This window comes from Pseudomonas sp. URMO17WK12:I7 (assembly GCF_003269045.1).
Classification (GTDB): Bacteria; Pseudomonadota; Gammaproteobacteria; order Pseudomonadales; family Pseudomonadaceae; genus Aquipseudomonas; species Aquipseudomonas putida_J.
Window position 1 is genome coordinate 272,672 of sequence record NZ_QLTL01000001.1, and the last position, 56,547, is coordinate 329,218.

Annotated in this window: 52 protein-coding genes and 1 tRNA gene (1 of these 53 running past the window's edge); 21 read left to right on the top strand and 32 right to left on the bottom strand. The window is 63.6% G+C overall.

Features of this window, described 5'->3' with window-relative positions:
- Positions 1–73: 73 nt before the first annotated feature.
- From H040_RS01385 to H040_RS01415, 7 genes are all read right to left on the bottom strand, one after another.
- A complete protein-coding gene (locus H040_RS01385) occupies positions 74–1,039 on the bottom strand; it encodes a Csu type fimbrial protein (RefSeq protein ID WP_027919675.1) in 966 nt (321 codons plus the stop codon).
- Entirely contained in the window at positions 1,036–3,273 is a 2,238-nt protein-coding gene (locus tag H040_RS01390; protein ID WP_371260261.1) for a fimbria/pilus outer membrane usher protein, read from the bottom strand. The genes H040_RS01385 and H040_RS01390 overlap by 4 nt, the downstream gene beginning before the upstream one ends.
- 165 nt (positions 3,274–3,438) lie before the next feature.
- Positions 3,439–4,215, bottom strand: coding sequence for a fimbrial biogenesis chaperone (locus tag H040_RS01395; protein ID WP_027919673.1), 777 nt, complete (start codon positions 4,213–4,215; stop codon positions 3,439–3,441).
- Between the two features lie 40 nt (positions 4,216–4,255).
- Positions 4,256–4,759 carry a Csu type fimbrial protein gene (locus H040_RS01400; RefSeq protein ID WP_027919672.1) on the bottom strand — a complete coding sequence of 168 codons (504 nt, stop codon included), beginning with the start codon at positions 4,757–4,759 and terminating at the stop codon, positions 4,256–4,258.
- Between the two features lie 15 nt (positions 4,760–4,774).
- Positions 4,775–5,308 carry a Csu type fimbrial protein gene (locus H040_RS01405; RefSeq protein ID WP_027919671.1) on the bottom strand — a complete coding sequence of 178 codons (534 nt, stop codon included), beginning with the start codon at positions 5,306–5,308 and terminating at the stop codon, positions 4,775–4,777.
- A gap of 19 nt (positions 5,309–5,327) precedes the next feature.
- Positions 5,328–5,864, bottom strand: coding sequence for a Csu type fimbrial protein (locus tag H040_RS01410; RefSeq protein ID WP_027919670.1), 537 nt, complete (start codon positions 5,862–5,864; stop codon positions 5,328–5,330).
- 30 nt (positions 5,865–5,894) lie between these two features.
- Complete coding sequence (locus H040_RS01415; RefSeq protein WP_027919669.1) at positions 5,895–6,422, bottom strand: Csu type fimbrial protein; 528 nt, start codon at positions 6,420–6,422, stop codon at positions 5,895–5,897.
- A gap of 249 nt (positions 6,423–6,671) precedes the next feature.
- On the opposite strand from H040_RS01415, the gene H040_RS01420 reads away from it, so the two are divergent.
- The 3 genes from H040_RS01420 to H040_RS01430 are packed head-to-tail and all read left to right on the top strand — an operon-like array spanning position 6,672 to position 11,820.
- Positions 6,672–8,942, top strand: coding sequence for an ATP-binding protein (locus H040_RS01420; RefSeq protein WP_027919668.1), 2,271 nt, complete (start codon positions 6,672–6,674; stop codon positions 8,940–8,942).
- Positions 8,943–8,957: 15 nt separating this feature from the next.
- Positions 8,958–9,419 (top strand): response regulator, encoded by a 462-nt coding sequence (locus tag H040_RS01425; RefSeq protein ID WP_027919667.1) that lies wholly within the window; start codon positions 8,958–8,960, stop codon positions 9,417–9,419.
- A gap of 13 nt (positions 9,420–9,432) precedes the next feature.
- Positions 9,433–11,820, top strand: coding sequence for a hybrid sensor histidine kinase/response regulator (locus tag H040_RS01430; RefSeq protein ID WP_027919666.1), 2,388 nt, complete (start codon positions 9,433–9,435; stop codon positions 11,818–11,820).
- 151 nt (positions 11,821–11,971) lie between these two features.
- Here the strand turns inward: H040_RS01430 and H040_RS01435 are convergent.
- Positions 11,972–12,046, bottom strand: a tRNA-Gln gene (locus H040_RS01435).
- Between the two features lie 271 nt (positions 12,047–12,317).
- Between H040_RS01435 and H040_RS01440 the strand changes: the two genes are divergently transcribed.
- Complete coding sequence (locus tag H040_RS01440) at positions 12,318–12,560, top strand: DUF465 domain-containing protein (protein WP_027919665.1); 243 nt, start codon at positions 12,318–12,320, stop codon at positions 12,558–12,560.
- Positions 12,561–12,663: 103 nt separating this feature from the next.
- The gene (zapE, locus tag H040_RS01445) at positions 12,664–13,737 is read left to right on the top strand and encodes a cell division protein ZapE (protein ID WP_027919664.1); all 1,074 of its coding nucleotides are present in this window, start codon (positions 12,664–12,666) and stop codon (positions 13,735–13,737) included.
- Positions 13,738–13,762: 25 nt separating this feature from the next.
- On the opposite strand, the gene H040_RS01450 is transcribed toward zapE, so the two are convergent.
- Positions 13,763–15,652, bottom strand: a complete 1,890-nt coding sequence (locus H040_RS01450) for a propionyl-CoA synthetase (RefSeq protein ID WP_027919663.1) — start codon at positions 15,650–15,652, stop codon at positions 13,763–13,765.
- 180 nt (positions 15,653–15,832) lie between these two features.
- Between H040_RS01450 and H040_RS01455 the strand changes: the two genes are divergently transcribed.
- The gene (locus H040_RS01455) at positions 15,833–16,699 is read left to right on the top strand and encodes a LysR family transcriptional regulator (RefSeq protein ID WP_027919662.1); all 867 of its coding nucleotides are present in this window, start codon (positions 15,833–15,835) and stop codon (positions 16,697–16,699) included.
- Here the strand turns inward: H040_RS01455 and H040_RS01460 are convergent.
- The 5 genes from H040_RS01460 to H040_RS01480 form a co-directional block, all read right to left on the bottom strand.
- Positions 16,673–17,830 carry an HPP family protein gene (locus H040_RS01460; protein ID WP_027919661.1) on the bottom strand — a complete coding sequence of 386 codons (1,158 nt, stop codon included), beginning with the start codon at positions 17,828–17,830 and terminating at the stop codon, positions 16,673–16,675. The genes H040_RS01455 and H040_RS01460 overlap by 27 nt on opposite strands.
- A 242-nt stretch (positions 17,831–18,072) precedes the next feature.
- Positions 18,073–19,392 (bottom strand): ATP-binding protein, encoded by a 1,320-nt coding sequence (locus H040_RS01465; RefSeq protein ID WP_027919660.1) that lies wholly within the window; start codon positions 19,390–19,392, stop codon positions 18,073–18,075.
- Complete coding sequence (locus tag H040_RS01470) at positions 19,389–20,057, bottom strand: response regulator transcription factor (protein WP_027919659.1); 669 nt, start codon at positions 20,055–20,057, stop codon at positions 19,389–19,391. The genes H040_RS01465 and H040_RS01470 overlap by 4 nt, the downstream gene beginning before the upstream one ends.
- 1 nt (position 20,058) lies before the next feature.
- Positions 20,059–20,373 (bottom strand): PepSY domain-containing protein, encoded by a 315-nt coding sequence (locus H040_RS01475; RefSeq protein ID WP_027919658.1) that lies wholly within the window; start codon positions 20,371–20,373, stop codon positions 20,059–20,061.
- Positions 20,373–20,681 (bottom strand): PepSY domain-containing protein, encoded by a 309-nt coding sequence (locus H040_RS01480; protein ID WP_027919657.1) that lies wholly within the window; start codon positions 20,679–20,681, stop codon positions 20,373–20,375. Before H040_RS01480 ends, H040_RS01475 begins: the two co-directional genes overlap by 1 nt.
- Before the next feature lie 152 nt (positions 20,682–20,833).
- Between H040_RS01480 and H040_RS01485 the strand changes: the two genes are divergently transcribed.
- Entirely contained in the window at positions 20,834–21,913 is a 1,080-nt protein-coding gene (locus H040_RS01485; RefSeq protein ID WP_027919656.1) for a patatin-like phospholipase family protein, read from the top strand.
- A gap of 53 nt (positions 21,914–21,966) precedes the next feature.
- Entirely contained in the window at positions 21,967–22,323 is a 357-nt protein-coding gene (queD, locus tag H040_RS01490) for a 6-carboxytetrahydropterin synthase QueD (RefSeq protein WP_012271598.1), read from the top strand.
- Positions 22,324–22,344: 21 nt separating this feature from the next.
- Here the strand turns inward: queD and H040_RS01495 are convergent, their stop codons facing one another.
- Complete coding sequence (locus H040_RS01495) at positions 22,345–22,824, bottom strand: DUF1289 domain-containing protein (protein ID WP_027919655.1); 480 nt, start codon at positions 22,822–22,824, stop codon at positions 22,345–22,347.
- 404 nt (positions 22,825–23,228) lie between these two features.
- Between H040_RS01495 and acnB the strand changes: the two genes are divergently transcribed.
- The gene (gene acnB, locus H040_RS01500; protein ID WP_027919654.1) at positions 23,229–25,838 is read left to right on the top strand and encodes a bifunctional aconitate hydratase 2/2-methylisocitrate dehydratase; all 2,610 of its coding nucleotides are present in this window, start codon (positions 23,229–23,231) and stop codon (positions 25,836–25,838) included.
- 175 nt (positions 25,839–26,013) lie between these two features.
- On the opposite strand, the gene prpD is transcribed toward acnB, so the two are convergent.
- The 6 genes from prpD to H040_RS01535 form a co-directional block, all read right to left on the bottom strand.
- On the bottom strand, positions 26,014–27,498 hold the full coding sequence (prpD, locus tag H040_RS01505) for a 2-methylcitrate dehydratase (RefSeq protein WP_027919653.1): 1,485 nt from the start codon (positions 27,496–27,498) through the stop codon (positions 26,014–26,016).
- A 157-nt stretch (positions 27,499–27,655) separates the two neighbouring features.
- Complete coding sequence (prpF, locus tag H040_RS01515) at positions 27,656–28,846, bottom strand: 2-methylaconitate cis-trans isomerase PrpF (RefSeq protein WP_027919652.1); 1,191 nt, start codon at positions 28,844–28,846, stop codon at positions 27,656–27,658.
- Between the two features lie 13 nt (positions 28,847–28,859).
- Positions 28,860–31,448 carry a Fe/S-dependent 2-methylisocitrate dehydratase AcnD gene (acnD, locus tag H040_RS01520; protein ID WP_027919651.1) on the bottom strand — a complete coding sequence of 863 codons (2,589 nt, stop codon included), beginning with the start codon at positions 31,446–31,448 and terminating at the stop codon, positions 28,860–28,862.
- 163 nt (positions 31,449–31,611) lie between these two features.
- The gene (gene prpC / locus H040_RS01525) at positions 31,612–32,739 is read right to left on the bottom strand and encodes a bifunctional 2-methylcitrate synthase/citrate synthase (protein ID WP_027919650.1); all 1,128 of its coding nucleotides are present in this window, start codon (positions 32,737–32,739) and stop codon (positions 31,612–31,614) included.
- A 142-nt stretch (positions 32,740–32,881) separates the two neighbouring features.
- Complete coding sequence (gene prpB / locus H040_RS01530; protein ID WP_027919649.1) at positions 32,882–33,772, bottom strand: methylisocitrate lyase; 891 nt, start codon at positions 33,770–33,772, stop codon at positions 32,882–32,884.
- Positions 33,769–34,485 (bottom strand): GntR family transcriptional regulator, encoded by a 717-nt coding sequence (locus H040_RS01535; protein WP_027919648.1) that lies wholly within the window; start codon positions 34,483–34,485, stop codon positions 33,769–33,771. Before H040_RS01535 ends, prpB begins: the two co-directional genes overlap by 4 nt.
- Before the next feature lie 299 nt (positions 34,486–34,784).
- On the opposite strand from H040_RS01535, the gene rloA reads away from it, so the two are divergent.
- From rloA to H040_RS01560, 5 genes are all read left to right on the top strand, one after another.
- Positions 34,785–35,321 carry a retropepsin-like aspartic peptidase RloA gene (rloA, locus tag H040_RS01540; protein ID WP_027919647.1) on the top strand — a complete coding sequence of 179 codons (537 nt, stop codon included), beginning with the start codon at positions 34,785–34,787 and terminating at the stop codon, positions 35,319–35,321.
- Positions 35,322–35,326: 5 nt separating this feature from the next.
- The gene (gene rloB / locus H040_RS01545) at positions 35,327–36,862 is read left to right on the top strand and encodes an osmotic stress tolerance membrane protein RloB (protein ID WP_027919646.1); all 1,536 of its coding nucleotides are present in this window, start codon (positions 35,327–35,329) and stop codon (positions 36,860–36,862) included.
- Positions 36,862–37,842, top strand: coding sequence for an alpha-L-glutamate ligase-like protein (locus H040_RS01550; protein ID WP_027919645.1), 981 nt, complete (start codon positions 36,862–36,864; stop codon positions 37,840–37,842). Before rloB ends, H040_RS01550 begins: the two co-directional genes overlap by 1 nt.
- Positions 37,843–38,044: 202 nt before the next feature.
- The gene (pabB, locus tag H040_RS01555; protein ID WP_027919644.1) at positions 38,045–39,388 is read left to right on the top strand and encodes an aminodeoxychorismate synthase component I; all 1,344 of its coding nucleotides are present in this window, start codon (positions 38,045–38,047) and stop codon (positions 39,386–39,388) included.
- A 135-nt stretch (positions 39,389–39,523) separates the two neighbouring features.
- Positions 39,524–40,258, top strand: a complete 735-nt coding sequence (locus H040_RS01560) for a phosphoadenylyl-sulfate reductase (RefSeq protein ID WP_027919643.1) — start codon at positions 39,524–39,526, stop codon at positions 40,256–40,258.
- A gap of 71 nt (positions 40,259–40,329) precedes the next feature.
- Here the strand turns inward: H040_RS01560 and cysB are convergent, their stop codons facing one another.
- The 3 genes from cysB to H040_RS01575 all read right to left on the bottom strand — a co-directional run bounded on the left by cysB (position 40,330) and on the right by H040_RS01575 (position 42,983).
- Positions 40,330–41,304 (bottom strand): HTH-type transcriptional regulator CysB, encoded by a 975-nt coding sequence (cysB, locus tag H040_RS01565; protein ID WP_027919642.1) that lies wholly within the window; start codon positions 41,302–41,304, stop codon positions 40,330–40,332.
- Between the two features lie 129 nt (positions 41,305–41,433).
- Positions 41,434–41,931 carry a universal stress protein gene (locus tag H040_RS01570; protein WP_027919641.1) on the bottom strand — a complete coding sequence of 166 codons (498 nt, stop codon included), beginning with the start codon at positions 41,929–41,931 and terminating at the stop codon, positions 41,434–41,436.
- 104 nt (positions 41,932–42,035) lie between these two features.
- A complete protein-coding gene (locus H040_RS01575; RefSeq protein WP_027919640.1) occupies positions 42,036–42,983 on the bottom strand; it encodes a putative 2-dehydropantoate 2-reductase in 948 nt (315 codons plus the stop codon).
- 201 nt (positions 42,984–43,184) lie between these two features.
- On the opposite strand from H040_RS01575, the gene H040_RS01580 reads away from it, so the two are divergent.
- On the top strand, positions 43,185–44,261 hold the full coding sequence (locus H040_RS01580; RefSeq protein WP_027919639.1) for a 3-deoxy-7-phosphoheptulonate synthase: 1,077 nt from the start codon (positions 43,185–43,187) through the stop codon (positions 44,259–44,261).
- 81 nt (positions 44,262–44,342) lie between these two features.
- Here H040_RS01580 and H040_RS01585 read toward each other — a convergent pair whose 3' ends face one another.
- Positions 44,343–44,624: a GNAT family N-acetyltransferase gene (locus tag H040_RS01585; protein WP_027919638.1), complete on the bottom strand. Its 282-nt coding sequence runs from the start codon at positions 44,622–44,624 to the stop codon at positions 44,343–44,345.
- Between the two features lie 509 nt (positions 44,625–45,133).
- On the opposite strand from H040_RS01585, the gene oprI reads away from it, so the two are divergent.
- Positions 45,134–45,385, top strand: coding sequence for an outer membrane lipoprotei OprI (gene oprI, locus H040_RS01590; RefSeq protein ID WP_003259780.1), 252 nt, complete (start codon positions 45,134–45,136; stop codon positions 45,383–45,385).
- A gap of 140 nt (positions 45,386–45,525) precedes the next feature.
- Here the strand turns inward: oprI and H040_RS01595 are convergent, their stop codons facing one another.
- The 3 genes from H040_RS01595 to H040_RS01605 form a co-directional block, all read right to left on the bottom strand.
- Positions 45,526–46,503: a L,D-transpeptidase family protein gene (locus H040_RS01595; RefSeq protein WP_027919637.1), complete on the bottom strand. Its 978-nt coding sequence runs from the start codon at positions 46,501–46,503 to the stop codon at positions 45,526–45,528.
- 131 nt (positions 46,504–46,634) lie between these two features.
- On the bottom strand, positions 46,635–46,916 hold the full coding sequence (locus H040_RS01600; RefSeq protein WP_027919636.1) for a hypothetical protein: 282 nt from the start codon (positions 46,914–46,916) through the stop codon (positions 46,635–46,637).
- A 58-nt stretch (positions 46,917–46,974) separates the two neighbouring features.
- A complete protein-coding gene (locus H040_RS01605; protein WP_027919635.1) occupies positions 46,975–47,580 on the bottom strand; it encodes an arylesterase in 606 nt (201 codons plus the stop codon).
- Positions 47,581–47,590: 10 nt separating this feature from the next.
- Between H040_RS01605 and H040_RS01610 the strand changes: the two genes are divergently transcribed.
- Complete coding sequence (locus H040_RS01610) at positions 47,591–48,274, top strand: ABC transporter ATP-binding protein (RefSeq protein ID WP_027919634.1); 684 nt, start codon at positions 47,591–47,593, stop codon at positions 48,272–48,274.
- Positions 48,274–50,781 (top strand): ABC transporter permease, encoded by a 2,508-nt coding sequence (locus H040_RS01615; RefSeq protein ID WP_027919633.1) that lies wholly within the window; start codon positions 48,274–48,276, stop codon positions 50,779–50,781. The genes H040_RS01610 and H040_RS01615 overlap by 1 nt, the downstream gene beginning before the upstream one ends.
- 58 nt (positions 50,782–50,839) lie before the next feature.
- On the opposite strand, the gene greB is transcribed toward H040_RS01615, so the two are convergent.
- From greB to H040_RS01635, 4 genes are all read right to left on the bottom strand, one after another.
- Positions 50,840–51,313 (bottom strand): transcription elongation factor GreB, encoded by a 474-nt coding sequence (gene greB / locus H040_RS01620; protein ID WP_027919632.1) that lies wholly within the window; start codon positions 51,311–51,313, stop codon positions 50,840–50,842.
- Positions 51,314–51,324: 11 nt separating this feature from the next.
- Complete coding sequence (locus H040_RS01625) at positions 51,325–51,633, bottom strand: hypothetical protein (RefSeq protein WP_027919631.1); 309 nt, start codon at positions 51,631–51,633, stop codon at positions 51,325–51,327.
- Between the two features lie 226 nt (positions 51,634–51,859).
- Entirely contained in the window at positions 51,860–52,294 is a 435-nt protein-coding gene (locus H040_RS01630; RefSeq protein ID WP_027919630.1) for a DoxX family protein, read from the bottom strand.
- A gap of 113 nt (positions 52,295–52,407) precedes the next feature.
- Positions 52,408–53,814: a transglycosylase SLT domain-containing protein gene (locus H040_RS01635; protein WP_027919629.1), complete on the bottom strand. Its 1,407-nt coding sequence runs from the start codon at positions 53,812–53,814 to the stop codon at positions 52,408–52,410.
- A gap of 158 nt (positions 53,815–53,972) precedes the next feature.
- Between H040_RS01635 and H040_RS01640 the strand changes: the two genes are divergently transcribed.
- The 3 genes from H040_RS01640 to H040_RS01650 form a co-directional block, all read left to right on the top strand.
- On the top strand, positions 53,973–54,770 hold the full coding sequence (locus tag H040_RS01640) for a TatD family hydrolase (RefSeq protein ID WP_027919628.1): 798 nt from the start codon (positions 53,973–53,975) through the stop codon (positions 54,768–54,770).
- Between the two features lie 88 nt (positions 54,771–54,858).
- Positions 54,859–56,337 carry a methyl-accepting chemotaxis protein gene (locus H040_RS01645; RefSeq protein ID WP_027919627.1) on the top strand — a complete coding sequence of 493 codons (1,479 nt, stop codon included), beginning with the start codon at positions 54,859–54,861 and terminating at the stop codon, positions 56,335–56,337.
- Positions 56,338–56,412: 75 nt separating this feature from the next.
- Positions 56,413–56,547 carry the start of an Mpo1-like protein gene (locus tag H040_RS01650; RefSeq protein WP_027919626.1) on the top strand. Its footprint extends 234 nt past the window's final position, so 135 of the gene's 369 nt are visible here — the first part of the coding sequence; its start codon is at positions 56,413–56,415; its stop codon lies off the right edge, out of view.

Sequence of the window (56,547 nt, forward strand, 5' to 3'; positions counted from 1 at the left end):
CACAGTCTCGGACATTGTGCAGTTCCTGTGGGAGCGGGTTTACCCGCGAAGGGGCCGATACAGGTTTGCACCTTCAGAACTGCACATCCAGAATCACATTGTCGAGGTAACTCGCCGCCGGCGGCGTAACCTGGTCGGTATAGACCTTGGCGTTGTAGTTGAATATCTGGCTACCCGTCCCCGTCCCGTTGCCTGGGTTCACGTCAGCATCGCTACTCGAGCGCCGGGCGGTAGTCAGCGACCCCCAGCGCACAGTCCCTGCGCTCTTGAAGATGTCATAGGCCAGGTAGTTGCCCGCCGTGGACTTCATCCGTCGCCGCCCGCCCGATACGTTCTCCCCATCATTCAAGCCCACCGTATAGGCACTGCCTTTGGTGCAAGACAGGCTCACGCTCTGGCTTACCGTACCGAACCCGGCCACCACCGGCGCGCTGCCGAAGCTGATGTTGGGTGTGGTGATCTGGCAGTCGTTGCTCACGGTCAGGGTGACAGTCAGGTTCTGGGTCCCTGAACCGATGTCACGCCCGAGGCAGATGGCACCAACGCCGATGCCGGAGCAGTAGTTCCAGCTCCAGGCAACCGTGAGGTTTTCCTGGTACAGACCTGCCGCGACGTTGCTGCCCACCTGGGTGCGCAAGTAAAGCGGCACGGACTTGGGCGTGGTGCCGCCAAGCAGGCCGAGCAAGTCGATGATGCCGTTGCGGGCGAAGTCGAACTGCACGCCGCGGCTGATCGGGTAGTTGGTGCTGTTATCGGCGTACAGGGTGTAGCCGATGACGTCGCCGGTGGGGCCGACCAGGCCGCTGGTTCCCGAGGCCGAGGTGATGGTGGCGTTGAAGTGGTCGGTGGAGGTCAGCAGGCTCAGCAGGGACCCCGTGCACTGCAGCCCCGAGTTGGTCGACGAAGCGGTCTGCACAGTGGTGCGTACCAAGGTCGAGTTGATCGTTCCGAACGCCGCCGGCAACGTGGGCACGGACGAACACAATGCCCAGGCGGAACCCGCAGGCAGCATCAGCAGCGCACACCATAGCCGCTTCATCGGCACACCAGCGGGCCGATCAGCGGGACTGTACCTTGCGTATCGGGCAAATCGAATTCGACCACGCACTGCCCTCCTCCTTCCAGCATTACCTGCAGGCGGTTGTGCGGCGACAGGTTCTCCAGGTATACCAGCCCATCCCAACCGACCACGGCCTGGCTGCCGCTTTCCTGGTGGTTGACCTTGCTACCGAGCTTCAAAGGTTGCTGGTTACCGTCGACCAGCTCGATGCTCGCCGCCAGCACCCGCTTGAGCGGGAATTCCAGCAGGTAGCCGCTGCCACGGCGCACTGCCACCCGTTGCTCGACTTCGGCGGCCAGCACGTCGGGCGGCAGGTTCATCGGGTCGATCTCGTACTTGCCGCGATAGTAGCCGCTGCTGTACGGCACCAGCAGGTGACCGCTGCGGTCGGTGCGGCCGATTTCCTGGTTCTCGTAGCGCACCGGCACGTCGGCGTAGCCGCTGGTACTGACCACCACAAAGGCATCGTCGATACGGTTGGCCGCGTATACGCCGGAATCCATCCACACCAGCGAACCACTGGCATCGGCCCAGCGGGTCATCTCGCCACTGCTGCCGTACACACCGGCCTGCAACTGCACCGACTGCATGCGCCAGGTGACGTCTGCCTGGCGATAGGCATCGCGGTCGCTACCGCTGGCATAGCCGAGGTTGTAGCCCACGCCACCGCCCACTGGCACCGCACGGCTGTAGTTGACCCGTTGCAGGCTCTCGCCGTCCTTGCTGCGCTCGGTGCTCACGGCCAGGGTGCTGCCGAAATCGAACGGGATCACCACCTGCGCCTGCACCGCCCAGTTACTGTCGCCGACCTCGCGGTTGGCCGACAGGTACAGGCTGCTGTTACCCCACAGCGGCTTGCTCCAGCTCAGGTTGATCAGCCGGGTGCGCGTGCCATCGCCGGCGCGAACATCGAAATAGCCGGCGCCCAGGCTGCCGTATTGGTTGAGGTTGACGCTCAGGGTCACCTGCTCGCTACGCTGGCTCAGCTGCATGTCGGGAATGTCGACCCGGGTCAGGTCGGCATACTCGCCGTGGCGTTGCACACGCTGATAGTTGAAGCCGAAACGCTGGCTGTTGTACTGGTAGCCGAGGGCGACCTGGTGGCCCTTCTCACCCTCGAACCGGCTCTGCGCCAAGGCCGCATTGAGCACGCCGAACGTGCCCACGCGCATGTTGCCGCCCAGGCCACCCAGCAGCAGCGAATCGGCGGTCTCGGCATGGGTTTCCACGGTGAAATTGTCGCTGATGCCATGGCGCAGGCTGGCCGAGGCAACACCGGTACCGTAGCCGAAGTCTTCCACGGCATAGTCGCGACGCAGGCTACCGGCGGCCACCGAGAAGTCCGACAGGCCTTTTTGCAGCAGGCTGCTGGTGACGTAGAACGGCAACGTGGTGGACACCTGCCGGCCAAGGGCGTCAGTGGTCACTACCACTGCCTCACCGGCACCATTGATGAACGGCACGTTGGTCAGGGTGTACGGGCCTGGCTGCAATTCGGTGGTGCTGGACTTGTAGCCATTGATGAACAGGTCCAGCGAGGTCGGCACCGCCGCTTCACCGGCAAACGCCGGCAAAGGGTAGGTGACCAGGTCTGGGCGCGCGCCAAAGTCACGCGACAGTTGAATGCCGCCGACCCGTACCGAGCTGGTCCAGGGCAAGGCCCCGGTAACGAAGTCGCCAGCCTCATAGGTCAGCAGGCGTTGTTCGTCGGTGAAACGCCAGGTGGTGTCGTAGCGCAGGAAGCCTTGGCGGCTGTCATCTTGCGCGCCATTGAACGACCGGCGCCACTGGCCGGTGCTCGAGAACGTGCCCCAGCTGTCGAACAGGCGCAGCTCGTTCCAGGCGGCCAGGTAGGAGCCGCCGTCATCGGTGTCGTTGAGGTACACGTCGTAGTTGAACAAGGCGCCAAAGCTGCTGCGCGCCTCGCTGGCCGGGTACAGGCCGCGGTCGCCGACCTGCTGGTCCGGCAGCCAGGCCGCAGGCACCTGCAGCAACAGGCGCTGGTTCTGGCTGTCGTAATCGGCATGCAGGCCCGCCACATCGTCCAGCGCCACCTCACCCTGCGGGTCGCCCGGCAGCTTGACGCCCAGGCTGCGCAGCACGTCGTTGTCCAGGTACAGGCGCCCGGCACGTTGCTGCACTGGCACCAGCTCAGCCCTGGGCATCTGGTTCACCAGCAGGTCCAGGTACAGCGTGGCGTCGGCGATGGCCATGGACTCGCCGGGCGGCGGTGGCAGGTCGTCGGCCAGCGCAAGGCAGGGGCCGAACAAGGTCAGCCCCAGGCACCAGCGGCGCGAAGCCCGCGACAGCCATCTCACACACGGATTCCGACCATTGCCAGGTCCTCCATGGCCCTTGCCCTTCATACGGCGACGGGCTCATTGCCCTTGCCGGATCGCTTCGGCTGTTTCCTGGCCGTTCACCCTCCCCTTGATCACGCTGCCAGCGTTCGGCGCCACCGGCGCCGGCCAGCGCATGCTGGCACCTGGCAAAACATAGCCGAGCAGGCCCTCGGCCAAAGGCTTGGCCTGGCCGCCCTGCTGCACCACCACATCGGTCAGGCGCGCATGCACCGGGCCGGTGTTGCGCATTTCCACATAGGGTTTGCCCTGCACCGTCACTGGGCGCCAGCTCAGCTGCGGCGTGCCGACCCCGGCGGCATTGCGCTTGCCCTCCGGGTCGGCCTTGCCCCACAGCCCCTCGCCGTAGACGAACAGCGGCACGGAATAACGCATCTGCAGGCGGATTGCTGCCGTGGTGCCCGAGCTGCCAGCATCGGCCGGCAAGGGCGAAGGGATTTCATCGATGATGATCCGGTAGGCCTGCTCCTGACCGGCCGGCGAGCTGCCGGTGCGGGTCAGGCGTATCAGTTGCTTCTGACCTGGGGGGATGTTGGCCACCGGCGGGCTACCGATGATTTCGCGCTGGGCCTGGTACTGCTCCTGATAGTCGCCCTGGCGCCAGGCGAACACTCGAACCTGCAGGCTGGCCGGGGCCGAGCCGCGATTCTCCAGCCACAGCGCACCAGCCTTCTGGTCGGCCTCCAGCACCGGGTCGATCGGCCAGATCAGCACTGAAGTGGCTGCCTTCACCGGCAGGCTCGCCAGTAGCAACAAACCGATTACACCCTGCGCCCACTTCGCGCCTACCCCCATGCCACTCTCCTTGGTTTCTTTTTCTTGGGTGCTGGTGTGTTCACCAGGTCACCGATACTTGCACCACATCGGTGTAGGTCCCGGCCGGCAAGGTGCCGGGCAACTGGGTACGGCCATACACCGGCAATTTGATAGCTGTGGCATCCGTGTAACTCACCGTCACGCTCTGGCCGATGCCCAAGGCCTGGCTGAAGGCCGCGTCCCGGTACAACTGGTAGGCCAGCACTTGTGTGCCGCCGGTGCGCTTGAGGTTGCGCGTGCCACTGGCGCTGTTCTGGCCGCCGTCCAGGCTCATGCTCAGGGCCACCCCTGGCGTGCACTGGAAGGTCACCGTGGTCCCTCCCAGCGAGGTACTCAGGGTACTGGTGGCCAGCGCCGACTGGGTGCCGAAATTGAGCACGCCATAGCTGGTCACACCGCCCACCACCAGGCAGCCGGCAACGATCTGCGCGCTCACCTGGAAGGTGCTGCTGGTAGCCGCATCCAGAGGCGCGGCCAACAACACGCCACCCCCCACCAGGCACCCGCCGAGCCATGTGCGCATGCAGGCGCACATGGCTCAGAACGACAGCTCGACGGCAACCGTGTCGGTATACGTACCTGCCGGCAGGCCCGCCTTGCCGCGCGCCTGGCCGTACAGGTTGACGGTCTGCGCCACGCCGGTACTGGTTGGCAGGGTGATAGTGCCGTCGACCGCCAGCAATTGGGTTCGCCCTGCATCGGTATAGAAGTCGTATGGCACAAAGTTGCCTGCACCATCAGCCAGGGCCCGGGTGCCACCGCTCGACTGGCCATCATGGGTCCCGGCGCGCACCTTGATCACCGGCACCGTGCCGGCCGAGCACAGGATGCTCATGGCACCGCCGCCACCGCCCAGCACTTGGGCGTTGGCGGTGGTGAACAGGGCATCGGCGGTCCCGAAATTCAGGTTACCGAAGTTCAACCCTGTGGTGCCGCCGGCGCCGTTGACCTGGCAAGCCGAGGTCAGGGTCAGGGTCGAGGTGATGTTCCCGGTCACCGTGGCGGCCTGGGCGTGAACTGCCATGGCCAGGCCGAAGCCGGCGAGCATGCAGCGAGTGAAAGTCGTTCGCATCGGAGTCTCCTTGCGTCGTTTACCAGTCCAGGGTCACTCTCAAGGTGTCGCGGTACAGCCCGGCCGGCAGCGAGCGCGGTTGCGCCACCACTACGCCGTAGATGGGAATCGGGATCTGCTCGGTACTGCTGATGGTGAAAGCACGGGCCTGGCCGATGCCGTAGCGGCTGTTGCCACCGGGGTCGACCGCCAGCTGATAGGGGATCATTTCGCGGCCATTGCTGAGCCGACGCACACCATCGTCGCCATTCAGGCCACCATTGATGCGCACATTGAAAGCCCGCACCTCGGGCGTGCAACTGATCTGCAAGCTGCCTTCTCCGCCCGCCTCGTCAACCCGGCTGCGCAACGGCGCATCCCAGTTCGGGCCGCGCTGGCCAAAATCCATCAGGCCAGGGTTGCCCAAGGTGGCGGGCGGCTGGTCGCCGCTGTTGATCTGGCAGGCGGCGCTGATCACCAGGCGCGCCTGGATGAACCCGGTGGTGGTGCCATGCACAGCGCCGCCGGGCAACAGCAGCGGGCCGAGGCTGAGCAACAGGAGCGAAGTGCGGTTCATGGCATGACGTCCTTGTGCATGGTGGCCTCGCTACCAGGTGACGGTGATTTTCAGCAGATCGGCGTACTGCCCGGCCCGAGGCACCCAGGCCAGCTTGTCGATACGGGCGTACAGCGGCAGTACAACCGAACCGCTGTCTGATACGCGTGCAGCATGGGGCTCACCGACGACCACCGGCTCACGCCAGGCAGCATCGCGGTACAGGCGATAGGGAATTGGCCTGGCCTTGGCATCTTCACTGGCGAGGAAACGCAGTTCGCCGACACCGCCGTGCTGGCCGCCGTCGACGCGCACTTGATAAGGCGTGTCAGGGTTGCATTCCAGGCGTGGCGGGCGCTTGTTGAGCAATACGCCACTCAATGGCGCATCCGGGCCATCCAGACGAGCGGTACTGCCCAGGTCAATAAGACCCAGGGCCTGGGCGCCCGCGTCACGCGGCTGGGTGACCAGCATGCAGCCACGCTGCACCAGCACCCGCACCTCTACCAGGAAGTCCGCCGCTACGGCACTGCCGCTCAACAACAGGCCAAACAGCGCGGCCACAAAGCGTTCCGTCACTGGATGTTCCTTGTTCTTCTACTGTCAATTTGAGCGTAGCAGCAGGTGGCAGAAGCGTGATGGCGCCATGCCATTCTTTTGAGCTAATGACAAAGCGCTAGCCAACCGGCAAGAAATTTCCCAACCCAGGCGAACCCCTGGCCATCTCATGCCTCCAATGGCCATAGGCCGGTAAAACGGCCAACAATCTGGTACCGTGCCTGACAGCCAACCGCCGTGATCCGATACATACGGCATGCATGGAACAAATTGACAGGAGCGTTTCCATTGACGACTGCAGACAACGCGCTCGCCGCAGCCGTGGAGCGCTGCGCCCAAGAGCCGATCCAGATACCCGGCAGCATTCAGCCGCATGGCTTTCTGCTGGTGCTGGATGAATGCGACCTGCGCGTCCTCCAGGCCAGTGAGAACGTCGAACGCTGGTTGGGCGTGCCAGCGCGGGAGCTGATCGGCTGCAACTTCGCCGACGTGGTCAGCGAAAGTTTTGACTTGCGCACTCAGCTCGAACGCCTGCCTGAAGACGAGGCATTCCCGTTTCATATCGGCGACGTACGCTTGCGCCAAGGCGCCCCCTTCGCCGACACCTTGCGCCTGCTGACTCACCGCCACGATCAGGTGCTTATCGCCGAATTCGAACCCTTGCGCCCGCCCGTCGACCTGGCCGACCAGGGTGACTACTACCCGTTGGTGCGCGGTTTCGTCAGCAGCCTGCACAACGCCGACAGCCTGGAAGAGCTGCTGCAGCAGTGCGTGGTGCAGGTCAAGCGCCTCACCGGTTTCGGTCGGGTCAAGGCCTACCGCTTCGACGCTGAGGGCAATGGCCAGGTGCTGGCCGAACTCGCCGACGCGGGTTACCCGCGCTACCTTGGCCTGTGCTTCCCAGCCTCGGACATCCCGCGCCAGGCCCGCGACCTGTACCGGGTCAACCGCATCCGTGTGATCGAGGATGCCAACTACCAGGCCTCGCCGCTGCTGCCTGCGAACAACCCTCGCACTGGCAAGCCCCTGGACATGAGCTTCGCCGCCCTGCGCAGCGTGTCGCCAGTGCACCTGCAGTACATGCGCAACATGGGCACCCTGGCGTCGATGTCGTTATCGATCGTGGTAGATGGCGAGCTGTGGGGCCTGATCTCCTGTCACCACGCCCAGCCGCGCGCGGTCGAGCTGCGCACCCGCACCGCCTGCGAATTGCTGGCCAGCGTGCTGTCTCTGCAGATCGAAAGCCGCGAATCGCACGCCAAGACCCGCCAGCTGCTCGACCTGCGCCAGCATATCGTGCGCATGATCTCGTCGATGGCCGACCACGATAGCGTCAGCGACGGCCTGCGTGACCTGCCCGAGGTGCTGCTGGCGTTCGCCAACGCCAGCGGCGCAGCAGTGATTTCTGCCGAGCGCTGCGACCTGATCGGCCAGACGCCACCGGCCGCACAAGTCACGGCACTGGTGCACTGGCTGACCCGGCGCGGCGATGAGACGGTGTTCCACAGCGACAACCTGCGCCGTGACATAGATGAGCTGCCAGAGCTCGCGGCCCATGCCGGCGGCGTGCTGGCGGTGGCCATCTCGCAAATCCATTCGCACTACCTGCTGTGGTTTCGCCCCGAACAGGTGCGCACGGTCAACTGGGCCGGGCGCCCCGAGAAGGAAGTCAGCCCCCAGGGCGCGCTCAACCCGCGGCACAGCTTCGAACATTGGCAGGAGCAGGTCAGTGGCTACTGTGAGCCATGGGGCCCGCTGGTCATCGAGGGCGTGCTCGAACTGCGCACGGCGGTGCTCGGCATCGTCCTGCGCAAGGCCGAGGAACTGGCGCAGCTTGCCAATGAGCTACGCCGCTCGAACAAGGAACTCGAGGCCTTTTCCTACAGTGTGTCCCACGACCTGCGTGCGCCCCTGCGGCACATCGCCGGCTATTCCGAGCTGCTGGGCGAAATCGAGGGCCACGGCCTGAGCGAGCGCGGCCGACGCTTCCTGCATCACATCGAAGAGGCCGCGAGTTTCGCGGGCAGCCTGGTCGACAACCTGCTCAATTTTTCGCAAATGGGCCGCTCGGCACTGCGCCTGTCGGATGTCGACCTGAACGCACTGGTCGAAGCCATCCGCCAGGAGCTGGCACCCGACTACCAAGGCCGCGAAATCGTCTGGGACATCGCGCCACTGCCCAAGGTGATCGCCGACCCGGCGTTCATCAACATGGCCTTGCACAACCTGATCGCCAATGCCATCAAGTACACCCGTGGCCGTGAACCTGCCCACATCACGATCCGCGCCCGCCAACACCAGGACGAGACCGAGGTGTACATTAGCGACAATGGTGTAGGCTTCGACATGGCCTACGCCAACAAGCTGTTCGGGGTGTTCCAGCGCCTGCACCGCATGGAAGATTTCGAAGGCACCGGTATCGGCCTGGCCAGCGTGCGGCGAATCATCGAGCGCCATGACGGGCGGGTCTGGGCCGAAGGCCAGGTCGATCAGGGCGCCAGCTTCCACTTCACTCTGCCGCGCCACCCGGCAACTACCTGAGGTACCTGTATTACCATGCTCAAGCCCATCCTGCTGGTCGAAGACAACCCCCGGGACCTGGAGCTGACGCTCCTGGCCCTGGAGCGCAGCCAGTTGGCCAACGAAGTCATCGTCTTGCGTGACGGCGCCGACGCACTCGACTACCTGCTGCGACGCAACGCTTACGTCGATCGCGACGATGGCAACCCGGCGGTCCTGCTGCTGGACCTGAAACTGCCCAAGGTCGATGGCCTGGAAGTGCTCAAGGAAGTACGCGCCACCGCAGAGCTGCGAAGCATCCCGACGGTGATGCTGACCTCTTCGCGTGAAGAGCCTGACCTGTTGCGCGCCTATGAGCTGGGCGTCAATGCCTACGTGGTCAAGCCCGTGGAGTTCAAGGAATTCGTCGCGGCAATTTCTGACCTGGGCGTGTTCTGGGCGGTGCTCAACGAGCCGCCACCCGGTTCACTGCGCCTGAACCGGCGCGGTAGCAACTGAGGCCTGCACCAAGATGTTGCCGACACCGCTGAAAATGTTGATGGTCGAAGACAGCTCGATGGACGCCGAGCTGACCTTGATGTGCCTGGAGCGCAGTGGGTTGCAGGTGCAATCGCAGCTGGTGTTCGACCACGTCGGGTTCGAGCACGCCCTGCTTCAGGCCGACTTCGACCTGATCCTGTGCGACTGCGTACTGCCCGGCTCTTCCGGCACCGATGTACTGGCCATCGCCCAGCGCCTGGCGCCCGACACGCCGTTCATCTTCCTCTCGGGCATCTATGGCGAAGAGCATGCGGTGGAAATGATCCGCCTGGGCGCCACTGACTATGTGCTCAAGAAAAACCTGCCGCTGCTCCCCAAAGCCGTGCGCCGGGCCCTCACCGAAGTGCAGGAGCGCCAGCGCCGTCGCCGCGCGGAGGAAGCCCTGGCCGATGTCGAAGCACGCGCGCGCATTGCCATCAATGCCGCTGGCATGGGCACCTGGGACTTCCGCCCGCAACAGGGCCAGCTCATCTGGGACCACCGCTGCAAGACCTTGTTCGGCCTGCCGGTCGATACCGAGATGGACCTGCAGGTGTTCTACGCCGGCATCTACCCCGACGACCAGCCCAAGGTGCGCGATGCCGTTGAACAAGCCATGCGCCCGGACAGCGACGGCCTGTACCGGGTCGAGTTCCGCATCGCCCAACCCAACGGCCTGGAACCGCGCTGGTTGCTCAGCAGCGGCCAGTGCCAGTTCGTCGACGGCCAGTGCACGCGGTTTTCCGGTGTACTGCAGGACATCCATACCCAGCGCCAGGCAACCCAGGCGCTCAAGCAGCTCAACGAAATGCTCGGCGAACGGGTCGAGCGCCGCACCCGTGAACGCGACCGTGCCTGGGAACTGTCCCAGGACTTGCTCGCGGTGCTCAACAAAGACCTGACCCCAGTGGCCCTCAACCCGGCCTGGGAGGCCAGCCTGGGCTTTTCCCGCGAGCGCCTGAGCCAGACTTCGCTGCTGCACCTGCTGCCGGAGGCAGATCAGGAAGCCCTGCTCACCGAGCTGGCCGCCCTTGCCCACGGCCGCAGCAGCGCACGCTTCGTCGGCCGCATCCAGCATGCCAGCGGCCAGTTGCGCTGGCTGTCCTGGGTGGTGGTGCCGGAAGACACCTTGCTCTACGTGGTAGCGCGCGACATCACCAGCGAACGGGAAAACGCCCTCGGCCTTGCCGAAGCCAACACCCGCCTGCGCGAACAGATCACCGAGCGCGAACGCATCGAGGCGGCGCTGCAGCAGATGCAGCGGCTGGAGGCTGTCGGCCAGCTCACTGCGGGGGTCGCCCACGACTTCAACAACCTGCTCACGGTCATCCTCACCGGCGCCAGCTTTCTTGAACGCGACCTGGCCAAGGGTGAACTGGAAAAGGCCCGCAGCCGCCTGACGCACATCCGCGAAGCCGGTGAGCGCGGCGCCAAGCTGACCTCGCAGCTGCTCGCCTTTTCCCGCCGCCAGCGCCTGGAGCCGGTGCCGCTGAACCTGAACCGCACCCTTACCGGCCTGGAGGAACTGCTGAGCCGCACCCTCGGCGGCAACATCCTGGTGCGTCTGGACCTGGACCACAGCCTGTGGCAAGCGCTGACCGACCCGACCCAGACCGAGATGATCATCCTCAACCTGGCGATCAACGCCCGCGACGCCATGCCAGAAGGCGGCCAGCTGACCCTGTCGACCCGCAACACGCGGATCAAGGCGCGCCCGCAGCGCCCGGAAGACCCGGAGCCGGGTGAGTACGTGATGCTGAGCATTCGCGACACCGGCTGCGGCATGAGCGAAGAAGTGCTGGCCAAGGTGTTCGAGCCGTTCTTCACCACCAAGGACATCGGCAAAGGCTCCGGCCTGGGTCTGGCCCAGGTGTTCGGCTTCGCGAAGCAATCCGGCGGCGGTGTGCGCATCGATACCGAGCCTGGGCATGGCACCCAGGTGGCGGTGTACTTGCCGGCGGTGAAGCAGGAAGTCGCCGTCGACCCTGTCCTGCCCACTGCCACCCTTTCGATCGATGACAGTGGCCGAGACCGCACGGTACTGCTGGTGGATGACGATCATCTGGTGCGCGACATGCTCGGTGACGTGCTGCGCCAGTATGGCTACCAGGTACGCCAGGCGCACAGTGGGGAGCAGGCGCTGGTACTGCTGGACGACGATATCGACCTGCTGCTGACCGACTTTGCCATGCCCGAATTCAACGGCGGGCAACTGGCCCTGGCGGCACGCCAGCGACATCCGCAGCTGCCGGTGGTGTTTCTGACCGGGTATGCAGAGCTGGAAGGGCTGGAACTGCCGGGGAGCCTGGTGGTGCAGAAGCCGGTGCAGGCGGATGAACTGGCCAGGGTGTTGAATGAACTGCTGCGGGTGCCAGGTTAGATCTGCTTTGCCTGCACTGGCCCTTTCGCGGGTAAATCGGTTCGGCGCACCGGTTTACCCGCGAAGAGGCCATTGCAAGAAACGGAAACGACAAAACCCAGCGCCGATAGTCATCTGCACTGAATCATGAATAGGGATTTGAAGAGAAAAATGGCAGGGGCGGCTGGATTCGAACCAACGCATGGCAGGATCAAAACCTGCTGCCTTACCGCTTGGCGACGCCCCTGTATCGGATGCAGCTGATGCTGCTCTGACAATTCCAATTGGGTGACAACTGGGTTGTTGTCTTGGAATGCGCGGCACTTTAACAACAAAGTTTCGGTCTGTGAACCCCCTACGTGAAAAAAAATGCCTTAAAACAGCAAGTTAGTGTTCCCGGGCGGTTTTCACGGGCCTAGAAGGCAACCATCCGTCGTTTTTCCAGCGCTTCGCTTCAACACAATCGCATTCCTCCCTTCCAATCAGATACACGAACTGTGTTGACCAAGGAGGCCTCCATGCCCGTTTCTCACGACCTCTACCAGGACCTGCACTACCCGCGCGAAATCGTCCAGCAGCGGCGGCAACAGGACAAGGCCCTCGACCGCCTGCTCGACGAGTACATGGACATCGACAACCAGGTGCTGGCCGCCGAATCGATCTCGGCAGGCAATTTTGTCGACGAAGACCTGCGCCAGCTCAAGGAACGCCGGTTGACCGTGAAGTACATGATTGAGCGCCAGCTGGAGCGCAAGGCCTGAATTATCGTGCCAGACGATCAATGCCTGGCACTTTTTGTATTGGTCAAAACCGCCTTCCTCGGGCAAGCTGCGCTGCCCAGCCATCGCCCGAGGAGGCTTTGCCTTGCCCGCCTGGATCCCCGCTCCGCTGCGCCAGCTTGGCCAGCGCCTGCGCGCCGCAGCGCCCGAGCAGAGTGAACTGCTCAACTGGTTCGAAGCCAAGGCCGCCAGCCGCGGCTATCAGCTCAGCGATGGCCAGCGCCGGGTCATCCACAGCATGGCGGTGCAGCTCGCCCAACTGGAAACTGGCCAACCTCGCAGCCTTTATCTGTATGGCTCGGTAGGCCGCGGCAAGAGCTGGCTGCTCGATGGCTTTTTCCAGGCAGCGCCGGTAGCGGCAAAGCGGCGCCTGCACTTCCATGACTTTTTCGCCCGCCTGCACCAAGGCATGCACCAGCACCGCCTGCTGGACGATGCACTGGGCGCGACCCTCGACGAACTGCTCGGCGACTGCCAGGTGCTGTGCTTCGACGAGTTCCATGTGCATGACATCGGCGATGCCATGCTATTGACCCGGCTGTTCAACGCCCTGTTCGCCCGCGGCATCTTCCTTTTGGTGACCTCCAACTACGCACCTGAAGGGCTCTTGCCCAACCCGCTGTACCACGAGCGTTTCCTGCCCGTGATCCGCCTGATCAACAGTTCGATGGAAGTGCTCGAAGTCGGCGGCGACACCGATTTTCGCAGCCTGCCGGCCAACCGTGAGCACCAGCGCTTCACCCAGGGGCACTATGTGTGGCCGGGTAATGCAGCGCAGCGCCAGGCGCTGAACGTGCCGGATGAACAGCCCGTGATGCTGGAAGTGAACAAGCGCCCGCTACGCGCCCTGGCCATTGATGGCCGGCGCGTGGTGCTGGCCTTTGACGACCTTTGCGAGAAGGCTACGGCGGTGATCGACTACCTGGTGTTGGCCGGGCTGTACGACGAGTGGGTGATCGATGGGCTGGATGACCTGGCGGAATGCTCGCTGGCGGCGCAGCAGCGCTTCGTCAACCTGGTGGATGTGCTGTATGACCAGGACCGGCAGGTGACCGTCATCGGGCGACGGCCACTTGAAGAAAGCCTCGGTGGGCCACTGGCCGACCTGATGCGCACCCGCAGTCGCCTGGGGCAACTGCATCAGATCGGCTCTTCATGATTCAGGGGCTGCTGCGCGGCCCCGCTCAACCCGCCCTGGGCAGGTCCGCCAGCACCGCCTCGATCTCCCCCAGCACTGCTGGATCATCCAAGGTTGAAGGCGGCACATAAGCCTGCCCATCGGCAATCTTGCGCAGCACCGCCCGCAGGATTTTCCCCGAACGAGTCTTGGGCAAGCGCTTCACCAGTCGCACCCGGTTGAAGCACGCCAGCGCACCGATCTCCTCACGCACACTGCCCACCAGGTCCACCAGCAACTGCGCCTCGGCAATACCCTCGCCATCCTTGAGCACCACCAGCGCCAGCGGCACCTGGCCCTTGATCTCGTCATGCACACCAATCACCGCACACTCGGCCACCGCCGGGTGACGTGCGACCAGGTCTTCCATCTCGCCCGTGGACAGGCGGTGCCCAGAGACGTTTATCACGTCATCGGTACGGCCCATGATGTAGACAAAGCCTTCATCGTCCAGATAACCGCCGTCACCGGTGTGGTAATAGCCCGGGTAGGTCTGCAGGTACGCCTGCAGGTAGCGCTCATGGTCGCCCCACAAGGTCTGGCTGCACCCCGGCGGCAGCGGCAGGGCGATGACGATGGCGCCTTGCTGATCAGGGCCCAACAGGTGCCCGTCATCATCCAGCACGCGCACGTGGTAGCCCGGCACCGCGCGGTTGCTCGAACCTGGCCGCGCCGCACTGCCCTCCAGCCCCACGCAAGGCGCGGTCACCGGCCAGCCGGTTTCGGTCTGCCACCAATGGTCGTGTACCGGCTTGCCAGTCACCCGCTCCAGCCACTGATGGGTACTGGAATCGAGCTTTTCCCCGGCCAGGAACAGCTGGCGCAGCGAGCTCAGGTCGTGTTTGCGGATCAGCTCGCCGTCCGGGTCTTCCTTGCGGATCGCACGCATGGCGGTGGGCGCGCAGAACAAGGCATTGACCTTGTACTGCTCGACTACCCGCCAGTACGCCGAGGCGTCCGGCGTGCGGATCGGCTTGCCCTCATAGAACACCGTGGTGCAGCCGCTCATCAGCGGCCCGTAGACGATCAGCGAATGGCCGACCACCCAGCCGACATCAGAAATACCCCACCACACATCGCCAGCCTGCATCCCGTAGATATGACGCATCGCATAGCAAAGCGCGACCGCGTTGCCGCCATTTTCGCGGACGATGCCCTTGGGTTTACCGGTGGTACCGGAGGTATACATGATGTACAGCGGGTCGCCGGCATCCAGCGCCACGGGTTCCACCGGCTCGGCATCGACCAAGGCCTGCTGCCAGTCCAGATCACGGCCTGGTTGCAGCTGCGCGCGGGCTTGGGGCCTTTGCAGTACCAGCACCTGGCGAGGCTGATGGCGAGCGGCCTGCAGGGCGCGGTCGACCAGCGGCTTGTATTCGATCACCCGGTCGAATTCCAGGCCGCAGGATGCCGTCAGCAGCAGCGTTGGCCGCGCATCATCGATACGCAGGGCCAGCTCATTGGCGGCAAAGCCACCGAATACCACCGAATGCACAGCGCCGATCCGCGCGCAGGCAAGCATGGCCATGGCCGCCTGGGGCACCATCGGCATGTAGATGATCACGCCATCCCCTTTGCCCACACCCAACTGGCGCAACAGCCCGGCCAGGCGCGCTACTTCGTCACGCAGCTGGTTATAGCTGAATGCTTGCTGCACGCCGGTCACGGGTGAGTCGTAGAGCAACGCCGTCTGCTCGCCACGGCCCAGCTCGATTTGCCTATCAAGGGCCAGGTAGCAACTGTTCAGGCGGCCATCAGCAAACCACTGGTGGGTGCCGTCGGCATTTTCCTGCAGGGTCAGGGAAGGTTTGCGGTACCAAGCCAGGTGATCGGCCTGTTCGGCCCAGAAGGCAGCAGGGTCGGCAATGGAGTGGGCGTAGCTGTGCTGATAGGTCATGTTGGTGGCAACCCGATACTTGTTGTTATTGAAGGGCGAATATTGAGTATGGCCCGCCTCACCGGGCCCGCCATGGGACTAAAGTCACAACGCATATGCACATTTGCAGGGAACGCTTATACGCCCCATAACAGTGCAAAGGCCTTAGAATAGGCGCCCCTTAACGCCACAGAGCAGCTCATGGACATCGATCAGGCCCGAACCTTTCTGGAAGTCGTGCGTTGCGGCAGCCTGGTCGCCGCCGCCGAACGCCTGTTCGTGTCACAGACCGCCATCACCGCCCGCGTACAACGCCTGGAGCAGCAACTGGGCTGCCAGCTGTTCGTGCGCAGCCGCAACGGTGCCAGCCTGACCAGTGATGGCGAAGCCTTCGTCAGCTATGCCAATCAGCTGGTGCAAACCTGGGAAGCGGCACGTCGCGACCTGCCACTGCCCGAAGGTTGCCAGCAGGTGCTGCATGTAGGCGCGGAAGTGAGCCTGGGCAACCCCATGTTGCTGGACTGGGTCAGTGCCCTGCACCGCGAGCTGCCCAGCCATGCCATCCGCAGCGAGGTGAGCGATGGCGAATCGTTGCTGCGCAAGGTGGAGATGGGCCTGCTCGACGCCGCACTGGTGTACCAGCCGACCTACGGTCCAGGGCTGCAGGTGGAGCAGTTGATGGAAGAAAAGCTGATTCGTGTGCGCCGGGTCGATCGGCCCGAGCCGTACATCTACATCGACTGGGGTGAAGCCTTCCGCCGCCAGCACGATGCCGCCCTGCCCGACTGCGCGCGCCCCGCGCTGAGTTTCAACCTCGGGCCGTTGGCCCTGCAGTTCATCCTCGACCAAGGGGGAAGCGGGTATTTCCGTACTCGTGTCGTACAGGCCTACCTGGAAAGCGGCGTGTTCGAGCGAGTGCCACAAGCGCCGGAATTCACCTACCCGACCTACCTGGTGTACCCGCGCAAACGCGACAGCGAGGCCCTGCAACAGGCCATCGCGGTGCTGCGCCGGCTGGTGGCAGCCGGCGCCAGTGATTGGTCACAACGCTGGGATCCGGTTATCTGACGCACTGCCGGCGGCACTGAGCAACTGGCGCTTGAGGCCGGCGACCAGGTCGGTCTGGGTGACCACACCCACCAGCTGATCACCGTCGAGCACTGGCAGGCAGTGCATGCCTTGCTCGCAGAGCAGCGGCAGCAGGCGCTCCAGCGGATGCTGGCTGCTGACACTGACCACCCGCCGGCTCATCACCTGCTCCATGCGCACCACTTTGCGGCCGAGCAGGCCACGCCAACTGAACTGGCCCCGCTGCATGGCCGGGCCGACCAGATCGCTGAGGCTGACGATACCCACCAGCTTGCCCTGCTGCAGCACCGGCAAGGTTTTCAGGTGATGGCTGGCGAGCATTTTCCAGGCCTGCTCCAGGGTAGTCTGCGGCGAAGCGAACTGCACATCGCGCGACATCACCGCCCCCGCCGTGATGCCGCCAAGGCTGCGCTGCAGGGCGTGGTGCTCGGTGGCGAGGATGATGCGTTCCAGTTCGTCGCGGGTGACGTCGACAAATTCGCCCAGCTCTTCCAGCGCCTGATCCAGGTCGGCGCCACGGATGCCGACGCGCTCGCTGGGCAGCGGGTCGTGGGTGTGGTGCGGGTCCTTGCGCGGCAATGCGCCTTTCGGGTAGCGCACACCGGTCAGGCGGTTGTAGATCACCGCCACGGTTATCAGTATCAGCGCATTGAGCAACACCGGCTCCAGCAGGTGATCACCCATGGCCGTCAGCCCAGAATCGGCCAGCACCGCGCTCACCGCCACGCCACCGCCTGGCGGGTGCAGGCAGCGCAGCAGGCACATCACCAGTATCGAGATGCCCAGGGCAATGGCGGCCACCCACAGCTCGGGGCCCAAGCCCTGGCGCATGGCCAGGCCGACCGCACCGGCCAGGGCATAACTGCCAAGCACAGGCCACGGCTGGGCCAACGGCCCGGAATGCACGGCAAACACCAGTACCGCCGAAGCGGCCAACGGGCCGAGCAGGTGCAGGGCAATGCCCGGGCCATAGGCCAGGCTGGTCAACCAACCGGCGAGGAACAGGCCGAGCAACGCGCCGATACCGGCGCGCAACCATTCTTTGGGAGGGATATTCAGGGGCGCTGGCAACAGCCGCTGCAGACGACGTTCGGAACGCATGGCAGACATTTGAGTAATCGGGATCTGTAATTTTTTTGATTAAAAAGAAAGCCCAGCCGAAGTGGCCTGGGCCTCGTATCGCGGATGCAATACCACAAGGGGCTCCGTCCGTGGAGAGATGGAAACCGCAGGGTTTCGTGAGGGGGATTGTGCCGGGCGGGGGAAGATTGGGCTAATTCAAAAAAATGCGGCTGTACTGCAATTTTTTTGCAGTGCTGATCTGGCCGCTGGGGGCGCTACGCGGCCCAGCATTACCTCGACTTGCGCGGTAGCTCGATGCTCACCCGCAACCCGCCCAAGGTGCTCTCAAGCAACGCCAACCGCCCGCCCCAGGCCTCGACGATATCGCGCACGATCCCTAACCCCAGCCCATGCCCATCGACCTGCTCATCGAGCCGCGAGCCACGCTCCAGCACCTGCAGCCGCTGACTTTCGGGAATACCGGGGCCGTCATCATCGACCCACAACCGATACCCCTCGGCTGTGGGCGCAATCCCCAGACGCACTTCGCTGTCGGCCCACTTGCAAGCGTTGTCCAGCAGGTTACCGAGCAGTTCCAGAACGTCTTCGCGATCCCACGGCAACAGCAGCCCCGGCGGCACATCGCGCTCAAGCAGCAAGCCTTCGCCATGGATCATGCCCAAGGTCGCAAGCAAGCCCGGCAGCTCGGCATCACAATCGAACTGGGCCCCAGGCAAGGCATCGCCTGCCAGGCGCGCCCGATTCAGCTCGCGGGCCAGGCGCTGCTGGATCTGCTCCAGCTGTTCACGCAGCTGCGCCTGCACCTCTGGCAAGTCTTTCAAGCGCTCGCTGGAGGCCAGGCTGAGCAGCACCGCCAGCGGAGTCTTCAACGCATGGCCGAGGTTGCCCAAGGCATTGCGCGAACGGCGCAGGCTGTCTTCGGTGTGGCTCAGCAAGTGGTTGATCTGGCCCACCAGCGGCGCCAGCTCGCTGGGCACCTGGGCATCGAGCTGCGAACGCTGGCCTTGCTGCAGCTGGGCGATCTGCTGACGTGCGCGCTCCAGCGGGCGCAGCGAGCGGGTCACGGTCACGCGCTGCAGCACCAGTACGATCAGCAATGCCACCAGGCCCATGCCCAGGCCGATCTGCTGCAGCCGACGAAAACCCTCGCGTACTGGCGAATAGTCTTGCGCCACGCTGATCGAGATGTTCTGGCCCAGGCGCCGGTAATCGGCGCGCAATGCCAGCAATTGCTGGCCTTCCGGGCCCAGCTCATGGCTATCGGACAGCCCCGGCGCGGCCGGCTTGGGCATGTCCAGGTCCCACAGCGAACGCGAGCGCCAGGTACCCTGGTCGAAGTCGATACGGAAGTAGTAGCCCGAGAAAGGCCGCTGGTAAGCCGCGGAAATGCGCCGTTCATCCAGCTGCAGGCCAGACGGCCCGCGCACCAACGCCACCAGCAGGTTCTCGCTTTCCTTGCGCAGGCCGTTTTCCAGGTAGCGCTGCAAACCAGCCTCGAACAGCCACAGGGTCAGCTGCGCGAGCACCACGCCGACCACCACCAGCACGGCGACCAGGCCCAGGCTCAGGCGCGCCTGGATGGACTTCACCCGGTGCTCCCGGCATAGATGTAACCCTGCCCGCGACGCGTTTCGATGACGCTGCGCCCAAGCTTGCGCCGCAGGTGGTTGACGTGCACCTCCAGCACATTGGAATCACGCTCGGTCTCGCCGTCGTAAAGGTGCTCGGCCAGGTGGCTCTTGGACAGGATCTGCTGCGGATGCAGCATGAAGTAGCGCAACAGGCGAAATTCCGCGGCAGTGAGCTGGATGTCGACGCCATCGCGACTCACGCATTGGCGGCTTTCATCCAGGTGCAGGCCTGCAGCTTCCAGGGTTGGCTGGTTGGCCAAGCCGCGGGCCCGGCGCAGCAGTGCCTGAATACGCAGCTGCAGCTCCTCAGGGTGAAAAGGCTTGCTCAGGTAATCGTCGGCCCCGGCTTTCAGGCCTTCGATACGCTCTGCCCACGACCCGCGCGCCGTAAGGATCAGCACCGGCGTGACCAGCCCCCCGGCACGCCACTGCGCCAGCACCTCCAGGCCCGGCAAGCCTGGCAGGCCAAGATCGAGGATTATCAGATCGTAGGGTTCGCTCTGGCCCTGGTACACCGCATCGCGGCCATCGGCCAACCAGTCAATGGCATACCCCTGGCGCTGCAGGCTGGTGGTCAGTTCGTCGGCCAGGGGCACGTTGTCTTCGACAAGCAGCAGGCGCATGTCAGTCGTCTTCCTCATCTTTGAGCAGGACACCACTGCTGGCATCAAGCTTGATCTCGCGCACCACGCCTTCCTTGGTCAGCAGTTCGACTTCATATTCGTAGCGGCCGTCGTCTTCTTCCAGCTCGGCCTCCAGCAAACGCGCCCCGGGGTAACGCCCCAGGGCGGTTGCCAGCAATTGCTCAAGTGGCAGGATGATGCCCTTCTGGCGCAGTTTCAGGGCCTGGTCCTGGTCCAGGTCGCGGGCAACGGCCAGCGAGCACACGGCCAGCAACGACAGCACCAGATACCGCGCCAGCCGGGGTAAGTGGATCATCAGCTGTCCCGCTCGTCCTTCAACACTTCACCGGTCTTGGCATCCAGGTCGACATCCCACTCGACGTTTTGCGTATCGCGCAGGTCGACCTTGTAGATGTAGCGACCGTATTCGTTTTCCAGCTCCGAATCGGTGACGGTGGCGCCTGGATGCTTGGCCACGGCGGCGGCCTTGAGCTCGTCCAGCGACTTGATGGTCTTGGCGTTGACCAGTTTGACCACTTCGTCAGGCTGGACGTCCTTGGCGAAGGCAGCATTGGCGCCCAGGGCAAGGGCGGCGGCGGTGAACAGGGCAGTCAAGGTTTTCATGGTGGCTCTCCTGAGCGACGTTCAAGTTGTCTACGGGGTTAAGACTAAACAGCGGTCCTTAATTCAACCTGAAAACAGCTGGCGCCATGATAGCGCAGCTGTAGTGGTATCAAGCCCCTATAATGACCGCCTGGTTACCTGCGAGATCCGTCATGAGCGCCATTCACATCAAATTCCCTGCACTCACCTTCAAGGCTGGCCAGCGCGCGCTGCAGCAAATTCGCGAACGTGGCCTGCAGGCGGCCGATGTGGGTGTATTGCCAGGTGCTGCGGGCGGGCCAAAGCCGCTGGGCATCCAGGGCCTGGACCTGGCCCTGTTCGGTGAATGGCTGCCAGCGGCACCGCGGCAGCGCGCACTGATCGGCGCCTCGATCGGCTCCTGGCGCTTCGCCAGCGCCTGCCTCGACGACCCGGTGGCCGGCATCCGCCGCCTGGGCGAGTTGTACACCGAGCAGGACTTCGCCAAGGGCGTCACCCCCGCCGAAATCAGCCGCAGCTGCCAGCGCATGCTCGACGACCTGCTGCAGGGCCGCGACGGCCAGATTCTCGCCAACCCGCACTACCGCCTGAACATCCTGGTGGTGAAAAGCCACGGCCAACTCGCCCACGACCATCGTGGCCGCCTGGGCATGGGCCTGGGTTCGGTGATCGCCAGCAACCTGCTGGGGCGCGCACGCCTGGCCCGGCACTTCGAGCGCGTCATCCTGCACGATGCGCGCAGTGCACCGCCGCTTGACGCCCTCACCGACTTTCCCTCGCGCTGCCTGCCGCTGGACCTGGCCAACCTGCGCCACGCCCTGCTCGCCTCGGGCTCGATCCCGATGGTGATGGAAGGTGTGCGCGACATTCCCGGCGCGGGCGCCGGCACGTACCGCGACGGCGGCCTGCTCGACTACCACCTCGACCTGCCCTACCGCGGTGACGACCTGGTGCTGTACCCACACTTCACCGACAAGGTGGTGCCCGGCTGGTTCGACAAGGCACTGCCCTGGCGCAAGGGTGACGCCACGCGCCTGCAGAACGTGCTGCTGATGACCCCGTCGCCGCAGTACCTGGCCGCCCTGCCCTACGGCAAACTGCCCGACCGCAACGATTTCAAGCGTTTCATGGGCGATGCGCCGAGCCGCAAGCGCTACTGGTACCAGGCGATCGCCGAAAGCCAGCGGCTGGGCGACGAACTACTGGAACTGATAGCCACCGGGCGGCTGCACGAACGCCTGCAAGCCTTGTAGTGGCCATGCTGGTAGAATGCGCGCATTATTGATTCACACAGAGTTATGACAGCGTGGAAATCTTCAAAGAATTCACTTTCGAATCGGCCCACCGCCTCCCTCACGTTCCGGAAGGCCACAAGTGCGGCCGCCTGCATGGCCACTCGTTCAAGGTCGGCCTGCACCTGACCGGCCCGCTGGACCCGCACACCGGCTGGATTCGTGACTTCGCCGAGGTCAAGGCGATCTTCAAGCCGATCTACGAGCAGTTGGACCACAACTACCTGAACGACATCCCAGGCCTGGAAAACCCCACCAGCGAAGTGATCGCCAAGTGGATCTGGGACCAGGTCAAGCCGTTGATGCCTGAGCTGTCCAAGGTGCGCATCCACGAAACCTGCACCAGCGGCTGCGAGTACACCGGCGACTGATTCGCCGATGCGGGCAGGGTCTCAGCCCTGCCCGTCGCCCACCGCATCGCGCAGGAAGCTGGGGGCGATGTAGCGCTGGTAGTGCGCTTCGGACAACAGGAAGAACTCGCGATCGATGGCATCGCGCAGTTGCGGCAGTTCCCAGTCGCGAAACTCCGGCAGCAGCGCCATGCCGTAAGCCTCCAGATCGCGGATCATCCGCGCCCCGCGCGCGATCAGCTGATAGGCCCAGCAATATTCCGACTGCTGTTCGACGAAGCGGATCGAGCGCTGCTGCAACTGCTGGCGCAGCACGTTTTTGTCGAACACTTCCAGCTTGGCCATCATCACCTGTGCCAAAAGCTGCTCCAGGCGCAGCCACACGGCGCGCTTCTGCGCCTCGTCGTAGCCGTTCCAGTGGATCACTTCATGGTGGAAACGCTTGCAGCCACGGCACACCGTGTCTCCATACACCGTGGAGCAAAGGCCGACGCAAGGGGTCTTGATGGACTGGTTGGACATGGAAAAACAACGGCTTGGCGGTGGAACACGGGCCCATGTTAGCCCTTTGTCTAACCACGGTCACTCGTTAAAGTCATGATCGCCGCCTTACCTTCCGCGACAATTTGCCGTAGAATCATCCCGCCTTTTCAAGGCAACAATGTCCGTTGGAAGCTGTTTTCAAAGCGTCACGAGCACAGTTCATCCGGTAGAACGGCGTTGGCCCGGGCCATGCACCCTCGCATGCCCGCGCCAGCCCTCATCAGCTCCCGTTCTGCAGGCGTAAAACTTTGAAAGCAGCTTCTGTAAGGATTCTTTGCGACTCTGGCTGGGCGGCCCACAAAGCCGTGGCAGCGCATGGGTGCACTGAATGCTGGATGAGCGTCCCGGACTCCCTTTAGGGACCACTGATGAGGGTAATAACTGTGCTTGAAGCCTACCGCAAACACATCGAAGAGCGTGCCGCCCTGGGTATCGTGCCCCAGCCGCTGAACGCCGAACAAACTGCAGGCCTGGTCGAGCTGCTGAAAAACCCGCCGGCCGGCGAAGAAGCCTTCCTCGTAGACCTGATCACCAACCGCGTTCCACCAGGGGTCGACGAAGCTGCCTACGTCAAGGCCGCTTTCCTCTCCGCCGTGGCCAAGGGCGAAGCCAAGTCGCCACTGATCGACCGCAAGCACGCCGCTGAACTGCTGGGCACCATGCAGGGCGGCTACAACATCGAGACGCTGGTCGCGCTGCTCGACGACGCCGAACTGGGCGCCGTCGCGGCCGAACAGCTCAAGCACACCCTGCTGATGTTCGATGCCTTCCACGACGTGGCCGAAAAAGCCAAGGCCGGCAACGTTCACGCCAAGGCCGTGCTGGAGTCCTGGGCTGCCGGCGAGTGGTTCACCTCGCGTCCGGCCATCGCCGACAAGTACACCCTGACCGTGTTCAAGGTGCCTGGCGAAACCAACACCGACGACCTGTCCCCTGCTCCGGACGCCTGGTCGCGCCCTGACATCCCGCTGCACGCCCTGGCCATGCTGAAAATGGCCCGTGACGGCATCGAGCCTTCTCAGCCTGGCTCGGTCGGCCCGCTGGCGCAGATCGAAGCGGTCAAGGCCAAGGGCTTCCCGGTTGCCTACGTCGGTGACGTGGTCGGTACCGGTTCCTCGCGTAAATCCGCCACCAACTCGGTGCTGTGGTTCTTCGGCGATGACATCCCGTACGTGCCGAACAAGCGCGCCGGTGGCTTCTGCTTCGGCACCAAGATCGCCCCGATCTTCTACAACACCATGGAAGACGCCGGCGCCCTGCCGATCGAATTCGACTGCACCAACCTGGCCATGGGCGACGTCATCGACGTTTACCCGTTCAAAGGTGAAGTGCGCCGCCACGGCAGCGACGAGCTGGTCACCGAGTTCGCACTGAAAACCGAAGTGCTGCTCGACGAAGTCCGCGCCGGCGGCCGTATCCCGCTGATCGTCGGCCGTGGCCTGACCGAAAAAGCCCGCGCCGAGCTGGGCCAGGGCCCATCGGACCTGTTCAAGAAGCCAGAGCAGCCAGCCGACACCGGCAAGGGCTTCACCCTGGCGCAGAAGATGGTCGGCCGTGCCTGCGGCATGCCGGAAGGCCAGGGCGTACGCCCAGGTGCCTACTGCGAGCCGAAGATGACCACCGTCGGTTCCCAGGACACCACTGGCCCGATGACCCGTGACGAGCTGAAAGACCTGGCGTGCCTGGGCTTCTCCGCTGACCTGGTGATGCAGTCGTTCTGCCACACCGCGGCTTATCCGAAGCCGATCGACGTCACCACCCACCACACCCTGCCAGACTTCATCCGCACCCGTGGCGGCGTGTCGCTGCGCCCAGGCGACGGCATCATCCACAGCTGGCTGAACCGCATGCTGATGCCTGACACCGTGGGTACCGGTGGCGACTCGCACACCCGCTTCCCGATCGGCATCTCGTTCCCGGCCGGTTCCGGCCTGGTGGCCTTCGCCGCCGCCACCGGCGTCATGCCGCTGGACATGCCAGAATCGATCCTGGTGCGCTTCAAGGGCAAAATGCAGCCAGGCATCACCTTGCGTGACCTGGTCCATGCCATCCCTTACTACGCCATCCAGAAGGGCCTGCTGACCGTCGAGAAGAAGGGCAAGAAAAACGCCTTCTCCGGCCGCATCCTGGAAATCGAAGGCCTGGACGAACTGACCGTCGAGCAAGCCTTCGAGCTGTCCGACGCCTCGGCTGAGCGTTCCGCTGCTGGCTGCACCATCAAGCTGCCGGAAAAGGCCATCGCCGAATACCTGCAGTCCAACATCACCCTGCTGCGCTGGATGATCGGCGAAGGCTACGGCGATGCCCGCACCCTGGAGCGTCGCGCCCAGGCCATGGAAGCCTGGCTGGCCAAGCCTGAGCTGCTGTCGGCCGACGCCGATGCCGAATACGCCGAAATCATCGAAATCGACCTGGCCGACGTCAAGGAGCCTGTGCTCTGCGCGCCGAACGACCCGGACGATGCCCGCCTGCTGTCCTCGGTACAGGGCGAGAAGATCGACGAAGTGTTCATCGGTTCGTGCATGACCAACATCGGTCACTTCCGCGCTGCCGGCAAGCTGCTGGACAAGGTCAAGGGCGGTATTCCGACCCGTCTGTGGCTGGCCCCGCCAACCAAGATGGACGCCCACCAGCTGACCGAAGAAGGCTACTACGGCATCTACGGCAAAGCCGGTGCGCGCATGGAAATGCCAGGCTGCTCGCTGTGCATGGGTAACCAGGCACGTGTGCAGACCGGTTCGACCGTGGTCTCCACCTCGACCCGTAACTTCCCGAACCGTCTGGGCGACGCCACCAACGTGTACCTGGCCTCGGCCGAGCTGGCTGCTGTCGCTTCGATCATCGGCAAGCTGCCGACCGTCGAAGAGTACATGCAGTACGCGAAAGACATCGACAGCATGGCTGCCGACGTTTACCGCTACCTGAGCTTCGACCAGATCGCCGAGTTCCGTGAAGCGGCTGCCAACGCCAAGATCCCGGTGGTTCAGGCGTAAGCTGAGCTACATGCAGTAAAAGAAAGCCCCGGCAGCGATGCCGGGGCTTTCTTGTTTCAGCCTATGCCGGCTTCTTCGCGGGTAAACCCGCTCCCACAGGATCACCACTGCAGTCAAATCCTGTGGCGAACCTGTAGGAGCGGGTTTACCCGCGAAGAGGCCGGCATGAGAAACCTCAAATCACGAACAGGTCGACAAACCTGTGCACTGCCATCTGTTCCAGCCTTTGCTGGTCCTTGCACAGTTCAAAAATCGCTTCGCAGCGCTGGCGCACAAAGCGCGTCGCCAGGTTGCCCTTGAACTTGGCCTCCAGCAGCGGTATCCCCTCCTCGCGCCGCCGCCGATGCCCGATCGGGTACTCCACCAGCACCTGCTCTGTACTGCTGCCATCCTTGAAGAACACCTGCACGGCATTGGCAATCGAGCGCTTATCCGGCTCCAGATACTCACGGCTGAAGCGCGGGTCTTCGACCACCTCCATCTTCTCGCGCAAGCGATCGATGCTGGGGTGATTGGCATGGAAGGCATCTTCATAATGCTCGGCCACCAGGTGGCCGAAGATCAGCGGCACCGCCACCATGTACTGCAGGCAGTGATCACGGTCGGCAGCATTGGCCAGCGGGCCTCGCTTGGAAATGATGCGGATCGCCGACTCTTGGGTGGTGATGACGATGCGGTCGATTTCATGCAGGCGGTTACGCACCAGCGGGTGCAGGGTCACCGCCGCTTCGCAGGCCGTCTGGGCGTGGAACTCGGCTGGGAAGCTGACCTTGAACAGCACATTCTCCATCACGTAACTGGCCAAGGGTTGCGGCAGGCGCAGCTCATACTGGCCGGCAGGTTTTACCGCCAGGTCCTTGTTGGTGTGGCTGAACGAGACGTCATGGAAACCCCACTGCGCCGCAGTCAGCACCCCTGGCACGCCCATTTCGCCACGCAGCGCGATATCAGCCAGGCGCACGCCCCGGCTGGAGGCGTCACCCGCCGCCCAGGACTTGCGAGAGCCGGCATTGGGCGCATGGCGGTAAGTGCGCAATGCCTGGCCATCGACGAATGCATGGGAAAGCGCCGAGAGCATCTGTTCGCGATTGGCACCCATCAGCCGGGCGCATACGGCGGCCGAGGCCACCTTGACCAGTATCACGTGATCGAGGCCGACGCGATTGAACGCGTTCTCCAGTGCCAGTACGCCCTGGATCTCATGGGCCATGACCATGGCTTCGAGCACGTCACGCATCAGCAGCGGTGCTTCGCCGCTGGCCACACGTTTCTGCGACAGGTGATCGGCAACCGCCAGGATGCCGCCAAGGTTGTCAGAAGGGTGCGCCCACTCTGCAGCCAGCCAAGTGTCGTTGTAGTCCAGCCAGCGCACGGTGCAGCCGATGTCCCAGGCTGCCTTGACCGGGTCGAGGCGGTAAGCGGTACCGGGAACGCGCGCACCATTGGGCACTACGGTGCCTTCCACCAGCGGACCGAGGAGCTTGGTGCATTCGGGGAAGCGCAGCGCCAGCAGGCCACAGCCGAGGGTGTCCATCAGGCAGTTGCGCGCGGTATCCAGGGCTTCAGGGGATTCGACCCGGTAGCCGAGGGCGTAGTCGGCCAGGGTTTGCAGCACCCGGTCGTAGTCCGGGCGATCGTTCAGGTCCACGTTGGCGCTCATAGCCAGCTCCCTTCGGAATTGCCGGGGCCGCTTCGCGACCCTTTCGCAACCCAAGGCCGCTCCTACAAGAGACCGTGTACTCCTGTAGGAGCGGCCGTGGGTCGCGAAAGGGCTGCAAAGCAGCCCCAGCCAACGAAAGCCGAGCGCCAGTGGTGCGTTAGAAGCTATCGCCAGGCACGCGAACCCAGCCCTCCATCAGCACGCGAGCACTGCGGCTCATGATTGCCTTGGTCACCGTCCACTCGCCATCCACCTGACGCGCCTCGGCCCCGACCCGCAAGGTGCCGGACGGGTGGCCAAACCGCACGGCACTGCGTTCACCCCCACCCGCAGCGAGGTTGACCAGCGTGCCTGGAATGGCTGCAGCGGTACCAATGGCCACGGCAGCGGTCCCCATCATCGCGTGGTGCAGCTTACCCATGGACAACGCACGCACCAACAAGTCGATGTCAGCGGCCGCAACTGCCTTGCCACTGGACGCAGTGTAGGTGCTCGGCGGCGCAACGAAAGCCACCTTCGGTGTGTGCTGACGCCCGGCAGCCTGGTCGACATGCTCGATCAGGCCCATGCGCACGGCGCCGTAGGCGCGGATGGTTTCGAAACGCAGCAGCGCCTCGGGGTCGCCGTTTATCGCATCCTGCAATTCAGTGCCGGTGTAACCGATGTCGGCGGCATTGACGAACACAGTCGGGATACCGGCGTTGATCAAGGTGGCCTTGAACGTACCGATACCCGGCACTTCCAGGTCGTCTACCAGGTTGCCGGTGGGGAACATCGCACCGCCATCGCCATCCTCGTCGGCGGCCGGGTCGAGGAACTCAAGCTGCACTTCGGCGGCGGGGAAGGTCACCCCGTCCAGTTCGAAGTCGCCGGTTTCCTGCACCTCACCTTCGGTGATCGGCACATGGGCAATGATGGTCTTGCCGATGTTGGCTTGCCAGATGCGCACCCTGGCCATGCCGTTGCGCGGAATGCGCGCCGGGTCGACCAGGCCGTTGCTGATGGCGAACGAGCCGACCGCAGCAGAGAGGTTGCCGCAGTTGCCGCTCCAGTCGACGAAGGCCTTGTCGATGGCGACCTGGCCGAACAGGTAGTCGACATCGTGCCCGGGCTTGATGCTCTTTGACAGAATGACCGTCTTGCTGGTGCTCGAGGTGGCGCCGCCCATGCCGTCGATCTGCTTGGCATATGGGTCGGGGCTGCCGATTACCCGCAACAGCAGCGCGTCACGCGCCGGGCCTGGGACCTGGGCCGGTTCCGGCAGGTCCTGCAGGCGGAAGAACACGCCTTTGCTGGTGCCGCCACGGATGTACGTGGCGGGAATTTTCACTTGCGCTACATGTGCCATGTTCAAGTCCTGTTCAAGCGGTCGCTTCGAGGAAGTCCTGGGCAAAGCGCTGCAGCACCCCGCCCGCTTCGTAGATCGACACTTCCTCGGCAGTGTCCAGGCGGCAGGTCACTGGCACCTCCACACGCTCGCCATTGCGCCGTGTCACCACCAGGGTCAGGGTCGCCCGCGGCTTGCGCTCGCCGAGCACGTCATAGGTCTCGCTGCCATCCAGGCCCAGGGTCTTGCGGTCAGTGCCCGGCTTGAACTCCAGCGGCAACACCCCCATGCCCACCAGGTTGGTGCGGTGAATGCGCTCGAAGCCTTCGGCGACGATCGCTTCGACACCGGCCAGGCGCACCCCTTTGGCCGCCCAGTCGCGGGACGAACCCTGGCCATAGTCGCCACCGGCGACGATGATCAGCGGCTGCTTGCGCTCCATGTAGGTCTCGATGGCCTCCCACATGCGCGTCACCTTGCCTTCGGGCTCGATGCGCGCCAGCGAACCCTGCTTCACGCTGCCGTCATCCTTGCGCACCATTTCGTTGAACAGCTTGGGGTTGGCGAAGGTGGCGCGCTGGGCGGTCAGGTGGTCGCCACGGTGTGTGGCATAGGAGTTGAAGTCCTCTTCGGGCAGGCCCATCTTCGCCAGGTACTCACCCGCGGCGCTGTCGAGCAGGATGGCGTTGGACGGCGACAGGTGGTCGGTGGTGATGTTGTCCGGTAGCACCGCCAGCGGGCGCATGCCACGCAGGGTCCGCTCGCCGGCCAGGGCACCTTCCCAGTAAGGCGGGCGGCGGATATAGGTGCTCATCGGGCGCCAGTCGTACAGCGGCGCGACTTTCGGACCGCGGTCTTCCTCGATGGCGAACATCGGGATATAGACCTTGCGGAACTGCTCCGGCTTGACCGCCGCACGCACCACGGCGTCGATTTCCTCGTCGCTGGGCCAGATGTCCTTGAGGCGGATTTCCTTGCCGTCGACCACGCCCAGCACATCTTTCTCGATGTCGAAGCGGATGGTGCCGGCAATCGCGTAGGCCACCACCAGTGGCGGCGACGCGAGGAACGCCTGCTTGGCGTAAGGGTGGATGCGCCCGTCGAAGTTGCGGTTACCCGACAGCACGGCGGTGGCGTACAGGTCGCGGTCGATGATTTCCTGCTGGATCACGGGGTCCAGTGCACCCGACATGCCGTTGCAGGTGGTGCAGGCGAAGGCGACGATACCAAAGCCCAGTTGTTCCAGTTCCTTTTCCAGCCCCGCCTCTTCCAGGTACAACTGCACAGCCTTGGAGCCCGGCGCCAGCGACGACTTGACCCACGGCTTGCGGCTGAGGCCCAGCTTGTTGGCGTTGCGCGCCAGCAGGCCTGCGGCAATCACGTTGCGCGGGTTGCTGGTGTTGGTGCAACTGGTGATGGCGGCAATGATCACTGCGCCGTCGGGCATCTGCCCCGGCACTTCTTCCCAGGCGCCGGCGATGCCCTTGGCCGCCAGGTCGCTGGTAGCGACACGGGCATGCGGGTTGGACGGGCCGGCCATGTTGCGCACCACGCTCGACAGGTCAAAGCTCAGGGTACGCTCGTATTCGGCCTTGGCCAGGCTGTCAGCCCACAGGCCGGCGACCTTGGCGTAGGTCTCCACCAGCTGCACTTGCTGGTCGTCGCGACCGGTCAGCTTGAGGTAGTCGATGGTCTGCTGGTCGATGGCGAACATCGCCGCCGTGGCGCCGTATTCCGGCGCCATGTTGGAAATGGTGGCACGGTCGCCCAGGGTCAGGGCGCGCGCCCCTTCGCCATGGAACTCGAGGTAGGCACCGACGACTTTCTGCTTGCGCAGGAATTCGGTGAGGGCCAGTACCAGGTCGGTGGCGGTGATGTTCGGCGCCAGCTTGCCGGTCAGCTCGACGCCGACGATCTCCGGCAGGCGCATCCACGAGGCACGGCCGAGCATGACGTTTTCGGCTTCCAGGCCGCCGACACCAATGGCGATCACGCCCAGCGCGTCGACATGCGGGGTGTGGCTGTCGGTGCCGACGCAGGTATCCGGGTAGGCCACGCCGCGGTCGCTGTGAATGACCGGCGACATTTTCTCCAGGTTGATCTGGTGCATGATGCCGTTGCCGGGCTGGATCACGTCGACGTTCTTGAACGCCTTCTTGGTCCAGTTGATGAAGTGGAAGCGGTCTTCGTTACGGCGGTCTTCGATGGCGCGGTTCTTCTCGAACGCCTGCGGGTCGAAACCACCGCACTCCACGGCCAGGGAGTGGTCGACGATCAGCTGCACCGGCACCACCGGGTTGACTGCGGCCGGGTCACCGCCTTTGTCGGCGATGGCATCACGCAGGCCGGCGAGATCGACCAAGGCGGTCTGGCCAAGGATGTCATGGCACACCACGCGGGCCGGGAACCATGGGAAGTCGAGGTCGCGCTTGCGCTCGATCAGCTGGCCCAGGGAGGCGTCGAGGGTCGCCGGATCGCAGCGGCGCACCAGGTTCTCGGCGAGCACACGGGAGGTGTACGGCAGGCTGTCGTAGGCACCGGGCTTGATTGCCTCGACCGCGGCGCGTGCGTCGAAATAGTCCAGGGCGGTGCCTGGCAGGTTCTTGCGGTATGCAGTGTTCATATCGTTATCAGGCTCGGTCACGGTATTCGGTAAGCAGGTCAGGCCTGGGGGCGCTGCGCGCCCCTTTCGCGACACAAGGCCGCCCTCACAAGTACAACACCGTCCTTGTAGGAGCGGCCTTGTGTCGCGAAAGGGCTGCGCAGCAGCCCCAACGGTCTTTGACTCAGCGCTGCTCGATTGGCACGAACTGGCGCTGCTCGACGCCGACATACTCGGCGCTCGGGCGGATGATGCGGTTGTTGGCGCGCTGCTCGAACACATGCGCAGCCCAGCCGGTCAGGCGCGAGCAGACGAAGATGGGGGTGAACAGCTTGGTCGGAATGCCCATGAAGTGGTACGCCGAGGCATGGTAGAAGTCAGCGTTGGGGAACAGGCGCTTCTGCTCCCACATCGTCTTGTCGATGGCTTCGGAAACCGGGTACAGGACCGTGTCACCGACCTGGTCGGCAAGCTGCTTCGACCAGCCCTTGATCACCTCGTTACGCGGGTCGGACTCTTTGTAGATCGCATGGCCGAAGCCCATGATCTTGTCCTTGCGCTCGAGCATGCGCAGCAGTTCGGCGGTGGCTTCCTGCGGGCTCTGGAAGCGCTCGATCAGCTCCATCGCCGCTTCGTTGGCACCTCCGTGCAGCGGGCCACGCAGCGAGCCGATAGCGGCAGTGACGCAGGAATACAGGTCGGACAGGGTCGATGCGCAGACCCGCGCGGTGAAGGTCGAGGCGTTGAACTCGTGCTCGGCATAGAGGATCAGCGACACGTTCATCACCTTGACATGCAGCTCGCTCGGCTTCTTGCCGTGCAGCAGGTGCAGGAAGTGACCGCCGAGGGTGTCTTCGTCGCTGGTGCAGTCGATGCGTACGCCGTGGTGAGTGAAGCGGTACCAGTAGCACATCACCGCCGGGAACAGCGCCAGCAGGCGGTCGGTTTTCTCGCGCTGGGCGTCGAAAGTCAGCTCCGGCTCCAGGGTACCCAGCACCGAGCAACCGGTACGCATCACATCCATCGGGTGGGCATCGCGGGGGATGCGCTCGAGCACTTCCTTCAGCGCCTGCGGCAGGTCACGCAGGCCCTTGAGCTTGCGCTTGTAATCGGCAAGTTCCGCCTTGCTCGGCAGCTCGCCGTACAGCAGCAGGTAAGCGACTTCTTCGAATTCGGCAGCGGCGGCCAGGTCACGGACGTCGTAACCACGGTAGGTCAGCCCGGCACCGGCCTGGCCCACGGTCGACAGTGCAGTCTGGCCGGCCACCTGGCCACGCAGGCCAGCGCCACTGAGTACTTTTGCTTCGGCCATGGTGTTTCTCCTTTCTTGAACTTGTTATAGGAAGCGATCTGGCTAATTCGGGTGATTGCCTGGGCCGGCCTCTTCGCGGGTAAACCCGCCCCTACAAGTTACCTGAGGGAGCGGCATCACCCGCGAAGAAGCCAGCACACATTCAACCTTTCTTCTGGGCAAACAACGCGTCGAGGCTCTGCTCGAAGGCGTGGTAACCAATGGCATCGTAGAGCTCCATGCGGGTCTGCATGGTGTCGATCACGTTCTTCTGCGTACCGTCGCGGCGCAGTGCGGTATAGACATTCTCCGCCGCCTTGTTCATGGCGCGGAACGCCGACAGCGGGTACAGCACCAGCGACACATCGACCGAGGCCAGTTCTTCGGTGGTGTAAAGCGGGGTGGCGCCGAATTCGGTGATATTGGCCAGGATAGGTGCCTGCACCCGGTCGGCGAAGGTCTTGTACATCGAAAGTTCGGTGATGGCTTCCGGGAAGATCATGTCGGCGCCAGCCTCGATGCACGCGGCAGCCCGGTCCAGGGCAGCGTTCAGGCCTTCCACCGCCAAGGCGTCGGTGCGCGCCATGATGACGAAGCTGTCATCGGTGCGGGCATCCACCGCGGCCTTGATACGGTCGACCATCTCCTGCTGGGTGACGATTTCCTTGTTCGGGCGGTGGCCACAGCGCTTGGCACCGACCTGGTCTTCGATGTGGATGGCCGCAGCGCCGAACTTGCACATCGAGCGCACGGTGCGGGCGACGTTGAAGGCCGACGCGCCGAAACCGGTGTCGACATCCACCAGCAAAGGTACATCGCAGACGTCGGTGATGCGGCGCACATCGGTCAGCACGTCATCCAGGCCACTGATGCCCAGGTCAGGCAGGCCCAGGGAGCCCGCGGCAACACCGCCACCGGACAGGTAGATGGCCTTGAAACCGGCACGCTTGGCCAGCAGTGCATGGTTGGCGTTGATCGCGCCGACCACTTGCAGCGGGTGTTCGGCGGCAACGGCGTCGCGGAAACGCTGACCGGGGGTGCTCTTCACAGTCATTTCTCACCTCGTGGGCTGTTGTTGTTGGCGTCCAGGTAGTGACGCTCGATGTTGCGCTTGGACGCGCCGATGTGGCGGCGCATCAGGAGTTCGGCCAGCTCGCCGTCACGGTCGGCGATGGCATCGAGAATGCGGTGGTGTTCGGCAAAGGCCTGGCGTGGCCGGTTGGGTGTGGCGGAAAACTGGATACGGTACATGCGCACCAGCTGGTACAGCTCGCCGCAGAGCATCTTGACCAGGGTCTGGTTGCCGCTGCCCTGGATGATCCGGTAATGAAAGTCGTAGTCGCCTTCCTGCTGGTAATAGCCCAGCCCGGCCTGGAACGCGGCATCGCGCTCGTGGGTGTCGAGCACCCGGCGCAGCTCGTCGATGTCGGCCTGGCTCATGCGCTCGGCCGCAAGGCGGCAGGCCATGCCTTCCAGCGATTCGCGGATCTCGTACAGCTCGATCAGCTCGGCATGGTTGAGCGACACCACCCGCGCCCCGACATGTGGCACCCGCACCAGCAGGCGCTGGCCCTCCAGCCGATGAATGGCCTCGCGCAGCGGGCCGCGGCTGATGCCATAGGTGCGCGCCAGCTCCGGCTCGGAGATCTTGCTGCCCGGGGCGATGTCGCCCTTGACGATTGCCGCCTGGATGCGCCGGAAGACATTCTCGGACAAGGTTCCAGTTTCGTCTGCCTCGGCCGGGCTTGGTGTGGTGAGGTCCAGCATATTGTCGACACCTTGCTAATCGCTTGAGCAGAAACTAGCGAATCAGAGGCTCGCAGTCAAAGACAAAATCAATATTGTCGACAATCGTCTAAGAACGAACTTACCGAGTGATGGCGTTGTCAGATCGCGGCACGCTGGCGTCAATACGACGGCGTGATAGAATGCCGCGCCTCCAACGGAGTATGGATGGTGTGTTTGTCATCAATTCATGTTGTTGACAGATGAACGAGGAAGCTTGCGCAGTCGTTGCCAGTCACCTTTGCCCCGAACCCTGCACAGCTCAGCACCGCGCCAGGATTATGAGACTTACACCCGTATTATTGCTGTTATGCCTTACCCTGCTGCCGGCCCTTGGCCAGGCGGCGGGCAAGACCGTGTACGGTCTGAACGAGTACGCCCGGCTCGGCGACCTTGACCTGGAAGTGGCCGCCAAGCTCGACACTGGCGCCAAGACTGCGTCGCTCAGTGCCCGCGACATCAAGCGCTTCAAGCGCAACGGCGAAAGCTGGGTGCGCTTTTATCTGGCCATCGACGCCGCCCATTCGCACCCCATCGAACGCCCCCTGGCGCGCGTGAGCAAGATCAAGCGCCGCGCCGGCGACTATGATGCTGAATCCGGCAAGGCCTACACCGCCCGCCCGGTCATCGAACTCGAAATCTGCATGGGCCAGGCCCGGCGCACCATCGAAGTCAACCTCACCGATCGCAGCGCCTTCCAGTTCCCGCTGCTGATCGGCTCCGAGGCGCTCAAGCACTTCGACGCGCTGGTCGACCCAAGCCTTAAATACGCGGCCGGCAAACCTGCCTGTGCCACCGACGCTCCCAAAGCAGAGTAATCCCGATGCGCTCTCTTACCCTCCATCTGAAAGTCCTGATCACCGTGCTGGTGTTGCTCGGCGTGGCGGTCACGGCCTATCAGATCTTCGTGCTCGGCATCCCGGTGACCGAAGACGAAACCGACGACCTGTGGAACATCGACGCCAAGGTCGAGTTCGTCGCCAGCTCCAAAGACCCGGTCAAGATCCAGATGTTCGTGCCACCGCTGAACCGTGACTACGTCAGCCTCAACGAGAGCTTCATCTCCAACAACTATGGGGTGAGCGTCAACCGTGCCGACGGCAACCGCAAGGTGACCTGGTCGGCGCGCCGTGTCAGCGGTAACCAGACCCTGTACTACCGCCTGGTGCTGACCAAGCGCTACAGCAACGAAAAGTCCGCCATCAAGGGCCCTACCTTCCGTGACAGCCTGGCCATCGACGGCCCGGAGAAGATCGCTGCCGAAGCCCTGATGGCACCGATTCGCCAGCACTCGGCCGACGTCGAGACCTTTGTCAGCGAGACCATCAAGCGGGTCAACAACCTCAACGACGACAACGTCAAGCTGCTGCTGGCCGGCGACACCTCGCCGATGAAGAAGGCCCAGGTCATCGACCTGCTGCTGTCGATCGCCCATGTGCCGATGGAAAAGGTCCACACCATTCGGCTCGTTGCCGATACACCGCAGACCCCGGAGCTGTGGCTGCGCAGCTTCAACGGCAACGACTGGCTGTACTTCAACCCTGACACCGGCGAGCAAGGCCTGCCGGCCGACCGCCTGCTGTGGTGGACCGGTGACGACAACCTGATCACCGTCGATGGCGGCAAGAAGGCCAACGTCACCTTCAGCATGAACAACAGCGAGATGAACGCCATCCGCCTGGCCAAGCTGACCGACGAGAACACCGACGCCGACTTCCTCGAATACTCGCTGTACGGCTTGCCACTGCAGACCCAGCAGACCTTCATGATCATGGTAATGATCCCGATCGGCGTGCTGGTGATCCTGATCCTGCGCAACCTGATCGGCATTCAGACCCTTGGTACCTTCACCCCGGTACTGATTGCCCTGGCCTTCCGCGAGACCCAGCTGGGCTTTGGCATCGTGCTGTTCACGGTGATCACCGCGCTGGGCCTGTCGCTACGCTCGTACCTGGAACACCTGAAGCTTCAGATGCTGCCGCGCCTGTCGGTGGTGCTGACCTTCGTCGTGGTATTGATTGCCGCCATCAGCCTGTTCAGCCACAAGCTGGGCCTGGAACGCGGCCTGTCGGTGGCGCTGTTCCCGATGGTGATCCTGACCATGACCATCGAACGCCTGTCGATCACCTGGGAAGAGCGCGGCGGTGGCCATGCCATGAAAGTGGCGATCGGCACCCTGTTCGCCGCCTCCCTGGCGCACCTGCTGATGATGGTGCCGGAGCTGGTGTACTTCGTCTTCACCTTCCCGGCCGTGCTGCTGATCCTGGTAGGCTTCATGCTGGCTATGGGCCGCTACCGCGGCTACCGCCTGACCGAGCTGGTGCGCTTCAAGGCATTCCTGAAGAAGGCTGACGCCTGATGTTTGGCCTGATCAAGACGTGGAAAGCCCTGGAGGCCCGGGGCATCATGGGGATCAACCGCCGTAACGCGGACTATGTGCTGAAGTACAACAAGCGCAGCCTGTACCCGATCGTCGACGACAAGATCATCACCAAGGAGCGCGCCCTGGCCGCCGGCATCCATGTGCCGGAGATGTACGGCATCATCGAGACCGAGAAGCAGATCGAAAAGCTTCACGAGATCATCGGCGGGCGCAACGACTTCGTCATCAAGCCGGCGCAGGGCGCCGGCGGTGACGGCATCCTGGTGATCGCCGACCGTTTCGAGGACCGCTACCGCACCGTGTCGGGCAAGATCATGAGCCATGAGGAAATCGAGCACCAGGTATCGAGCATCCTCACTGGCCTGTACTCCCTCGGCGGCCACCGCGACCGCGCACTGATCGAGTACCGGGTAACCCCGGACCAGATCTTCAAGAGCATCAGCTACGAAGGTGTGCCGGACATCCGCATCATCGTGCTGATGGGCTACCCGGTAATGGCCATGCTGCGCCTGCCGACCCGTCAGTCCGGCGGCAAGGCCAACCTGCACCAGGGCGCCATCGGCGTCGGTGTGGACCTGGCCACCGGCGTGACCCTGCGCGGCACCTGGCTGAACAACATCATCAGCAAGCACCCGGACACCACCAACGCGGTGGACGGCGTGCAGCTGCCGAACTGGGACGGCTTCATGAAGCTGGCCGCCGGCTGCTACGAGCTGTGCGGGCTGGGCTACATCGGCGTGGACATGGTGCTGGACCAGGATAAAGGGCCGCTGATTCTCGAACTCAACGCCCGGCCTGGCCTGAACATTCAGATCGCCAATGACACCGGGCTGACCCAGCGCACCCATGCCATCGAAGCGCATATCGAGGCATTGGCCAAGGAAGGGATCACCGAGGATGCCGAACAGCGAGTGCGGGTGACCCAGAACCTGTTCGGGCACGTGCATCCGCGCTAAGCCCCTTGGGGCTGCTGCGCAGCCCTTTCGCGACACAAGGCCGCTCCTACAGGTTTTCGCATCTCCCTGTAGGAGCGGCCTTGTGTCGCGAAAGGGCCGCAAAGCGGCCCCAGACAATGTTTAATGTCGCGCCGAGTGCTAGGCGCATTTCCTGCACAGGTCTACAATCGCCCTCCTCGCTTTTACATCGCCGTCCACACTGATGCCGACCTGTACGCTCTACCCCCTGCCCTACCAGCCCGCCCCCGCTGCCTATTTCGCCCGCCTGCGCCAGGCCCCCGGCGCAATCCTGCTCGACAGTGCCCGCCCCGGCGCAGAGCGTGGCCGCTTCGACCTGCTCAGCGCCTGGCCCGTGCAACACCTGCAGGCCCAGCCCGGCGAAGACGGCCGCGCTTTCCTTGCACGGCTGCGCACCAGCCTGGCTCAACTGGGTGAAGCGCAGCTGCCCACCGGCATCGAGCTACCCTTTGCCGGCGGCCTGATCGGTTACCTGAGCTACGACTTCGGCCGCCGCCTGGAACAGCTGCCGAGCCTGGCTACCGACGACCTGGGCTTGCCCGACGCGCAACTGGGCCTGTATGCCTGGGCAATGGTCAGCGATCACCAGCTTGGTACCAGTCAGCTGGTGTTCCACCCCAGCCTGGCCAGTGCTGAACGCGAGCGCCTTATCAGCCTGTTCGAAGCTGTCGACAATTCGAGCTGCGGCGACTTCCACTTGCTCGCCCCCATGCAAGGCGACTTGCAACCGGCGCAGTACAAAGCCGCTTTCGACCAGGTACAACGCTACATCCAGGCCGGCGACTGCTACCAGATCAACCTCACCCAGCGCTTCCGCGCGCCTTGCCAGGGCGACCCGTGGCACGCCTACCAAGCCCTGCGCCAAGCCTGCCCGACGCCGTTCTCCGGCTACCAGCAACTGGCTGACGGCAGCGCACTGCTGAGCTTCTCCCCGGAGCGCTTCATCCGCGTCAGCCAGGGCCAGGTGGAAACCCGCCCGATCAAGGGTACCCGCCCGCGCTCGGCCAACCCGGCCGAAGACGCACGCAATGCCGAAGAGCTGCGCCAAAGCCCCAAGGACCGCTCGGAAAACCTGATGATCGTCGACTTGCTACGCAACGACCTGGGGCGTACCTGCGAGATCGGTTCGGTGAAGGTGCCAGAGCTGTTCAGCCTGGAAAGCTACCCCAACGTCCATCACCTGGTCAGCAGCATCACTGGCCAGCTGGCCCGCGACAAGGACGCCCTGCACCTGATCGGCGACAGTTTCCCCGGCGGCTCGATCACCGGTGCACCGAAGATTCGCGCCATGCAGATCATCGACGAGCTGGAACCTGCCCGCCGCGCGCTGTACTGCGGCTCTTTGCTGTATGTGGACGTGCGCGGCGAAATGGACAGCTCCATCGCCATTCGCAGCCTGCTGGTCAAGGATGGCCAGGTCAGTTGCTGGGGCGGTGGCGCGGTGGTGGCCGACTCGAACTGGCAGGCTGAATACGAAGAGTCGATTGCCAAGGTGCGAGTGCTGATGGAAACCTTGCAAGGCTTGTGATCGGTGTCGGCTCTTCGCGGGCAAGCCGGGTCGCGAAGCCGCCGACACTGACATCAGCCCGTCTACCCCGCCATTTTTTGTTACCATCACCCCATTACGAGCGCACAGCGCCACAGCCAAGATGGAAACCGCCTGATGAGCCAACCCTTCGACGTCGCCGCCCTGGCCGCGACCTATGCCAACAAGTCCCCGCAAGACATCCTCAAGCTCGCCTTCGAACACTTCGGCGATGACCTGTGGATCTCCTTCAGCGGCGCCGAGGATGTGGTGCTGGTCGACATGGCCTGGAAGCTGAACAAGCAGGTCAAGGTGTTCAGCCTTGATACTGGCCGCCTGCACCCGGAGACCTACCGCTTCATCGACCAGGTGCGCGAGCATTACAACCTGCCGATCGAAATCCTCAGCCCGGACCGCGCCAAGCTCGACCCGTTCGTCAAGGATAAAGGGCTGTTCAGCTTCTACAAGGACGGCCACGGCGAATGCTGCGGCATCCGCAAGATCGAACCGCTGCGGCGCAAGCTCGCCACCGTCAGCGCCTGGGCTACCGGTCAACGTCGCGACCAGAGCCCGGGCACCCGCAGCCAGGTGGCAGCGCTGGAAATCGACGGCGCCTTCTCCACGCCCGAGCGCCCCCTGTACAAGTTCAACCCGCTGGCGCAGATGACCAGTGAAGAAGTCTGGGGTTACATCCGCATGCTCGAGCTGCCGTACAACAGCCTGCACGAACGTGGCTTCATCAGCATCGGCTGCGAGCCTTGCACGCGCCCGGTACTGCCGAACCAGCACGAGCGTGAAGGCCGCTGGTGGTGGGAAGAGTCGACCCAGAAGGAGTGCGGGCTGCACGCCGGCAACCTGATCAGCAAGGCCTGAACCGCAGGTAAAGAAAAACCGGCCCTAGGGCCGGTTTTTCTTTACCTGTACATCAGGGCTGCTGCACTCAATCAATGCACCGGCAGCTCGACGCCTTCAAACAGCTCTTCGAGCTCTTGCTTGTTGTGGCACTGGATGGCCTTGGCCATCACTTCACGGGTCAGGTGTGGTGCGAACTTTTCGATGAAATCGCACATGAAACCACGCAGGAAGGTGCCACGGCGGAAGCCGATCTTGGTGATGCTGGCTTCGAACAATTCACTGGCATCCAAGGCCACCAGGTCGCTGTCGAGCTTGGAGTCGACCGCCATCTTGGCCACGATGCCCACGCCCAGCCCCAGACGTACATAAGTCTTGATCACGTCGGCGTCAGCAGCGGTGAACACCACTTTCGGCGTCAAGCCACGGTGGTTGAAGGCCTCGTCCAGCTTCGAGCGGCCGGTGAAACCGAACACGTAGGTAACGATCGGGTATTCAGCAACCGCTTCCAGGGTCAGCTTCGGCAGCTTGGTCAGCGGGTGGCCTTGGGGCACCACCACGCAACGGTTCCACTTGTAGCACGGCATCATGATCAGGTCGCCGAACAGCTCCAGCGCCTCGGTGGCGATGGCGAAATCGACGGTGCCGTCTGCGGCCATTTCCGCGATCTGCATCGGCGAGCCCTGATGCATGTGCAGGGCCACTTCCGGGTACTGCTTGATAAAGCTGCTGATCACCGGTGGCAGCGCATAGCGAGCCTGGGTGTGGGTGGTGGCGATAGACAGCGTGCCCTTCTTCTCGTTGGAGAACTCCTGGGCAATCTGCTTGATGCTCTCGACCTTGCGCAGGATCTCGCCAGCGGTATTGATGATCCGCTCGCCAGCCGGGGTCACGCGGGTCAGGTGCTTGCCGCTTCGGGCAAAGACTTCAACACCCAATTCGTCCTCGAGCAGGCGAATCTGCTTGCTGATCCCCGGCTGGGAGGTGTACAGACTCTGCGCCGTCGCGGAGACGTTGAGGTCATGGTGCGCTACTTCCCAGATGTAGCGCAGTTGTTGAAGCTTCATAGGTTTCCCTCGAATCGGCGGTAAGTCAGCGGCAGCAGGCAGCGACGAGATATAACTATATTAGTGGTTCTCGAAATAAAACTAGAACTATTTTGTTACACGCGCCTCCGAGAAAGCCTACTGCCAGCTTCACGTTTTCCTACGCCCGAGGTGCTGCGAGAGCGGCACCATGTACACCGGCACCGGCGACAGTTGCAGCAGGCGCACCGCCGTTCTCCCGATCGGCACGTCCACCCCGGCACCGGCAGTGTGGCTGCCGAAAATCAGCAGGTCGACGCTCAACCGCTGCGCCTGTTCCAGGATGACCTGCGCCGGATCACCTTGGCGCACCCGCACCGCCTTGATCAGTGCCAGATCTGCGTCCTCGCCCAATTCTTCACGGAAGTTTTCCAGCACCCGCTGTTCAATATTGGCCATCACCGTATTGACGCCTTCACTGTGCAATTCATCCAGCGTCTGCTCATCGAGGTAACTCTGCAGCAGGGACTCGGCGAACTGCCCCATGGGCTCGACCGCGTGAATCACATAGAGCTCAGCGCCGAAAGCGCGAGCAAGGGTCAGGGCGTGCTGCATGACAAAAGGTGCGTAGACACCGAGGTCGGTGGCGTACAGCATGGAGCGGATCATTCGACCTCCTTGACTGCCGTTGCGGCAGAGCAAGCTTCAGCTTAGCAGCGCACCGGACACGCGCTTTGCCGTCTGGCGCACTGCTGCCGCGGCCTGTAGAGGACTTAGCCGGCTCCGTTGGCGCGGTCGATGAAGGCCAGCGCCTGGTGCAACATCTGCATCCGCGGCAAGCTGCAACCGGCCGCCTGCGCACGGGCAAGTGGCTCGGCATAGATCGCCTGCAGCTCCAGCGGGCGTTGCTGGACATGGTCGTGGTACATGCTCGGCCAGTAATCGGGCATCTGCTCGGTCATGCGGAACAGGTGCTCGGCGTAACCCGCCGGCAGTTCATGCCCGCACGCAGCGGCGCCCTGCACCACTTCAGCCATCAGTGCCCGGATCAGTTCACGACTGTCGGCATCGGCCATCAGCGGCGTGGTACTGGCCCCCAACAACACCGAAAGGCCGTTGTACGGCACGTTCCACACCAGCTTCTGCCAGCGGGCCTCACCAAGATTGGCCATGGCCTGAGAGTCGATGCCAGCAGCGCGGAACAGCTCGGCGCCGGCTTCGACGATCTGCGCACCGCCCGCCTCGGCCGGCCCGCTGTGATAGCCGAGGTTGACCGCCCCCAGCGCCTGGTGGCGAATCACCCCGGGGGCCTGGCGATTGACGCAGATGAAACACAGGCCGCCAAGCAGGTGCAGATTGGCCGGCAAGGCGGCCCTTAACTGCTCCTCCACGCCGAGGCCATTCTGCAGCAGCACCACCTTGGCATCGGCAGCGGCGGCCTGGACAATCAGCGGTGCGAGTTCGGCATTGCTGGTGGACTTGGCCCCCACCAGCAACCAGTCACAGGGCGGCATGTCGGCAGCACTGGCGTAGGCATTGACCGGCATCTGCAGCGTGCCATGCACGGCATGCTCAAGCTTCAGCCCCTGCTTGCGCACCACGTCATATTCGCTGCGCAGCAGGAAATGCACATCGAAACCACCGCGCGCCAGCATCAGTCCATAGAAGCCACCGATAGCGCCGCTACCGATGATGCCAATACGTGGGTTGCGAGCAGCCATGCAAATCTCCTGGTCAGGTTGAACCGCTTTTTTACACCTTCACGGCCAGCCAGGCATACACAAGTGTGCCAACACGCGCCAAATCCCATTGTCGCGCCCCCTGTAACGCGCTAAGGTTCGGCTCCCCGCTGCGAACATTATTGCTGCTGGGCCGCACGGGGATTGCTGGCGGCCGGCACCCGTGACCTGACGAGTAACACGATGGCTGATTTACCGATCGACGACCTTAACGTTGCCTCCAACGAGACCTTGATCACCCCCGATCAGCTCAAGAAGGAAATCCCCCTCAGCGCCAAGGCCCTGCAGACCGTTACTGCCGGCCGCGAAGTGGTGCGCAATATCCTCGACGGCAAGGACCATCGCCTGTTCGTGGTGGTCGGCCCCTGCTCCATCCATGACATCAAGGCCGCCCACGAATACGCCGAGCGCCTCAAGGTGCTGGCCGAAGAAGTGTCCGATACGCTGTACCTGGTCATGCGTGTGTACTTTGAAAAGCCACGCACCACCGTTGGCTGGAAAGGCCTGATCAACGACCCGTACCTGGATGACTCGTTCAAGATCCAGGATGGCCTGCACATCGGTCGCCAATTGCTGCTGGACCTGGCCGAAATGGGCCTGCCGACCGCCACCGAAGCGCTCGACCCGATCTCCCCGCAGTACCTGCAGGACCTGATCAGCTGGTCGGCCATCGGCGCCCGCACCACCGAATCGCAGACTCACCGCGAAATGGCCTCGGGCCTGTCTTCGGCAGTCGGCTTCAAGAACGGCACCGATGGCGGCCTGACCGTGGCCATCAACGCCCTGCAGTCGGTGTCCAAGCCGCACCGCTTCCTCGGTATCAACCAGGAAGGCGGCGTCTCGATCGTCACCACCAAAGGCAACCCGTATGGCCACGTGGTACTGCGCGGCGGCAACGGCAAGCCGAACTACGATTCGGTCAGTGTCGCCCTGTGCGAACAGGACCTGGCCAAGGCCAAGATCAAGGCCAACATCATGGTCGACTGCAGCCACGCCAACTCCAACAAGGACCCGGCCTTGCAGCCGCTGGTGATGGAGAACGTCGCCAACCAGATCCTGGAAGGCAACCAGTCGATCATCGGCCTGATGGTCGAAAGCCACCTGAACTGGGGCTGCCAGTCGATCCCGAAAAACCTCGAAGAACTGCAGTACGGCGTATCGATCACCGATGCCTGCATCGACTGGTCGGCCACCGAGAATACCCTGCGCAGCATGCACGCCAAGCTCAAGGATGTACTGCCACAGCGCAAGCGCGGCTGATACAAAAAAAGCGGGGCCGTTTAGCACCCCTTCGCAGTACTGTCTGCGAAGGGGCGCGAAACGGCCCCGCTTTTTACAAGTTCAAGCCTTGCTCGAGTGGCGCTGCTGGCGCTCCATGTAGCGCTCCACGTACGAGCAGGAAGGGATCACCGTATAACCCATCTGGTCGGCGTACTCGAGGGCCTTCTCGGTCAGCGCTGCTGCGATCCCGCGGCCACGCAGGGCGTTGGGCACGAAAGTGCGATAGATATCCAGCGTCTGCTTGCCCAGGTCCATGTACGTCAGGTAGGCACGATGACCGTCCACATTGGTTTCGAACTGATGACCGGCCTGGTCATGGTGGATGGTCAGCGTTTCACTCATCACTACTCCTCGCAGGCCTTTCTGGCAGACCTTTACCTTAACCGATGTGGTTTATCCGGCGGAGGAACCTCTACGCCACCTGTTGCCCCTTGGACCGTAAGCCAACGGCAATCGTTCGACCGGGACGGGCACTCCCAAATAGTAGGCGCCGAGGGCAGGATTGCTCAAGGTGGCTAGCGTTAAAAAGTAGCAGGAACCCGCACCGGAACCTGCCGCTGGCATGCCCCGCAACAGCAACCGGATGTTGTTGTGCTTAAGACGTTGAAGGACAGTTAAAGTCACCGTTAGTTCAACAAAAAAGTTCCTGTACTACAATCGCTTGCGCCCGCTACACGGTTTTTTCACAATCCCCCCGCAAATCTTGTCGGCATCACCCCTGGCAACATTTTTTTTGCAGTTCTTGCGCTCTGTCAGTTTACTTACTACAAGTAATGGGTACTATGTACGCCGGCCAGTTTCTCTTTTCCGAGAGATGGCTATTTAATAGAAAGTCCTTGAAGGGGAACACGATGAACAACGTTCTGAAATTCTCTGCTCTGGCTCTGGCCGCAGTTCTGGCTACCGGTTGCAGCAGCGTATCCAAAGAAACCGAAGCTCGTCTGACTGCGACTGAAGACGCAGCAGCTCGCGCTCAAGCCCGTGCAGACGAAGCCTACCGTAAGGCTGACGACGCTCTGGCAGCCGCTCAGAAGGCTCAGCAGACCGCTGACGAAGCCAACGAGCGCGCTCTGCGTATGCTGGACAAAGCCAGCCGCAAGTAATAATCCTCACGGATTGTTATGAAGCCGACCCACGTGTGGGTCGGCTTTTTTATTGCCTGGACGAAAGCCCCCCCCCCCGGAAACGAAGAAGCCCGCAGCAGGCTGTTAACCTGAGCGGGCCCCGGGGTGTTGCTAAAGCGTTACTGCAGTTCGGGCGGAATGCTCGAAACCATTGGCGCGGCACCCTGGTTATTGACGGGCACGGCAATCTCCACAGGCATACCGTCTTCCGCAGCTACCACATCACGCACCATGTCCCAGTTCATGCGCAGGTTGTTGGCCAGGTCTTCACGCTTGAGCAAGGCATTGATGACCGCCGTGTGCTTGTCGACCACAGAAGGGTTGCCGTGATCATCCAGCGGCGTGTGCGCTTCGAGATAAACCTTGCCACCACTGATGCCGAACTTGTAAGGCTCGTTGATGATGCGCACTGGCGTCCCAACCGGAACCATCTTCGACAGTTCCAGCACGTTGTTGTTGAGCATGCGGAAACAGCCATGGCTGGTGCGCATGCCAATACCGAACTTCTTGTTCGAACCGTGAATCAGGTAGCCCGGTACACCCAGGGTGAACTTGAACGGCCCAAGCGGGTTGTCCGGGCCGGCAGGTACGACGGTCGGCAGGATGTCACCGTCTGCGGCGTGCTCGGCACGAATGGATGCAGGAGGCGTCCAGGTCGGATTCGGCGTCTTCGCGGTGATCTTTGTCATCGCGACAGGCGAACCCCAGCCCTCACGGCCGATACCCAGCGGGAAGGTGTGCACCACGTTCTGCCCTTTCGGGAAGTAGTACATGCGGTACTCGGCCAGGTTGATGACAATGCCTTCACGCGGCCCCGGCGGCAGGATGTAGCGGGTCGGCAGGATGATCTCGGTGCCGGCCCCCGGCAGCCACGGGTCGACGCCCGGGTTGGCGGCGATCATTTCCAGGTAGCCGAGATCGTTGGCGGTGCCGATGTCGGCGAAGGTGTCTTCGTACTTGGCCTTGATCGTCTGGACTTGGCCAACGACGTCTTCACCGGGTGGTGGCAATGGCAGTTCCAGCGCAACAGCAGGACCCGCTACCAGCAGGGCGGCCAGGGACAGGCAACGGGTGACGGCGGGAAAGCGCGGCAACATCCGGTAAATCCTTCGAAAGGTGGTCAAGAAGCACGATTGTACACCCGCCTCGCTGCAAGCGGGAGGCATTGGCGCCTTACAAGCGTTTCAGATGATGAAAGGTGCGCGCAATTGCGCGCCGCAAAGCCACCTCAAAGCTCGGGCCAGACCGGCCGCATGCCGCGGCGCTGAGCGTCCAGAATCGCCCGGCACAGGTCGCACAGGCGCCCGTCACGGTAGATGCTGCGGGGCACACCGGACCAACGCGGTTGCGCAGGCAGCAGGCCGCCGCACAAGGTACGGTCGACCGGCACGCCGAGTTCGAGCTGACGGGCCACAAGGTGGACGCGGATTTCCTGGCAAGCGAACAGGTCGAGCTGCTCATCGGGCTCGATCAGTTGATAGGCAAACAAGGACCAGGCAGGGCGCGGCATCGGGGGCTCTCGAAACGGGGGGCGCAACATTAGCCGAAAGCCGCCACCGTTTAAAGCGTCACAGCAAGGGTTTTATCACCGGCCAGGCATTTTCCAGCAAACGCTGCTGGGCCCCTTGTGCCGGATGGATGCCATCGGCCTGCATCATCTCCGGCACGCCGCCAACCCCCTCGAGGAAAAACGGCACCAGCGCCACCTGCTTTTCCGTTGCCAGCTGTTGGTAGACGTTGGCGAAGGCAGTGTTGTAACGCACGCCATAGTTCGGCGGCAGGCGCATGCCCAGCAACACTACCTTGGCGCCTGCCTGGCGGGCACTCTCGATCATCGAGGCAAGATTTTGTTGCAATTGCTGTGGCGGCTGCCCGCGCAGCCCGTCGTTGCCCCCAAGCTCCAGCACCACCAGGTTCGGCTTGTGCGCTGCAAGCAGCGCCGGCAGCCGTGCCTGGCCACCTGCACTGGTGTCACCACTGATCGATGCATTGACCACCTGCTCGTCGAAACCTTCCTCCTTGAGCCGGGTCTGCAACAGTGAGACCCAACCCTGGCGGATATCCAGGCCAGCACCAGCGCTGATACTATCGCCGACAACCAGCAGTGTTCCCGCCGCCGCGCTCTGGGCCAGGCAATACAGGGCCAGACCGGCACTCAACCACCACACTCGCATTGGATTCTCCATGGGCCCCAGCATTCTCGTTGCTCAGAACCTTAGCAAAGTGGTCCCTAGTGCGGAAGGTGACCTGACCATCCTGCATGCCCTCTCCCTCGACCTTGCCCAGGGCGACAGCCTGGCCATCGTTGGCGCCTCGGGCTCGGGCAAGTCGACCCTCCTCGGCCTGCTCGCCGGCCTCGACCGCCCCAGCGCCGGCCAGGTCATCCTCGCCGGACACGACCTTGGCCCACTGGACGAGGACCAGCGCGCCAGGGTGCGTGCCGAGCATGTCGGTTTCGTCTTCCAGTCGTTCCAGCTGCTCGACAGCCTCAACGCCCTGGAGAACGTGATGCTGCCACTGGAACTGGACGGGCGCCGCGACGCCCGCGAGCACGCCCGTACCCTGCTTGAGCGGGTCGGCCTGGGCAAGCGCCTGACCCACACTCCGCGGCAGCTTTCCGGTGGCGAGCAGCAACGAGTCGCCATCGCCCGCGCCTTCGCCGCACAACCGGCAGTGCTGTTCGCCGACGAACCCACCGGCAACCTCGACAGCCACACCGGCGAGCGCATCAGCGACCTGCTGTTCGAACTGAACAAGGAACGCGGCACCACCCTGGTGCTGGTCACCCATGATGAGCGCCTGGCCCGCCGCTGCCGGCGCCAGATCCGTCTGGAAGCAGGCCGCCTGGCGGCACCGGTGGAGGCCTGATGAAGCACATGCCGCTGTCCCGCCTGTGCGGTCTGGCTTTGCGCCAGTTGCTGCGCGACCTGCGCGCCAGCGAAGTGCGCGTGCTGTTCTTTGCGCTGCTGGTAGCGGTCGCCGCAAGTACCGCCATCGGCTATTTCGGCGCTCGCCTGAATGTCGCGATGCAACTGCGTGCCAGTGAATTCCTCGGTGCCGACCTGGTGCTGCAAGGCAGCGCACCGGCCCGTGACGAGCAGCTCAGCAGTGGTCAGGCCCTGGGGCTGCAGCATGCCCAGGTCGTGGAGTTCACCAGCGTGGTGGGTGGCGATGCCGGCATCCAGCTATCGAGCATCAAGGCGGTCGACGGTGCCTACCCGTTGCGCGGCCAGGTGCGCAGCGCCGCCGCACCTTATACCGAAGAAACCCCAGGCGGCGGCCCGGCACCTGGGGAGGCCTGGGTCGAACCGCGCCTGCTCGCGGCCCTGGGGCTGAAGGTCGGCGACAGCATCGACGTCGGCATGAAAACCTTGCGCATGAGCCGCGTGCTGACCTACGAGCCGGACCGTGCCAACAACTTCTACAGCCTGACACCCCGCGTGATGATGAGCCTGGCTGACCTGCAGGCCACTGGGGTCATCCAGCCCGGCAGCCGGGTTTCCTACCGTGACCTGTGGCGCGGCGATGCCGAAGCCCTCGGGCAGTATCGCAAGGCCGTGGAAAACAACCTTGCCGCCAGCCAGCGCCTGCTCGACACCCGCGATGGCAACCGGCAGATCGGCGGCGCCTTGGGCAAAGCCGAGCGCTACCTGAACATGGCCAGCCTGGTCGCCGTGCTGCTGGCAGGCGTGGCCGTGGCGCTGTCGGCCAGCCGCTACGCTGCGCGCCGCCTGGACGCGAGCGCCCTGCTGCGCTGCCTGGGGCTGTCGCGGCACCAGGCGCTGGGCTTGTACTGCCTGCAACTGGCGCTGCTCGGCCTGGTCGCCGCCCTGGCCGGCGCCCTGCTCGGCTGGCTGGCGCAACTGGGGCTGTTCCGCCTGCTGCACGGCCTGCTACCCAGCGTGGTGCCGGCCGGGGGCATTTTCCCGGCAGTGGCCGGCGTCGCCACTGGCCTGGTGGCACTGGCCGGTTTTGCCTTGCCACCGCTCGCGGCTCTGGGCCAGGTGCCACCGCTGCGCGTACTGCGCCGCGATCTGCTGCCCGTGCCCCCGAGCAGTTGGCTGGTGTATGGCGCAGCCCTGCTTGCCCTGGGCCTGATCATGTGGCGCCTGAGCCTTGACCTGCTATTGACTTTCGCCCTGCTGGGCGGCGGCTTGATCGCTGCACTGCTGTTGGGCGGGCTGCTGTTGCTCGGCCTGCAAAGCCTGCGAAAGGCGCTCGCCGGCGCACCGCTGACCTGGCGCCTGGGCCTTGGCCAGCTGCTGCGCCACCCGATGGCAGCGGCCGGGCAAGCCCTCGCCTTCGGCCTGATCCTGCTGGCCATGGCCCTGGTTGCACTGCTACGGGCAGAGTTGCTCGACACCTGGCAGGCACAGTTGCCAAAGGATGCGCCCAACCACTTTGCCCTGAATATCCTGCCCGCTGACCGCGAACCGTTCGCCCAGCGCCTGCACGAGGTGAACGCCAGCTCGGCACCGCTCTACCCGGTGACCCCCGGCCGGCTGATTCAGATCAACGATCAACCGGTGCAGCAGATCGTCAGCAAGGATTCCGCCGGCGAGCGAGCGGTGCAACGCGACCTCAGCCTGACCTGGGCCGCCGACCTGCCTGAGGGCAACGCGCTGAGCGCGGGTAACTGGTGGCAAGCGCTGCCTGCCAGCGATGAAATCCCGGGCGTGTCGGTCGAGGCCGAGCTGGCCGCCAGCCTCAAGCTGGAGTTGGGCGACGTGCTGACCTTCGACATCGGCGGCGAGCAGCGCCAGGCACGGGTCAGCAGCCTGCGCAGCGTGCACTGGGACAGCTTTCAGCCGAACTTCTACATGATCTTCCAGCCGGGCACCCTGCAAGGGCTGCCAGTCACCTACCTGACCAGCTTCTACCTGGCTCCAGGCCATGACCTGGACGTGGTTGCCCTGTCGCGGGCGTTCCCGGCCGTGACCATCCTGCAGGTCGATGCCCTGCTAGAACAGCTACGCAGCATCCTCGCCCAGGTCACCCTGGCGGTCGAATATGTATTGCTGTTCGTGCTGGCAGCGGGGCTTGCGGTGTTGTTCGCCGGGTTGCAAGCGACACTGGACGAGCGGATTCGCCAAGGCGCCTTGCTGCGCGCATTGGGGGCTGCGCGGCCTTTGCTGGTCAGGGCCCGGCGCATCGAATTCGGCTTGCTGGGGGCGGCCAGTGGCGCCCTGGCGGCGCTGGGCTGCGAGCTGATCACACTGGTACTGTATCGCTTTGCATTCGACCTGCAGTGGAGCCCGCACCCGTGGTTGCTGGTGTTGCCCCTGGTAGGGGCGCTTCTGGTGGGCGGGGCTGGCGTGGCGGGAACGCGACGCGCGCTGAATGCCAGCCCTTTGGCGGTGCTGCGGGAAAGTTGATACCGACCGCTGCACTGGCCTCATTGCCGGCAATGAGGCCAGTACGGGCAATATCCAGTCATTGCCCGTAGTGGATGCTGTTCACATACCAGGTCGCTTGACCGGTTGGTGTATTCACCACTACCTCATCACCCTCCTGCTTCTTGAGCAGGGCCCGGGCCATCGGCGAGTCGATCGAGATGTAGTCGTTACGGCCATAGATCTCGTCATACCCGACAATGCGAAATTTCAGGGTCTCGCCGTCATCGTTCTCGATCTCGACCCAGGCGCCGAAGAACACCTTGCCTTCCTGCTGCGGTGAATAGGCGACCACCTTTACATCTTCAAGGCGCTTGCGCAGATAGCGGACCCGGCGGTCGATCTCGCGCAGCAGCTTCTTGTTGTATTGGTAGTCGGCATTTTCGCTGCGGTCGCCAAGCGAAGCGGCCCAGGTCACCTTCTGGGTAATTTCCGGGCGATACACCCGCCACAGATGATCCAGTTCCTTCTTCAGGGCCTCGTGACCTTCCGTGGTGATGATGTTGGTGCTCAACAGCGCGCTCCTCAGCGTCGGGTAATCAGGCCTTGGCGCGCGATACGGGTAAGCTGGCCAATGACTTCGGCCGCGTCTTCGCCGACTGGCGCCTGGATCACTGCCAGGTCGAAGCGGTCAGTGCCGAACTGCTCCAGGCGGCACGCATCTTCGGCGAACTGGATGAGAAAGGCGCGGGCCTGCCCCTTGCGGCGCGACAAGCCTTCAAGATGACGCAAAAGAGTGGGCTGATGCTGGCCACCGAGCAGAATGCGCGGTGTGCGGGAAGCCTGGCTGGCAGGCAGTGGGCTCAAACAGACACTGGTACGTGGGCAACTCATGGAGTTTCTCTCCGCCTCGCGAATCCCGCTGGGCAGCGGTGGGAGGCGTCACCGAACCAGCGCTTTAGCGGTATTTCGGACGACCCGCAAAGGGGCCAGTCCCGCGCCCCGCAAGTAGCTGTTTAAATCGGCGCAGGCGGTATGCTAGAGCGACAAGCCGCAAGCTGCAAGCCCCAAGCTGAAATGCGTTTCGGCTTGGGGCTTGCAGCTTGCGGCTTGCGACCTGTCAGCGGGCGATCAGGCGGTCGAGGGACCAGCGGCCTGCGCCTTCGATCAGTACCGCCACGGTGCCGGCCAGCAGCGCCAGGGCGAACTCATAGCCGTTGTTGGACATGAACAGGCCGTTGTTGATGTGTACCGAGAAGATCGCCACGACCAGGGTCACCGTCAGTGCCAGTGCGGCCGGGCGAGCCAGCAGGCCGACCACCAGAGCCAAGCCGCCAAAGAACTCGGCGCTACCGGACAACAGCGCCATCAGGTAGCCCGGTGCCAGGCCGATGCTTTCCATCCATTGGCCGGTGCCTCCCAGACCGTAGCCGCCGAACAGGCCGAACAATTTCTGCGCACCATGCGCCATGAAGATCACACCGACCAGGATGCGAATCACGCTCAGGCCCATGCCAGCGTGGGTGTGGAACAGTTTGTTGATGGCGTTGTTCATGTCGAAGCGTCCTTGAAACCGGAATGTTGTGTTGGGATGAGCGCCATCATAATCCAATCAATAGATATGAAAATCGCAAAAAACCCAACATAACAATCGACAAATTTGATTTGTCAGCGAGTGACCACACGCTCCAGTGCCGTGCGCTCGCGGTTGAACGCAAGGAAGTACTTGTTGACGCTGTTAACGAAGTTGACCGGCCCCATGCCGACCTGCTCCATGGCGATGCGCTCGGTCTGGAAGAACCATTGGTTACCATTGAGGCCGCGCTTGCGGGCCTCGGCGCGCATGGCCTGTACCCGCTCCGGGCCAAGGTTGTAGGCTGCAAGCACAAACGCCATTCGCTCGCGCTCGTTGATTTTCGGGCTGGCAAAGAACTTGCGACGGATCAGCGCCAGGTAGCGGGCACTGGCCTGGACATTGCCATCGACCGAGCCGGTATCGCTGACCCCCACCCGCTGCGCAGCCGATGGGGTGATCTGCATCAGCCCGTGTGCCCCGCCGCTACCACGCGCCGTAGGGTTCAGGGTCGATTCCTTGAAGGCCAGGGCCGCCAGGTTGAGCCAGTCGATCTGCTGCGCCTCGCCATGTTTCTGCAACACCGGGCGCAGTGCATTCAGGCGTTGTCGGTCCTTGCGCGCCAAAGGGTTGTGCACGCGGTATTGGCGCCGGTAGATGCGCTCGAAGGCTGCATCCTGGTTTTCTGGTGCTCGATACCCCTGGAGAAAGCGGTCCACCGTGGCCAGCAACAGGGTCGCATCACGCCGCACATACCAGCGCATGGCCTGCGCCTGCCCCAGTTGCACCCGGTTGTCCAGGCGCAGGTTTGGCATGACCTTGGCCCAGCGCTGGGCGATCGGGCGCTCTACCATGGTCAATGGATAGATGCCGGCCTGGACCATTTCCAGCACATCTTCCACCGCCAGGGTCGAATCGACCCATTCGATCTTGATCGGAGACCGCTTGCGCAACGCCAGTTGCTGGTTGAGCTGCTGGATCACCGCACCTGCCGCGCTCGCGCTGGTCAATGCCACCGTACGCCCGGACAGTTGCTCGGCACGGGTATAGCTGCGCTCGCCCTTGCGCCCGACCAGCAGCAACGGTACGTGGTCGAGTACCGGCGCACTGCTGTTGACCCCACCCGTCACCGCCGGGTCGAGCAATTCGCCCGGCGCGGCCAGGTCACCCTCACCCCGCTGCAAGGCGCCGAGCAATTGCTCCTTGGCCCGCGGAATGATCTTCAAGCGGATCTGCTGACCGTCACCGGCCCGGGCATTAAGGTAGTGCTCGAGCCCGCGCAGCCGGTAATACTCGATTCCCACCGGCTCGCCCTTGATCTCGCCCGAACTGTTGCGGCTCTGGTTGACCAGTACGCGCAACACCTTGCTGCTGCGGATCTGCTGCAAGTCACGGTCCTTGCTCGCTGGCACGTTCTGCTGTGGCCCCGGCAGGCGTGCGTAGGCCGGGCCGACCGTGGTCAGCCCAAGCATCAGCAACAGGGTCAGCAGGTATCGGAGCATGCGAAATCGTGTCCGTGGTCGGTGGGCGGCAGCCATGGTGTCACGCGCGATCTTGAGAAGTGACGGTAAAAGACCAGGGCAAGCGCCTGAAGTTCTTGGTTTTTTCCGAATATCACGCTTTTTGCTATGCTGGCCGCCCCGCGGCACGAGGTAGCACCATGCAACTGATCGATATCGGCGTCAACCTGACCAACAGCAGTTTCCACGGCCAGCAGGCCGCCATCGTCGAGCGCGCCATCGAGGCCGGTGTGCAACAGATGGTCCTGACCGGCACCAGCCTGGAGGTCAGCGAACAGGCATTGGAACGGTGCCATCAGCTCGATGGCAATGGCCAGCACCTGTTCGCCACGGCCGGCGTGCACCCGCACGATGCCAAGTCATGGGATGGCAACAGCGAGCGGCAACTGCGCCAGTTGTTGGGTGAGGCACGGGTACGTGCCGTGGGCGAATGCGGGCTGGACTTCAACCGCGACTTTTCCCCCCGCCCACTGCAGGAAAAAGCCCTGGAAGCCCAGCTGGCCCTGGCGGCCGAACTGCGCCTGCCGGTGTTTCTGCATGAGCGTGATGCCAGCGAGCGCCTGCTGGCCATCCTCAAGGATTACCGCGACCACCTGCCAGCCGCCGTGGTGCATTGCTTCACTGGTGAACGGGAAGCCTTGTTCGCCTACCTGGACATGGACCTGCACATCGGCATCACCGGCTGGATCTGCGACGAGCGTCGTGGCACCCACTTGCACCCACTGGTAAGCAACATTGCCGAGGGCCGGCTGATGCTGGAGAGCGACGCGCCGTACCTGCTGCCACGCAGCCTGCGACCGAAGCCGAAAAACGGCCGCAACGAGCCGGCATTCTTGACCGAGGTGCTGCGCGAAGTGGCGCTGCATCGCAACGAAAGCCTCGAGCACTGCGCCCTGCACACCAGCGCTACGGCCAAAGCCTTCTTCCAACTTCCTTGACCCATGTCATGAGGGTTTCTCGTGTGAGTGGGCACAATGATGGCACCTTGCCAATAATGTTTCCGCTCAACTCAGAGAAGACCTACCCATGGGTGCCTGGCTTAGCAATATTTCCCTGAAGTACAAATTCTGGGCCGTCAACGCGGTGGCCTTTGTCACGACGTTGCTGCTGGTGCTTTATGCGGTGCACCTGGAGCAACGTGCCCGCGCCGATGGCGCGCAGGCCCAGGCCCAAGCCCAAGCCGAACTGCTGGCGGCCTGGCCCGCCGGGCAGCCCCTGCCCCACCAGGCCAACCTGATTGCCTGGCAACCTGGCCAGACCCCGACTTACGCGGGCGAAAACCTCGAAGCCCTGGCCAACGGACAAGGCTGGGTTGCCTTGCCAGCCGCCTGGATCCTCGGCGACAACCCGGTGCGCGGCGCCCAGGTGCTTCGCCATGGCGACCAGCAACTGGCCGTGCTGGCAGCCGCGCCTAGCCTGCGCCAGGTGTTCCTCGACCGCTTCAGCAACTACGCCTTCTGCGTGCTGATCCTGATGCTGGCGATGCTCGGTGCCTCGCAGCTGCTGATCCGCTTCCTGCTCAGCCAGCTCAATACCCTCAAGGACGTGATGCTGCACGTGGAAAAAACCGGCGACCTGTCGACCCGCGTCCCCTTGGCCTGCGGCGACGAAGTCGGCCAGATGGCCGGTGCCTTCAATGCCATGCAGGCTACCTACCACCGCGTGGTCGGCACCGTAGCCCACACCGCTGCGCAACTGGACTCCGGTGCCGCGCGCCTGGCCGCGAGCATGAACGAAGTGCGCCACGGCATGCTCGGCCAACAGAGCGAGACCGACCAGGCCGCCACAGCGATCAACGAAATGTCCGCCACCGTGCACCATATTGCCCAGCATGCCGGCGCCACTCGCGACTTGTCGCAGACCGCCGACACCCTCGCCGGCAGCGGCAAGGACGTGGTCAGCCGGGTACAGGATTCCATCTCCGGGCTCTCCACCGGCGTACAGCAAACCGCCGAAATGATTCGTCAGCTCGCCGACGACAGCCAGAAGATCAACAGCGTGGTCGGAGTCATCCACAGCATTGCCGAGCAGACCAACCTGCTGGCACTCAATGCTGCCATCGAAGCTGCCCGCGCGGGCGATCTGGGCCGTGGTTTTGCCGTGGTCGCCGACGAGGTGCGCAACCTGGCCAAGCGCGTGCAAACGTCCACCGACGAAATCACCCGCATGGTCGCCGACCTCCAGGCCGGCACCCGCGATGCCGTGGAGTTCATGCAGGAAAGTTCGTACAAGGCCGACGACTGTGTGCGGCAGGCGCAGGAGGCCGGCGCGGCGCTGGCCGAGATTACCGGCGCGGTCGCACAGATGCGCGAGAGCAACACGCAGATTGCCGTCGCTGCCGAGCAACAAAGCCAGGTAGCCGAAGAGATGAACCGCGCGGTGGTGAGCATCCGCGATGTCACCGAACAGACCGTGCAGCAGACCGTCGGCTCGGCCACCACCAGCACCGAACTGGCAACCCTTGCCGGCGCGCTGAGCAAAGCCATTGGCCAGCTCAAGCTATAGTCGCCATAGCCAGCCTCGATTGGCCCCGCCCCCGGGGTCGCACTAAGCTTTGGGCATGACCGCGAGGAAATGCCCATGAGCAAGCGACTACCCAATCTGCACGCCTGGCAATGGCGTGGCTACCACCACAATCACCGGCACCCGACCAACCTGGTGTTGCACCTGATTGCCGTGCCGCTGTTCATCCTCGGTGCGTTGCTGGTGCTGTCG

What these genes read in the sequence shown, in the direction of transcription:
- H040_RS01385 (WP_027919675.1), bottom strand. Translation starts at nt 1,039, where the DNA reads ATGAAGCGGCTATGGTGTGCGCTGCTGATGCTGCCTGCGGGTTCCGCC.
- H040_RS01390 (WP_371260261.1), bottom strand. Translation starts at nt 3,273, where the DNA reads ATGGCCATCGCCGACGCCACGCTGTACCTGGACCTGCTGGTGAACCAG.
- H040_RS01395 (WP_027919673.1), bottom strand. Translation starts at nt 4,215, where the DNA reads ATGGGGGTAGGCGCGAAGTGGGCGCAGGGTGTAATCGGTTTGTTGCTA.
- H040_RS01400 (WP_027919672.1), bottom strand. Translation starts at nt 4,759, where the DNA reads ATGCGCACATGGCTCGGCGGGTGCCTGGTGGGGGGTGGCGTGTTGTTG.
- H040_RS01405 (WP_027919671.1), bottom strand. Translation starts at nt 5,308, where the DNA reads ATGCGAACGACTTTCACTCGCTGCATGCTCGCCGGCTTCGGCCTGGCC.
- H040_RS01410 (WP_027919670.1), bottom strand. Translation starts at nt 5,864, where the DNA reads ATGAACCGCACTTCGCTCCTGTTGCTCAGCCTCGGCCCGCTGCTGTTG.
- H040_RS01425 (WP_027919667.1), top strand. Translation starts at nt 8,958, where the DNA reads ATGCTCAAGCCCATCCTGCTGGTCGAAGACAACCCCCGGGACCTGGAG.
- H040_RS01430 (WP_027919666.1), top strand. Translation starts at nt 9,433, where the DNA reads ATGTTGCCGACACCGCTGAAAATGTTGATGGTCGAAGACAGCTCGATG.
- H040_RS01440 (WP_027919665.1), top strand. Translation starts at nt 12,318, where the DNA reads ATGCCCGTTTCTCACGACCTCTACCAGGACCTGCACTACCCGCGCGAA.
- H040_RS01450 (WP_027919663.1), bottom strand. Translation starts at nt 15,652, where the DNA reads ATGACCTATCAGCACAGCTACGCCCACTCCATTGCCGACCCTGCTGCC.
- H040_RS01455 (WP_027919662.1), top strand. Translation starts at nt 15,833, where the DNA reads ATGGACATCGATCAGGCCCGAACCTTTCTGGAAGTCGTGCGTTGCGGC.
- H040_RS01460 (WP_027919661.1), bottom strand. Translation starts at nt 17,830, where the DNA reads ATGTCTGCCATGCGTTCCGAACGTCGTCTGCAGCGGCTGTTGCCAGCG.
- H040_RS01470 (WP_027919659.1), bottom strand. Translation starts at nt 20,057, where the DNA reads ATGCGCCTGCTGCTTGTCGAAGACAACGTGCCCCTGGCCGACGAACTG.
- H040_RS01475 (WP_027919658.1), bottom strand. Translation starts at nt 20,373, where the DNA reads ATGATCCACTTACCCCGGCTGGCGCGGTATCTGGTGCTGTCGTTGCTG.
- H040_RS01480 (WP_027919657.1), bottom strand. Translation starts at nt 20,681, where the DNA reads ATGAAAACCTTGACTGCCCTGTTCACCGCCGCCGCCCTTGCCCTGGGC.
- H040_RS01485 (WP_027919656.1), top strand. Translation starts at nt 20,834, where the DNA reads ATGAGCGCCATTCACATCAAATTCCCTGCACTCACCTTCAAGGCTGGC.
- H040_RS01495 (WP_027919655.1), bottom strand. Translation starts at nt 22,824, where the DNA reads ATGTCCAACCAGTCCATCAAGACCCCTTGCGTCGGCCTTTGCTCCACG.
- prpD (WP_027919653.1), bottom strand. Translation starts at nt 27,498, where the DNA reads ATGAGCGCCAACGTGGACCTGAACGATCGCCCGGACTACGACCGGGTG.
- prpF (WP_027919652.1), bottom strand. Translation starts at nt 28,846, where the DNA reads ATGGCACATGTAGCGCAAGTGAAAATTCCCGCCACGTACATCCGTGGC.
- acnD (WP_027919651.1), bottom strand. Translation starts at nt 31,448, where the DNA reads ATGAACACTGCATACCGCAAGAACCTGCCAGGCACCGCCCTGGACTAT.
- prpC (WP_027919650.1), bottom strand. Translation starts at nt 32,739, where the DNA reads ATGGCCGAAGCAAAAGTACTCAGTGGCGCTGGCCTGCGTGGCCAGGTG.
- prpB (WP_027919649.1), bottom strand. Translation starts at nt 33,772, where the DNA reads ATGACTGTGAAGAGCACCCCCGGTCAGCGTTTCCGCGACGCCGTTGCC.
- H040_RS01535 (WP_027919648.1), bottom strand. Translation starts at nt 34,485, where the DNA reads ATGCTGGACCTCACCACACCAAGCCCGGCCGAGGCAGACGAAACTGGA.
- rloA (WP_027919647.1), top strand. Translation starts at nt 34,785, where the DNA reads ATGAGACTTACACCCGTATTATTGCTGTTATGCCTTACCCTGCTGCCG.
- rloB (WP_027919646.1), top strand. Translation starts at nt 35,327, where the DNA reads ATGCGCTCTCTTACCCTCCATCTGAAAGTCCTGATCACCGTGCTGGTG.
- H040_RS01550 (WP_027919645.1), top strand. Translation starts at nt 36,862, where the DNA reads ATGTTTGGCCTGATCAAGACGTGGAAAGCCCTGGAGGCCCGGGGCATC.
- pabB (WP_027919644.1), top strand. Translation starts at nt 38,045, where the DNA reads ATGCCGACCTGTACGCTCTACCCCCTGCCCTACCAGCCCGCCCCCGCT.
- H040_RS01560 (WP_027919643.1), top strand. Translation starts at nt 39,524, where the DNA reads ATGAGCCAACCCTTCGACGTCGCCGCCCTGGCCGCGACCTATGCCAAC.
- cysB (WP_027919642.1), bottom strand. Translation starts at nt 41,304, where the DNA reads ATGAAGCTTCAACAACTGCGCTACATCTGGGAAGTAGCGCACCATGAC.
- H040_RS01570 (WP_027919641.1), bottom strand. Translation starts at nt 41,931, where the DNA reads ATGATCCGCTCCATGCTGTACGCCACCGACCTCGGTGTCTACGCACCT.
- H040_RS01575 (WP_027919640.1), bottom strand. Translation starts at nt 42,983, where the DNA reads ATGGCTGCTCGCAACCCACGTATTGGCATCATCGGTAGCGGCGCTATC.
- H040_RS01580 (WP_027919639.1), top strand. Translation starts at nt 43,185, where the DNA reads ATGGCTGATTTACCGATCGACGACCTTAACGTTGCCTCCAACGAGACC.
- H040_RS01585 (WP_027919638.1), bottom strand. Translation starts at nt 44,624, where the DNA reads ATGAGTGAAACGCTGACCATCCACCATGACCAGGCCGGTCATCAGTTC.
- oprI (WP_003259780.1), top strand. Translation starts at nt 45,134, where the DNA reads ATGAACAACGTTCTGAAATTCTCTGCTCTGGCTCTGGCCGCAGTTCTG.
- H040_RS01595 (WP_027919637.1), bottom strand. Translation starts at nt 46,503, where the DNA reads ATGTTGCCGCGCTTTCCCGCCGTCACCCGTTGCCTGTCCCTGGCCGCC.
- H040_RS01600 (WP_027919636.1), bottom strand. Translation starts at nt 46,916, where the DNA reads ATGCCGCGCCCTGCCTGGTCCTTGTTTGCCTATCAACTGATCGAGCCC.
- H040_RS01605 (WP_027919635.1), bottom strand. Translation starts at nt 47,580, where the DNA reads ATGCGAGTGTGGTGGTTGAGTGCCGGTCTGGCCCTGTATTGCCTGGCC.
- H040_RS01610 (WP_027919634.1), top strand. Translation starts at nt 47,591, where the DNA reads ATGGGCCCCAGCATTCTCGTTGCTCAGAACCTTAGCAAAGTGGTCCCT.
- H040_RS01615 (WP_027919633.1), top strand. Translation starts at nt 48,274, where the DNA reads ATGAAGCACATGCCGCTGTCCCGCCTGTGCGGTCTGGCTTTGCGCCAG.
- H040_RS01625 (WP_027919631.1), bottom strand. Translation starts at nt 51,633, where the DNA reads ATGAGTTGCCCACGTACCAGTGTCTGTTTGAGCCCACTGCCTGCCAGC.
- H040_RS01630 (WP_027919630.1), bottom strand. Translation starts at nt 52,294, where the DNA reads ATGAACAACGCCATCAACAAACTGTTCCACACCCACGCTGGCATGGGC.
- H040_RS01635 (WP_027919629.1), bottom strand. Translation starts at nt 53,814, where the DNA reads ATGCTCCGATACCTGCTGACCCTGTTGCTGATGCTTGGGCTGACCACG.
- H040_RS01640 (WP_027919628.1), top strand. Translation starts at nt 53,973, where the DNA reads ATGCAACTGATCGATATCGGCGTCAACCTGACCAACAGCAGTTTCCAC.
- H040_RS01645 (WP_027919627.1), top strand. Translation starts at nt 54,859, where the DNA reads ATGGGTGCCTGGCTTAGCAATATTTCCCTGAAGTACAAATTCTGGGCC.